Consider the following 57671-nt stretch of genomic DNA (forward strand, 5'->3'; position numbering starts at 1 on the left):
TGAATTTGCTGAATGAAAAATTGCCGAACTATATGGTACCGTCGTATTTTATACAACTGCAGAACATGCCGCTGACACCGAACGGGAAAATTGATCGCAAGGCGCTGCTGGCATTCGAGGAACATGCTGATTTGACTGCAGAATATACAGCGCCGCGCACTGCCATGGAGGTGAAGTTGGCACAAATCTGGAGAGAGGTACTCGGCATTCCGTCCGTTGGAATTCATCATAATTTCTTTGCCATTGGTGGACATTCACTTCGTGCGACTGCGTTGGCCGCAAAAATTCACAAAGAACTGAATATTGAGTTACCGTTGCGTTATGTATTTGACTTTCCGACAATTGAGCAAATGGCGCAGGCTGTTCATGAATTGTCTCCAAATCCATTTGCAGCGATTCCTGTTGCCGAATTGAGAGACAGTTATCCGGCATCTATAACTCAAAATAGACTATACGTTTTGAGCAGCATGAATAACTACAATATGTCTGCCATGCTTTTGATGGAAGGGGAACTGAATTTTTTAAGATTAGAAAGAGCGCTTAAGCAATTAATTCAGCGTCATGATACATTGCGAACCTCTTTTGAATTCGTAGATGATAAACTGGTACAACGGATTCACGACCATGTCGATTTCACTTTGGAGGTTATGCAGGGACACGGCGAGAACGAAGCAAGAGCAATGATGAGACAATTTATCAGACCTTTTGATCTTGGGAAGGCACCGTTACTTCGAGTTGCTCTGTTGCAAGAATCTCCACAGCGCCATTGGTTTATGTTTGACATGCATCATGTGATTTCAGATGGTGTATCCATGAGTATATTGCTGAACGAGCTGCCCGCACTGTATGAAGAAAAAACGTTGCCCGCCTTGCGAATTCAATACAAGGATTATGCGGTATGGCAGCAAGGAGATATTGGTAGCTCATGGATGGAAAAACAAGAAGAATACTGGCTCAAGCAAATGAGCGGCGATATTCCAATTTTGGGTATCCCAGTCGACTTTGAAAGACCTGCAACACGTAGCACTTCGGGCAGCACTGTTTCCTTTGCCATTTCACCTCAGGACGTGGACCGTTTGAAAGAAATCAGTTTGCAGGCGGGAGCTACTTTATTTATGGTATTACTGGCAGCCTACAAGACCCTATTGTTCAAGTACAGCGCTCAGGAGGATATCGTTGTTGGAACGCCTATTGCAGGTAGACAGCATCACGATTTGCAGCCTGTCGTCGGCATGTTTGTCAACACGCTCGCATTGCGGAGCTTTCCTGAAGGGGATAAGTCTTTTTACGAATACGTTCAGGAAGTAAAGGACCAGGTGCTTGATGCCTTTGAGCATCAGGATTATCCGTTTGAATTGCTGGTGGAGAAGCTGAATGTACAGAGGGACCTGAGCCGAAATCCGCTGTTCGATACTCTTTTTGAGCTAGATAACATGGACTCTGGTACGACGGAATTCCAAGACTTACAGGTTACTCTGTGCCCAGGCGAACAGAATATGGCAAAATTCGATTTGACACTTACGGCCATGGAAAGCTCTGAAGGTTTGGTTTTCAGCTTCACATATGCCGATAGCCTGTACAAGAGAAGCACGATTAAACGAATGGCCGATCACTTCATCCAGTTGATTAAAGCTGTTGTAGATGAACCACAGACAAAGCTTTCTGAAATTGAGATCATTACGCCGCAGGAAATTGAAATGATATTGGATGTCTGGGGAAATACCGAGGTGAAATACCCATGTGAAAAAACCATTCATCAATTATTCGAAGAACAGGTAGAGAAGACTCCAGATCAAGTAGCTGTAGTTTTTGGAGATAGCCAGATCACATATAACGAATTAAATGTGCGTGCAAACCAACTGGCTCGCGTGCTAAGAGCAGAAGGAGTCCAGGCGGATCAATTGGTCGGAATGATTATGGAGCGCTCTATCGAAATGATTGTGGGGATTTTTGGTATTTTAAAAGCTGGTGGGGGATATGTACCTATCGACCCTGAGTTTCCGGAGGAACGTATGCTCTATATGTTACAAGACAGCCATATTAGGCTTATGGTTGCCAAGCCAGAAATGGCCGCGAAGGTACCGTCGGATGTGCTGGTCATTTCACCTGATAGTCACAGGCTATCCGCAGAAGACTGTTCCAACTTGGCTGAAGTATGTGACCCTGGCCATTTGGCTTATGTGATGTATACCTCAGGTACAACGGGCAAACCCAAAGGAGTGATGATTCAACACTCTAATGTCGTTAATATGACAACCGCATTTAGACAACAAGTATATAAGAAATACAAATCGCCAATGCGGATGGCATGGCTATCGCCGTATGTATTTGATGCATCAGTGAAACAAATTTTCCCATGTCTGCTTCTCGGGCATGCGCTTCACGTGGTGCCGAGAGAGATTAGCACCAATGGTCATCGTTTGGCTGATTATTTCAGATCCCAACGGATGGATTTTACTGATGGTACACCGGCACACATGCATATGCTGACGGAAATGCAAGACTCCGTTGCAGATCTGAATGTACAGCATTTTATTTTTGGAGCAGAGGCGTTGCCCGGTCATCTCGTTAAAACATTTTTGAGCACCCGGCCCGGATATCGTCCGCAAATAACTAATGTTTATGGTCCTACCGAGTGCTGCGTAGACACAACTGCGTACGACATTGACGGGGAGACGATGACAGCTTGGACACATACGGTGCCGATTGGCAAGCCAATGGCTAACCAGCACGTATATATTATGGATATGAATCGGAAGTTGGTTCCGATAGGAATTGCAGGTGAAATCTACATCGGTGGTGATGGAGTAGGGCGAGGTTATATGGGAAATCGTGAGCTGACAGATGAGAAATTTATAGCAGACCCCTTCAAACCAGGAAAACGTATGTACCGCACAGGAGATTTGGCGCGATGGATGGCAGACGGAAATATTGAATATTTAGGCAGGATGGATCATCAGGTAAAAATCCGGGGTTACCGAATTGAACTTGGAGAAGTAGAAGCGCAATTAATGAACCTGCCTGCGATCCGTAAAGCGGTGGTTATTGCTCGTGAGAATGATTCAGGACAAAAAGATTTATGTGCTTATTTTGTGGCTGATAGGGATCTGACCATTCAGGAACTTAAAGCAGCGTTGGTTCCCAATCTTCCGATGTACATGCTGCCAAGCTATTTTGTTCAAATGGAGAAGATGCCGTTGACCACTAACGGAAAAATTGATCGTAAATTGCTTCCTGTGCCGGACGGAGACATTCAAACAGGTGTTGAATATGCAGCCCCGCGAAACGACATGGAACGGCATATGGTAGATATTTGGAAACAGAATCTGGGTGTCAGTATTGTTGGCATTGATGATAACTATTTTGATTTAGGCGGACACTCCCTAAAAGCCATTCAATTGGTTTCACAGGCTCAGGCTGTTGGCATTGAAATAGGGATTAATCAGGTGTTTCAATATCAGACTATTCGCCAAATGTCAGAGTATATGCGAGCAGACACTTCGATGCCGGATATGTTAACACGTGATATTGCCGAGGCAATCGATATCATCGAAAAGGCTTATGACGTATATGCTCATTTCCAATCAACAACTGTTGAAGGGCGAGATCAATTAACTTTGCACATAGATCCTTTTGATTCTATACAAGCAGAGGCCCTAAAGAAAGTCATTTTGTCACGCCTTCATCCTGACCTTCATCCACATCATTTGCTTCCTTTTGAAGCAGCTGCTCAAGTACCTGACTGTGAAAAGCTGTACACAGATACGATGGTAGACGATGAAGCTGTGAAGCGGCATGCTGAGGAATGGCTGGAACATCTGCTGCGGATGAATGACCAATGGAACAGCACGATGCTGGCAGGAGAGCCTTTACAACGCTATGCGCTTGCTCCTGCTCAACATTATCATTTGGAACATCCGCAATCCTCAGGAGGTGTCATTCCTTTTGATAGTTACCTGCTGGATGTAGAACGGTTATCTGCAATCATGCAACGCCTGATAGAGCGCCATGAACTCTTTAGAAGTGTGTTGGTCCAAACAGATGTCGGATGGGAATGGGAAATGTTGTCCATGAAGGAGCGCATGGACATTCCAATGATAGATTTATCGAACTACGGTGCAGAGATGCAAAATCGTATACTCTCACATATATTGCCTGCATTCTTTATGAACCCTTATGAAACAACCGGAAACTTGTTATATCGTATTGCGCTTGTTCGCCTCAATTTAAGGGATCATTTGCTGCTGCTCCCTTGTTCACATCTCATCTATGATGGCATGAGCGGAGAGGTCGTTAAGAGTGAGTTGTACCGTGCATATGAAGATATAAGCAATGTAAAAGAGCAACTAGCAGGAAGCTACCGTGATTATGTGAGTCAGGTCCGCAAAGGACCACAGGGCATGGGCGATCAAGAGATTGTTGACAAATTTCGCTTGTCCGCATTTGCTGCTGCTTCGGATGCTGTAGTCCTCGCAATTGATGGGCACAACCATACAACGGGCACAGATGTGACAGTAGAACTTGCAGATTGGAATGATTCTGACGCAATGTGGGACTTGGCTATACGCCTAGCTAACCGCTTTTTCCGCAGATATTTGCAAGTGGACGAGATTCCTATTCTTCTCACCAATTATGGACGGGCATACGAGGACAAGCAGTATTTTGATATTATAGGGGAATTTATAGACCAAATCCCTGTACTGCTTACAGATGCGGATGAACATGGGCATGAGATCAGAAACAGTATGCAGTTGGCCGTATTGCGTAACCTGAATTTTCTAAATCTCATATACAATGATGAAATGGCTTCGTTGTATCCGCAGTCTAACAGGTATCTGAAGCATAGCCTAAATAAGCTACCTATTGTCTTCAATTACCTTGGCAAAGCGTCGGATAAATATCAACTGTTTAAAAATATGCTGCCAGAAGAGAGGGACATCTATCGGGATCCAATCATTTTCTTTACTGTTCAGCATGTGGAAAATGTATTGCAAATCTCACTGGAACTTCCTTTTGAAGAAAATCCAGAAACCGTTAAAGCGTTGTTGGAAACAGAGCTAGCGAATTTACTAGTAACAGACGAAAATGGAATAATGTCCACCTAATTTTCACTCAAGGCATTAAAAACAAGCTCCGAGTTCAAAATAGGGAAACTGGGCCCCAAAGCTTTCAAATGGCTTTGGGGCAATCTAAACAAACCACAAAAGCCGCAAGTCTCCAATAACCCCGGAGATTTACGGCTTTTGTGGTTTGAATGTAGCGAAGTTTTATGTAGCAATGTCGCTGAATTAAAACTTGTTGTAGTAGATCTTTACGCCAAATAAATGACATTTGATGCATGATGATTGGTGCCGCGCAATGGTTTGAGATATGAACTTAGTGAACCTACGACTCATGCAATTGCGCTGACTCCCGGTGCCGCCGACTCATGAATACCAAAGACAATGCAATTACCGTAAGGATGATCCCAAGCATTTGAAATCCCTTGAAGCTAAACGTACCTCCCATTACGATAGCTATCAATAATGAAGAGATAATGGTTCCCAGATATCTGGATGTGTTAAATAATCCGGATGCTACACCGATTATTTCTTTTGGAGAACTTTGGAACAGGGCTGCTTGCATACCTACATTGTTCAAACCGTTGCTAATTCCGAATGCAGCTAAAGCCAAACACACGCTGATAACCGGTGAAGTTGGATTCAATGTCACGAGCCAAACTGACCCCAATGTCATCAGAATTGCGGACACCAGCAATGCCGGTCTGGGTCCTGATTTATCGATCCATTGTCCTGCAATTGGAGAAGTAATTAGCGAGCACAAGCCTAAGCTTAGCATGAGAATGCCTGTTTGGAACTCGCTGACATGACGTACCATTTGCAAGTAGGACGGAAGCCCGAAAAAGAGCGAGTAATATAGTACATTAACGAGCATGAATTCAACATTCACCCAAGTCATTGCAGGGTACTTGGCGAATGTGCGTAAAGGGATAAAGGGTGATGTCGCTTTTAACTCATGTCGTACGAATATCCCCAGCGCAACGAGACCTATCAGCCCGACAATGACATTTCCTAATGAGATATGTCCAAATGATTTTGCTGAGAGTAATCCAACGAGTAGGGTAACCAAAGCCACTGTGAAGAGCAGAATCCCTGATGCATCAATCAATTCAAACCATTTACGAAAGGACATGTTGCGTGCTAAGGATGTTGGCAGTTCATCCTTAGGAATATTCCTCCAAGCCAATACAAAGCTGGCCACCACAAACGGAATATTGATGAAAAAGATAGCAGGCCAATTCCACCAATGAATCAAGACTCCGCCAATAAAGGGGCCAATTGCTGCTGCTCCAGATAGGAATATGGACAAAACAGACAACGCAGTTGCTTGTTTTTCTGTAATATGAATTCGAACAATAGCCATTCCAACCCCAACCATCATGCTTGTTCCGATGGATTGCACAATGCGGAACACGATGAGCCACCCGAAACTTGGTGATAATGGAGCCAATAATGATGCAATGAAGGCTACAACAAGCCCGGTAAGAAATATCTTTCTACGACCGAATAAATCGCTGGCTTTTCCCATGACAGGTTGAGCGATGCTACTTGCAATGTAGAAAGAAAAAATAATCCAGGAAACACCTGTAAAGTCAAGTTGGAACACTTTTTGCAGACTTGGAATAGCAACAGAAACCATCGAAGAATTTAATGGGTTCAATAGTATCCCTAGACCAACTGAAATCATTAACCACCAGCTGCGAACGCTCATTTCTGGTCCCCCCATAGCGAATTAATGTCATCGTACTTGAAACCGATTATTTATTCCAACGCATTTGATGTTATAATCTCATTGACTTGGGGGAATGAATGGGGGATCATAATGGAACTTCTTCAACTGCAATATTTTCTGACGGTAGCTCGTTTGGAACATGTGACCGAAGCTGCACGAAGTCTGCACGTTACTCAATCGTCGCTGAGCAAAACGATTCAGCGCCTGGAGGAAGATCTGGGGGTTTCTCTATTCGATCGAACAGGGAGGAAACTGCGATTGAATGAGTTCGGAAGCAGATTCCTTCACCGTGCAGAGAGGGCTTTATTTGAATTGGAGCAGGGGAAGCAGGAGCTTAGTGATTTATCCAGCCCGGAACATGGCACTCTCGAATTGGCGGTGACCACCGCTAGCACATTACCCAATATCCTTCGAGAGTTTCGGAAAAAGCGACCCTATATTCAATTTCATGTGCAAATGCTGACTACGCAGGAAATGGTAACGCTTCTTCATAGAGGCGAGGTCGATTTTTGCTTGTCCTCACCTCCAATAGAGGGAGATGACATCGACTGCCAAATCGTGTTTATCGACCCAATCCTTGTAGCTGTTCCAAAGGGACATCGGCTGGCAGATCGAAGCAGTGTAACGTTGACAGATCTAAGGGATGAATGGTTTGTCGGTGTAAAGAGAGGCTACGGTACTCGCGATTTAGTGGACTCTATATGCAAATCGGAAGGTTTTATACCTAAGTATGTGTATGAGGGGGATGAACCTGCAAGGCTTAGTACGCTTGTGGAAGCTGAAATTGGCATAGCCTTCATACCAAGCACGGCAAGAAATTCACGGGAACATCTTAAATATCTCCAAGTAGAAAATCACGAATTGGTACGGGAGATCGCTTTATTATGGCACAGGAGTCGGTATATTTCGCGGGCTGCTCTGGAATTCCGTGAGGTAGTTGTAGAATATTTCGGAGCGATATCCAAACAGACAAATTAATCCCAAATATAAGCGAAATAAAAAACATTAACAAAAGCGGTAGCGTAGGACATGTTAACCAAACGTCCTAAGCGGCCGCTTATTCTTTTATTCAACTGCATAATTTGTAATTTCGATTTGTACGCTGCCATACACACACGCCCAGCTATTGAAGGAGTTTTTGGATTGTACTAACCCATCCTTCTCAGCTGGCGGAACTGCTCCGGCGTGATGCCTGTATGCTCCCGAAATCTCTTGATAAAATAGCTGCTTTGATGAAAGCCGGTTTCCAGTGCAATCTGCTTTACAGTGAGTGCCGTAGATACAAGCAAATGTTTGGCCAGCGTTATTCGGCATTGGAGCAAATATTGAGCTGGAGTACTACCCATGATCTGATGGAAGAGTCGGCTAAAATGAAAGGAGCTATAACCTGACGTTGCAGCCATTGTCTTCAAATCGAGCATGTTTCGACAATGCATACGAATATATTCCGCCGTATGACGAATCCTCTCATGGACGGTGCCGCCGGGAGAGGTGCCGAAAATTTGGTGGGAATGATGGACGATCTCCAGAAGGACTTCATAAAGCAGGGAAGAGATCTGTACATCATAGTCGTGACGGTAAGTTTGGGCAAGTTGCAACATTTCTTCCATCAGCGGTTTTAAACGTTCTGGCCGGTGGAGCGAGAACAGATACGGTTCGTGCATGCTTCGACCTTGTAATAGCGAATCTACATCCTGCCCGTCAAAATGAATCCATCGGACATCCCAGGGATCCTCGGGTTTAGTTCGATATTGCTGCGTCGTATGCTTGCCGAAAAGAAAGCCCATGCCAGGGGTAAGCTCGATTTCCTTCCCATCATGCACAATAGCGCCTTTGCCTGCAAAAATGATATGTAAATTGTAATCTTTCAGTAATCCTGCATTCCTTCGCTCCCCATGAGTGGGGAAGTTCTTGTAATGCCCTAACGATTCGGGAAACAGTATACCTTTTAGAATGGGTGAAGGAAGATAACAATCTATTTTAATCATGTATCCATCTCCTTGAGTAAGTTAGCAAAAAAGTAATTCAATTAGCAAAATCGAGTTATTCTAATCCTTTTATTCTTATATTACAATAGATACGATTATCAGAGAATCACATTTTTGTACTATCACTTCTACTGAAGGAGAATTGGAGCATGCCGAAATCCTTATCTTTAGATCGCTTTCATTTAGGAGCTTGTTATTATCCTGAACACTGGGACGAATCGTTGTGGTCGGACGATCTCATAAGAATGAAGGAACTGGGCTTCAGCATCATTCGGATTGGAGAATTTGCTTGGTCGATCTTCGAGCCGGAGGAAGGAAAGTTCGAATTCACGCTGTTTGACCGTTTCTTGGAGCAGGCAGACGCGAACGGGATTCAAGTGATCATGGGCACACCAACAGCTACGCCACCGGCATGGCTTACTTATAAGTATCCCGAGGTGCTGAACGTATCCATGGAAGGGGTCACGTTCCAACACGGTCAGCGTCGGCATTATAACTACAGCAGTCCCGTTTATTTGGAGCTTTGCGCACGTATTACAAGAGAGATGGCACAACATTACAAAGATCATCCGGCCATCATTGGGTGGCAAATTGATAATGAGCTGAACTGCGAGATAAACGTCTTCTATGCCGAGGCAGATCATCAGGCTTTCCGGCGCTGGCTAGAGGCAAAATACGGTACGTTGGAGCAACTCAACAAGGCCTGGGGGGCTGTATTCTGGAATCAAACTTACGACAGCTGGAATCAGGTCCATCTAACTCGTCCGACCGTATCCGGGTCAACGAATCCTCATCAGGCTTTGGACGAGAAGCGATTTATATCCGATAACACCATTTCGTTTGCCAAGCTACAAGTGGACATTATTCGGTCAGTGGCGCCTAATCAGTGGGTGACAACCAACGGTGTATTCGGGCATTTGGATAGCCATAAAATGACGGATCAACTGCTTGATTTTTTCTCGTACGATTCTTACCCTCAATTCAGTACCATTTATCCGGACCAAGGGGAGAAGCCATTGCTGGATCGCAAGTGGGGGCTTACTTTAAGTAACGTCAGAGGGATGTCACCAAATTTCTGCGTGATGGAGCAGCAATCCGGTCCAGGAGGATGGGTGAACAGGATGGAGATGCCATCTCCGCGCCCGGGGCAGATGCGATTGTGGACCTACCAAAGCATTGCTCACGGGGCAGACATGATTTTGTATTTCCGCTGGAGAACGGCAACGTTTGGTACGGAAATGTACTGGCATGGAATTAATGATTATCACAATCAGCCGAATCGTCGGGTCGCAGAAGCAGGCCGCGTCGGAAAGGAGCTGCAAAAGGTTGGAGGGCGGATTCTTGGCAAACGTTACGTGGCAGAGGTTGCTCTACTTCGTGACTATGATAACGAGTGGGATGGCGAGTTGGATAAATGGTATGGTCCCTTGACAAAGCAAAGTGAGCTCGGCTGGTACAAGGCACTGCAGTATGGACATATACCTTCGGATATGGTTACAATCCGTCCGGGTATGGAATCAGAACAGCTGCGGGAACTGGCCAATTACAAGGTGCTGGTATACACGCATCCGGCGATCCTACGAGACAGTACGGCAGCTATGTTACAGAAATATGTAGAGGATGGGGGCATCCTGATCTTCGGCTGCCGCACCGGTTATAAGAACGAGTTCGGTCACTGCCGCATGCAGCCACTCCCAGGCCCTGCAGCCGCAATGAGCGGCGTCCACGTAGAGGACTTTACGATGATAAATGGGACCGCATCACCTGTATCGGTGCGATTTAAGGATCAAGCTCTTGATTTTTGGGCTCCAGGCTTCAACGATATATTGAATGTTCATGCTGATACGGTAGAAGTACTCGCAGAGTACGCATCAAGCTACTATGAAGGGAAACCGGCCTTGACCGTCAACCGTGTCGGCAAGGGACTGGTCTACTATTGGGGTGCAGCTTTTGACCTAGCATTAGCGGCTGAGCTCCTAAGACAGCTGCCGGTGACATCTCCGCTTGCGGGGTGGTGCAAAGCTCCTTCGACGGTAGAAGTCGCTATTCGTGCGGATGTACAAGAAGAGCTGGTATTTCTACTGAATTACAGCGGAGAAACGGCTCAGGTTAAACTGAGTGTTGAGACGGAGGAACTCCTTTCCGGTAGGAGGCTTACTGGTACCGTACCATTGGAACCGTATGGAGTATGGGTATTAAAGAAAGTTTAAAATGAAGAGAGCATCAGCCGCTGATCTTAATCCGAAGATCAGCGGCTTTTTATTGCATAAAGCAAAGGAATAACGTGTTGCATTTGTATACAGGGTTCCGCTCAAAAATCGCTGTCTTTCCTATGGGTTCTTGAACCAGAGAAATCGGACATGATCGGTATTTAATACAAAATTAATAATTTAATACAATATTATTGACTGTTTCAAAGCATACAAGTAAACTTATTGTAATATAATCACAGTAAATTGAGATGGGTGATGCAATGCTTGAGCTTAGTTTTGATGATCCGGACAAGCTGGTAACGGTTACGCATGCTTTATCCACCCGTTCCCGAGTTGATATTCTCCGCCTCTTGATTTCTAAAAACCTTAATATTGTAGAAATAGCGGAAGCTCTTCAACTTCCGGTGTCTACGGTAGCCAACAATATCAAGGTTCTGGAGGCTGCTAGACTGATTAATACAGAGCTGCTGCCTGCCTCTCGCGGCGCGATGAAGATGTGCAGCCGCAATTATGATGACATTCATATTGCGCTAAATCTTGAAAAAGCAGTACCCAAAGGGGATGTACAGATCTACGAAGTGGACATGCCGATCGGTCATTATAGCGATTGTGAGGTTTCACCGACGTGCGGTATGGCCAATGCAGACGGGATGATCATACGCGAGGACGAACCGGCGAGTTTTTTCCACCCGAAGCATATCGGAGCCCAGATGATATGGTTCCGCAAGGGCTATGTCGAGTATTTAATGCCGCTCGAAATACCGGCAGGAGCGCGAATAGAATCGCTTGAGCTATCGATGGAAATGTGTTCTGAAGCACCAAACTATGACAACAATTGGCCTTCTGATATTTCCTTGTGGGTTAATGGCGTGGAGATTGGCATGTGGACGTGTCCCGGTGATTTTGGAGACAGGCGCGGCAAGCTGAATCCTGCCTGGTGGTATGAGTGGTCTACCCAGTATGGGTTGCTCAAGACCTGGCGAGTAGATAAAGAGAAGACTGCGCTGGATATGGAGAAGGTTTCCTCGGTTACACTGGATCAGCTCAACCTGCAAAACAGCCACAAATTGCGTTTGCGGATCGGAATTAAGCCAGATGCGGTGCATCAAGGTGGGCTCAACCTGTTCGGAAAGCAATTTGGAGATTATGATCAGAATATCAAAATGACTGTGAATTATGTCATGGATTGAGATATTGGTGAAATGGATAGGCTTTAGTTGCAGGTGCTCTGTAGCTAAAGCCTTATTCAGTTTATTAGTTACATAAAATTAACTTGAAAGCGTTGACATTAAAAATGCATCACTATATAATCCCCTAAAGATACAATAATAGTGTAACAAATCGATTTTATTGTTTGTATTTCGAAGCGGAGGTAAAGGATGACGATCGGACCTACAGATGATAGCAATGCACTGTAAAGTCATCAGGCTAAGGTGACTAATTATATATCAAAGGATAGGTGGAAACTGTATGACTACAAACGCTTATATCAAAAATTATCCAAGGCCGCAATTTGTACGTAAAGAGTGGCTGGATTTGAATGGGGTGTGGGATTTCGCCTTCGACGACGGCAAAGTGGGTGAAAGCGAGCAATGGTATCATCATTTTCCGAAGGGAGCCAAAATCCTCGTACCTTTTACTTATGAAACCAAGGCAAGCGGGATCGGAGTCGAGACCTTCCATCCGGTGATCTGGTACTGCAGGAGCGTGAAGGTCCCGCAGGAGGCAATAGCGAAAAGGACAATTCTACATTTTCAGGGTGTAGATTATAAAGCGAAATGCTGGGTGAACGGATTTATGGCTGGTGAGCATGAAGGAGGTTATGCTGCGTTTTCTTTCGACATCACACCCTATATCACTTACGACTCGGAGAATAGCATCGTGCTTAAAGTGGAGGATAGTCAGAGCTGCACGCAGCCCCGGGGAAAGCAGCGTTGGGTGGATCAAAACTTTGAATGCTTTTATGTACAGAGCACCGGAATCTGGAAAAGTGTGTGGATTGAATATGTGAATGAGGTAAGAATCAATGAGGTCAAGATAACACCGGATATCGACCGTCATATGATCCGCTTTGACTTTCAGCTCATGGGTATCAAGGGTAAAGATAATTTACGCCTAGAGACACGGATTACGCTGAAAGGACAGCATGTGAAAAAGGTCAGCCTATCTGCCGACAGGCCCTGGATAACGGTAGAGGTCCATGTATTTCATGAAGCCGGTGGTCCATGGAAGCAGTGCTTGTGGTCACCGGAATCGCCAAACTTGTTCGATGTAGAGTTTATTCTGTATGAGGATGAGAAAGAGTGCGACAGGGTGTATTCTTATTTTGGCATGCGGAAAATATCGATTGAAAACGGACAGGTTCTATTGAATAATGGTCCTCTTTACCAGCGGCTGATTCTGGATCAGGGCTACTGGCCGGAAACACATCTGACTCCGCCGTCTGAAGAAGCTCTTATCGAAGATATCGATAAAATAGCCACGATGGGATATAACGGGGTTCGTAAACATATGAAGTTGGAAGACCCTCGCTTTTTATATTGGTGTGATGTGAAAGGCATGCTCGTCTGGTCGGAAATGGCGGCGACCTTTGAGTTCAATGATCAGGCGGTTAGCCGTTTTACGAAGGAATGGCTGGAAATCGTGCCGCAGCAGTACAATCATCCGAGCATCATAACTTGGGTCCCGTTCAATGAATCGTGGGGCATATCGACCATTGGACATGATGTAAGGCAGCAGCAGTTCACGCAAACCATCTATCATCTGACGAAGACGATTGATCCGTATCGTCCGGTGATTACCAATGACGGATGGGAGCATACAGTCTCGGATATTTTAACCCTTCATGATTATGTGGAGACGGGCGAAGAGTTTTTGGAGCGATATCAGGACAAGGAAAGCATTGTAAACAACAGCATCTCCTTTAACAATTGGAAATATGCCTTTGCAGAAGGATATGCCTACCGGGGACAACCAATTATCATAAGCGAATTCGGCGGCATTGCCTTCCAGACGGACATGGGCTGGGGATACGGAAACCAGGTGAATTCAGTCGAAGCTTTTATCGAACGTTTCCGTGCAGTCACCGGAGCAATTAAAGCGACCCCCTATCTCTCGGGCTATTGCTATACACAGGTAACCGATGTACAGCAGGAAGTCAACGGATTGTTGACGGAAGACCGAAAACCGAAGGTTCCGCTTGAAGTGATTCGGGAGATAAATCTGGCTTGAAGCGATAATTAAGATAATAGAATTTCTAGAACGGCTGCATGCTGATGTCCAGTCATTGCTGCATTCACCTGTCGTACAAGGTTTTTGTTACACACAGCTGACGGACGTGGAACAGGGAATCAACGTTCTGCTGACGCACGATAGACACCCGAAGATGCCGACCGAACAAATCAGAGCCATTATGGAAGGCCGCCTTTCCTCTTCGGTTGGAGAATAAGAGGAAGTATATGAATACGGCATCTTCAGCATTTAGAGCTAAATAAACAAAGTGTCACTGCTGTTAACCATAGAGTTTAACTTGGGATAGCAGTGTTGGAAAACAGGACAATTTTTCGCATACAGGATTTTTAGTAGAAAACTGGATTTAATTATTTTGGTTTTTTGTTCCCCACTCACATAACCCTTCCAAAACAGGTAATAGCGTTTCTGCTTTATCTGTGAGACTGTACTCGACTTTAGGGGGGACTTGAGGATATTCTTTTCGATTCACCAGACCATCCGCTTCCAGTTCTTTTAGTTGTGAACTCAATGTTTTATAAGTAATAGCCCCTATCTGTCTTTTCAGATCATTAAAGCGAACTGTTCGGTTTTCGGCTAGGAGATAAATAATAACCATTTTCCATTTACCACCAATCAATGAAACTGTATAACCAAAAGGTGTATCTTGAATATTTTTAACTTTACCTTTAAATTCAGCCATACTCATGTTTACACTATCCTTTCGGGTAGTACCTATCAAAATAGTGCGTACTACGTTTTTATTTGTGTTCAGTTTATACTAACCTTACTTTTGAAGTAAAGGAGAGAAAAACATGACTAAAAAAACAATACGCCTGTTAATGCCACAATGGCAAGGGGGAAACAATCCTAATTACTCTTTTGGAGCCGAACTGCTTGCTTGGCTAGCTCCGGATAATGAACAACCTCTTATTCATGTTCCAGTTCAAGCTTATAAGGGTACTCCGCTTGAAAACGAAAACGGTATGAATGGGAGAAAACAGCTACTTGAACAGTTAGAGGCTGCTCAGCATATCATTGATGCTCATAAGCCAGATCGCATTGTAATGTTTGGTGGTGACTGCTTAGTGGAACAAGCTCCATTTGCCTATTTGAACGAACGATACGGTGGGGAATTAGGTTTAATTTGGATCGATGCTCACAGTGATTTAGTTAGATATGTGGGCTATGATAACGGTCATACATTACCGCTCGGAAATCTTTTGGGAGAAGGAGATGAGGAGTTCACAAAACATGTGAAAATCCCACTAAAACCTGAAAATGTCTTTATCGCGGGATTAGCGGCTCCTACAGAACAAGAATCAGAAGTCATTTCAGAAGCGTTTCAAAGACTAGATATAGCTCCTGTAGAATCAGACACAGAAATGATTCAAAGACTAGGAATTAAAACTGCAGTGACCAAAGAGTTAACGAATAGTACTGAATCTATAAGAGAGTGGATTAAAGAAAGTGGCATTAAGCACCTAGCTATTCACCTTGATTTAGATGTGCTTGACCCAAAAGCATTTCGTTCTTTATTATTCGCCAACCCTGAAGCACCTTATAATTTTTCTCCTGCGGGAACAATGCAAATGCCTCAGCTACTTAATCTGATTAAAGAACTATCTGAAGAAACAGATGTAGTTGGATTAGGTATAACGGAGCATATGCCGTGGGATTCTATTAACTTAAAGAATCTGCTTGGAGAGATACCTATTTTAATATCTTAGGATAATCGTTTATTATTTTTATATTATCTTTCTTAAAAGGACAATCAAGGAGAAGTGGTCGTACGATTTCAGGAAAGATAGGGCGATTGAATATAAAATATAAATTAAAATGAGGGAGTTGACCTGTAGGGGTATGGTCTTTTTATCAGTTTGTCTGTTTGTACTCCGCTTATACTTTTCGGAAGCTACACATTAGGCGAATATCCCCTATAATGGATTCTTAAAACTAAAATTACAGGAGCGTCTTAGTATGTCAAAATACGTTGAAATCGGTTACCCAATATATGAAGGAATGCCTGTTTATCCAGGATTGCCAGAAGTGAAGTTAGAGCCTAGAGAGCGTTTGGACAAAGGGGATGCCTGGAATGGAAGTGTGTTAAGTATGTATCTTCATGTCGGCACCCATGTCGATGCACCGTGGCATCATTTAAATAACGGTAAGGGAATAGATGCTGTTCCGATTGAAGAATTCATCTATCGAAAACCGCTGTTAATTGATTGTCCTCTTGATCCGAACGGCTTTATTACCCTTGAAATGCTTCAGGAATATGAAGAGCTGCATGAAGCGGATATTCTCATCTTTAATACAAGCTATTGGAAACACCGAGATACGGATTTTGAGAAATACGCTAATAATTTCCCAGCCGTCTCTCCCAAAGCAGCGGAATTCATCCGTAAAAATTTGCCGAACTGCAAAGCTGTGGCCATTGATACCATGAGCATTGAAAATCTGGAAGAAGCCAAAAGAAACGGCTATTTTGTTCACCATGCCTTCTTAGACCATGAAAAATATGAAGAGCCGACAATGCTCATTTACGAAGACATAAACCCTGCACCATTAATTGGTAAAAAGCTATTATCTGCTTTCACAGCACCACTTCGCATTAAAAATCACGATGCATCTATGGTTAACATCATTGTTGAAGTTGAAGAATAAAAGCTAACGAGGAACAATAGGTTTATCGAACACAGGTGCAGACTTCAGCACTGCAAGGAGAGACAACAACATATACGCATAAGAAGTCGCCATTTTGGCGGCTTTTTTGTTTTAGCGAAAATCTACGCTAAGCCTTCAGATGTAATCAACTTATTTTGATAGACGTTGGTTAGCCGCTATTTATTTCTTTTGATTTTTATAACATGGCGTGTCAAATGTGCGGGCATAAAGTCTTCTATATAGCACCATAATAACAATAATTTGAAAAGAAAATTTTCATAAGAATGAAAAGGAAAATATTAATTTAAGCATATTCTTATCTCTAACATTCTTTGTGAAGTTGAATGATAGTTGTTATAAGAACTATTTTTCACTCTTTTAGAACTATTTTAATCTATTCATTTGAGGTCGATATAATTGAGGTGCTTTTATTCGTAAAAATCAAATTTTTATAAGGAGTTGGTATCAACTCGCTAGAATGAAAAATAATGTAGCTTGCAATCAGAAGTGTCATAGGGAGAAATATCACAGTGAAATCAATTAAATGAATACGATGGTAAAAATCGACCAGTCGTTCCTTTAGAGAAGAGGTGGTACATAAGAATATTGGGGATTCTGTTAATCGCTTCGACTTTCTCACAGACAGCATCTGCACATACGGTGAATCCTAATGGACAAGCCACAACCAAGGAAGTGATGAACTGGCTCGCTAATCTGTCATCGGAAAATCGCGTAGTGTCAGGAGCATTCGGCGGGTACACAAATGCGTCATTTTCTATGACCGAAGCTAATCGAATTGAAAATGCAACAGGACAGTCCCCTGCCGTGTATGGCTGTGATTATTCAAGAGGATGGATGGAGACTTCTAATATTGCCGATTCGATCGATTATAGTTGTAACACCGATTTAATCTCTCATTGGAAGAACGGAGGTATACCTCAGATCAGTATGCATCTGGCTAACCCTGCGTTTAACTCTGGAAATTATAAAACCCCAATCTCAAACAGTCAGTATGAAAGAATCCTAGACTCATCAACTGAAGAGGGCCAGCGATTAGACGCTATGTTAAGCAAAATTGCCGATGGCCTTAAGCAGTTAGAAGATGAAGGTGTTCCTGTTCTTTTCAGACCTCTTCACGAAATGAATGGAGAATGGTTCTGGTGGGGACTCACCGATTATAACCAAGAGGACAGCGAACGTATCACTTTATATAAACAGCTTTATAAAAAAGTCTATCATTATATGACCGATACAAGAGGACTGGACAACCTGATATGGGTATACGCACCAGACGCGAACCGAAACTTTAAGACAGATTTTCACCCTGGATCTTCATACGTTGATATTGTTGCATTAGACGCTTATTTCTCAGATCCTTATTCGATTCAAGGATATGACGAGTTAACAGCTCTTGATAAGCCTTTTGCTTTCACAGAAGTCGGTCCGCAGGCAACCAATGGTAGTATGGATTATTCTTTATTTATCAATGCCATCAAAGAAAAATATCCGAAAACCATTTATTTCTTAGCTTGGGATGAGGGATGGAGTCCTGCAGCTAATAAAGGTGCCTACAATCTTTATAATGATGGTTGGACACTGAATAAGGGGGAAATGTGGGAAGGCAGTTCACTTGCATCATTTGCTGAATAATTGATCATTAGTTCGTTAAACAGGACTATGAAGAATACAAGTTCTTCATAGTCTCTTAAAAAACATGTCCTTTAGGGAGTTACAATAACAGCTAATGTATGAACATGATAATATTTTTTATATCACTTACATAACTATTTCTCGGAAACTAGCGGTTCAGCCGATAAGTAGCCTTCTTACACACCTTCCAATCTTTCGGGCGCATCACCGATATTTCTGATTATTTGTGTTGTATTATATGTACTAAATCCTCTTTTCGGAAGGCAAAGGCCGATTTCTAGTATGTTAAGGAGAAATCGGCTGTTTTTTTTAAAATTGTTCCCAGTGCAGCGCTTGAGTTAGCGCCGTTTGCTCAATTAATGCAATCTCCAGCAAACCCAGAATACATGAAGCCATGCTCCCAGCTATTCCTTTGAAACGGTTTGGAACCCCTGAATTATTACAAAAATCCAACGAATTTAGTTTTATGAATGAACAGAGCTGAGAAATGACAACTTAAGAAAGTAGTATACATCACAATTTCCAAAGGAGGATATCTGTTATGGCTCACCAGAAGAAAAGGAAAGAAGCAGCCTGGAAGTCACGAAAGCAAGAACAGCATCCCCATGGTAAAGTCAAATCGCTCAAGGAGCTGTCCAGCGAATAGGAGTGAGGAGTATACTGCTTGGAAGAGAAGGACTGTCGGTGAAATTCACCGGCAGCCTTCTTTTTGCAATAATTTCGCTTACATAAAGAATTCCCTTAATGCTGCAACTGGATTTACTAACAACCATCTAGCTATTGCTTGTAAGCTTTTCAGATTGCGGACCTCATTAGGATGAAAACACCGATACAGCGTTCTACCATAGAGAGTATCTTCTTAAATTCGTTTTTCTGAAGGTTGTCAGTTCCGGCTAAAAATTGAAGCATCTCCTGTCCAGGAGATGCTTCTTCTACGTTATGATTGGGTAGTCTGAGATAAGCTGATTTATCAGGATACGATTGAATTCAGGAGACCCTGCTTCACCTGATCCGACAGTGGCATAAGTGGCAGACGCAATTGCTCGGCGGCAATAATCTCTTGCTGGGTAAGCCACCACTTGATCGCGGCCGGGGCTGGCTCTGCAAATACATGCTGGATCACCGGTTCCAGTAGCATGAAACTGTCTCGCGACCCGTTCATGTCGCCAGCCACAAAACGTTGGTATATATCCACATACTCCTGGATATTGAGATGAGCGGATGCAAGCATACCACCGGCAGCTCCCTGGCATAGCATGGCATGGAAATAGGCATCCTCTCCGCAGAGGACAGGCTTGGTCTCGTACTGGGTCAATTTTAAAAGCAGATCAAGACCGCCCGTGCTGTCCTTGAGCCCAATTACGCCATCCAGGTCCAGCACTTTGCGTATTGTATCTATTGTCATGCGACTGCCCGTGCGAACAGGAATCTCATATACAAGCACAGGCAGGCCTACACGAGATACGACACGGAAATGCTCCAAGATTCCTTCCTGCGTCGGCCGGTTGTAATACGGAGTGACCACCATGGCTGCATCCGCTCCTAATTCAGCCGCCATTTCCGTCCGATGCACCGTTGAATAAGTATCGTTCGTTCCCGTGCCAATGACGATCGGAATGTTTTTGTTCATGCTCTTCAAAACATCCTGCGTCACCTGAACCATTTGCTTCACTTCATCCCAGGATACGGTTGGCGACTCTCCTGTCGTACCGTTAACGACCAGACCCTGGATGTCATGGCCTGCAAGATAGGTAACATACTTCCGGTACGAATCGATGTCCAACTTATAGTCACGTGTAAAAGGTGTAATCAGCGGTATGAAAATCCCATGAATATGTTGTTCGTTCATCATCATCAGTTATCCCTTCCCGTTGAATTAAATCTAATGTAACATAGGAGACAGCATCAGAGTTATCTATAATAAACGATGATTCTAATCAAAATTTCCGATGGGGTGGCCAGATTGGATTTCATTTATCTTCAAACATTTCGGGAAGTTGCCATTCGTGAAAGCTTTACAAGAGCAGCAGAAGTGCTCGGTTACGCACAATCCAGCGTCACGACCCAGATTCAAAAGCTGGAGAAAACGTATCAAGTCAAATTGTTCGAGCGATACAGCAACAACAAGATTCGTCTTACCTCAGCCGGGGAAGAGCTATTCAAGCTTGCCGGACAAATGCTGGAGCTTTTTGAGCAATCGAAAGAAAAATTGGCTAAGCAGGGCGGGGGCTCCATGACGATCGGTACTATGGATTCCATCGCTTCGTATTTTCTGCCGCCGTATATGCAGGCGACTCGCAAAGAATACCCTGATCTGAACATACGATTGCATACGGATCGCGAAGAGATGATTTTGCACCAGGTCAGGGAAGGGGAGGCCGATGTCGGGCTGATCCTCGCGGACGATTCAAGCAATCCGGCCTTGCAGTGGATTACGATTCGAGAAGAACCGCTTGTACTGATTGTCCATCCGAACCATCCGCTTATCGCTAAAGAGAGAATCGGCCTGGATGATCTGGTAGATGCGGAGTGGATTATGCCCGAGCATACGTGCAACTACAGACAACTGCTGGAGAGAGTGCTTCGAGCAAATGGAATCACCTATCGCGTGAGTCTGGAGCTGGGTAATCCGGAAGCGATCAAACGGAGCATCAAAACTGGAGAGGGTATATCCATTCTACCTCTAATGGCTGCGCTGGAGGAGATTGAACGGGAAGAGCTAAAGGTGTTACCCTTTGAGCATGCCGAGCTCAAGCTGGAAATTCAGCTTGTTCTTCATCCCAAGAAGTGGGTGTCCAATGCATTGAGCTTTTTTATGGAGAGCATGAGAATGTAGATTTACCTCCACATCAAAATTAATATACAGTACGAGCGCTTCCTAGTGGATACCAGAAGCGCTCACAGTTTAACGTGCCGAAGAGGATGAGAACTTAGAATGAAAAGAGAAAGCAAAGTTTATTCAAATCATCCACGTATTTTTTTGAAAAATAAGCAATCCATATTTGCATTCAAAACTTGACAGCAAGTAATTTTTTCACTAAATTAAATGCATGCGCATGTTTTTTTAATTTGGTAATGTGCTAAACCATTCGGTTACTTAATATTTAATTAGAACAAGATGTCAATGCAGAAGTTCAGTCATTGGTGAATTTCACCATAGACCATTTGGGCCGTGCAGATACATTTAATTGCGCAGGCTGCTGCGGAGAATATCACCTATGGCAGTATCCCTCGTAAGGATGTAGCCCGTGCCATTGTGGCAGCTTTAGATGTGAAGAACACATACAAGCGAGCTTTTGATCTGATTACTGGTGACGATTCAGTTGTTGATGCATTGCAAAAAATCTGAAGATGAGGACCAACGAGTAAATGGCGTATTTTACTTTGAAGTTTTGAAATCATACCTAAAGTTGACAAATGAAACAAACATGTTAATATATATGCTTGTGCATGCATTTGATTGATGTATTCATAATATAACTCAGAGAGGAGTCTTTCTCACATGAAAGATTTATTTAGTCCCTATACAATTAAAGGTTTGGAATTGAAAAATCGCGTAGTTATGCCTCCAATGTGCCAATATTCGGTTGACAAAAAGGATGGGATCGCCACAGATTGGCATTATATACACTACGTTAGCCGAGCGGTAGGCGGAGCTGGTTTTATCATGATTGAAATGACAGATGTAGAGCCGGATGGTCGTATCTCCGATTTTGATCTTGGTTTATGGTCAGATGAGCAGATTCCTGCTCTCAAACGGATTGTAGATGCTTGTCACAGCTACGGTGCCAAAGTGGGAATCCAGATCGCGCATGCCGGACGCAAGGCGGAAGATGCTGAAGTTCCTGTAGCGCCATCTGCCATTGCATTTGATGAAAATTCAAAACAACCTCGCGCGCTTACAACAGAAGAGGTTAAAGGACTAGTTGAGAAATTTCGTGCTGCTGTAGCTCGCGCTGTCAAGGCTGGATTCGACACCATTGAAATTCATGGTGCACATGGCTATTTGATTCATCAATTTCATTCGCCGCTTACGAACAAACGGGAAGATAGATACGGTAAAGATCTTACCCTTTTTGGTCGGGAGATCATTCAGGCAGCGAAGGGTGAGATGCCGGAAGATATGCCGCTCTTGATGCGTATTTCTGCCAAAGAATACGTAGAAGGTGGATATGGTATTAAGGAAAGCATTGCTTTTGCCAAGGAATATCAAAAGGCAGGAGTAGATATGTTTGATATTTCATCTGGCGGTGAGGGACCTATAGCTGCATGGGGCAGACCAGGAACTCACGCAGCGTATCAAGTCCCCTTGGCAAAAGAAATCAAAGAAGCTCTGGATATTCCGGTGATGGCCGTTGGAAGACTAGAAGATCCAATTTTGGCGAATGCAGTTATCGGAAATGAAGAGGCCGATCTGGTTGCTGTGGGTAGAGGGATGTTGAGAAATCCTTATTGGTCACTGGAAGCCGCTTCAAAATTGAAAAAAGAAACTGCAATCCCTACACAGTATACTACAGGGTTCTAAGACCGACTGTATGCATTATTGGTTGATCCTGCTTGGGTCAGCAAAATTCGGGACGGAAGATTGGACGATTTAATTTTGTAGAACTAAAAAATAGTGCTGAAAAATCGATTAGGTGTTGCACCTATGACACGCACGAGTGCTTCTCCAGAAGGCTTTGCAACGGATCAAATGGCACAATACTATGCTTCATTTGCACATGGCGGATTTGGTTTGGTTTGATTATTGTTGAGGGAACCTATACAGATGAGCTGTTTAGTCAGTGTTATTTCAATCAGCCCGGGATGGCCACTGACGAACAGGCTAAATCGTGGGAAAAGGTGGTAGAAGCTGTTCATAAGGCTGGCGGAGCAATTATTGTTCAGTTAGAACACGCGGGTGCTTTATCTCAAGGTAACCGATTCGAATCAAATATATTGGCTCCATCAGCAGTGCAACCACAAGGAGAGCAACTTGCGTTTTATGGCGGTGAAGGAGCTTTTCCGATGCCTGTGGAAGCAACGAAGAAAGATATTGAAAACGTAATTCAGGGATTTGTGAATGCTGCTGTTCGTGCCAAATCAGCTGGATTTGACGGCGTAGAAATTCACGGTGCAAATGGTTATTTACTGGATGAGTTTCTTACGGACTATACAAACCAGGGAACGGATGAATACGGAGGTTCCCTCAGCAATCGTGTTCGTTTATTGGTTGAGGTATCGAGTGCAGTTCGGCAAGCCGTAGGAGAAAACTTTATAGTTGGGATTCGAATCTCCGAAGGGAAAGTAAATGATTATGAGCATAAGTGGGCTGGTAAAGAAGAAGAGGCAAAAGTGATTTTCCAACAGTTAGGACAGTCGGGGCTTGATTATATCCATGTCACGGAATATGAGGCTTGGCAACCAGCCTTTCCAGACAGTAGTAGACAATCTCTTGCTGAGCTTGCCAAGAAGTATGGAAACATTACAGTGATGGCTAATGGACACCTGGGACCCATCTAAAGCAAGTCAGATGGTCGAAAATTGTACAGCCGATATTATTACTTTGGGCAAAGGAGCTCTTGCTAATCATAATTGGCCTGTCAAAGTTAAAAATGATGAACTGCTAGCTATATTTGACCAGGAAAAGATTTTAAGACCGAATGCAACGATAAAGGACTTTGAATTGGTCGATTAAGAAAAAAGTACGTCCTTTAGACCTTCTGTAAAGTACTCTATCAAGGTACTCTACAAAAGGTCTAATTGAATGGACTCTGCGATCACGGAGAGCATGGAAGATGGAAGAAGGTTTGCAATTGTGGAGGGAGAAGTGCGTAAGATTGCCGAATATGCCCCGAAAGTTACGTTAGCTGGTTGTTGTGACTGATACGTTTCCTGATATGATAAACAACGAGCAGGATTAACGGGAAAGCGATGGCATGGGTGAAATCCCAATCTACCCAGTAGGCGGGGATCTCCTTGACGTAGAAAATAATATTTTTTGCAATAAGATGCGACAGTCCGTAAATCAGAAATGCCACTGGAAAGATCAATGGCCGATAGGATTTTAGCTTTAGTAGCTGAGCTGTCCCCAAAACAAATGCGTAAAAGAAAAGCGCTGTTTTGAAATAGGTGCTAATGATCCACGTGGTGGCCATTAAAGCCTCAATCCGCTGCAAAAAATTAGCAATGTTGATTCTCTGGGCAAGAATATAGGCAGCGTAAAATTCGTGTTCTGAGAAATATGCCCCGAGTACTGTTAGGGAGAGAAACAAAATGAGGTTGAGTCCAACAGCTCCGATCAACAAAGAAATGAATATATTGCGGCTCGTATTGCTTTGTTTTTGGACATAGGGATACACCATGAAGAACACGCACATTTCTCCAAAGGGATAAAATACACCGAACATAATGGTGTGCAGCATGTCAGGAAACGATGTATTCAAAATAGGATGGATACGCTCCATCTTGACATCGGGGAACAGGAGAACGATTAGGCAAATCAGAAAAAACGCAAAGAAAGGAAAAAAAATCTGGGCTGCTCTGCCCAGCGTTTCAAGACCCAGCCGCAAGCCATACACCAACAGAAAAATCGCCATGAAGCGAATGACCCCACCGGGTGTCCCTTCGTAAATCTGTGTGCACATGAAATCTTCGATTTCTCTGATATAGGTGGAGGCTGCAATCAGGAAAAAGAATAAATAACTCAACGCTACAGCTCCACCCACCCATTTTCCTAATACTTGTAATGAAAGCTCAATAATCGTTTTAGTTGGATCAATATTTGATGTAGATATCATCAGCTTTACGCATGCAAGTCCTAGCGGAATACTAATCAAGGCGGCAATCCACGCATCCTCGTGGGCTCCGGTTGCCATTGCTGCAGGATACACAAGTGCCATTTCCCCGATTAGCGAGAAAAGTCCAAGTAACATCATTTGAGCCGTACTGATCCGGTCTTTTTCAAGATTCATGAGATTCCTCCAAATCTGCTGCAAACTGCCCCTCAAGTTTTCTTTTGTCATTTCCTTTAGTATGTGATTTTATAACATAATTATTAATTGATAGTCGAAAAGGAATGTTAAGGGGATAATTATCAAGTTCTTCTGTCATACTATTTGTAGTTTGCTCACGGAATGCGGAGGTTGTGACATGAAGGATACAATTACTGGCACATTATCACACCGCTTGGAGGACAATTTGGTGCAGTTGGTTCAACTGCTCGGGACAAGCACCGATTTGATCACTAAAAAGCTGGAATTGGATGAGTCTACGCATATCGCTTTGCTTTATATTGATGGTCTTGTGGATACACAGGTTCTGCATAATTCCATATTATTTTCGCTTCAGGAACGTTGTACCCCTGACCAAATGAGAGATCTTGATGCTAATCAGAAGATTGAGCTTTTGCGAAAACGTATGCTGATTGCGGGGGATCTATCCGTCACGCATGACCTTGGGCAATTTGTTCATGAGCTGTTATCCGGTAATATCATGGTGCTGGTTGACGGAACATCCAGCGCCCTACGGATCGGACTGCCTGGATGGGAGGACCGCAATGTAGGCGAACCAAGCTCACAATCAGTTGTACGTGGGCCGATGGAAGGGTTCACGGAAAATATGCGGACAAACACGGCGCTGATTCGAAGGAAAATTAAAGATAGCCAGCTATGGCTAGAAACCTTCCAAATTGGTAAGGTGACTCAAACCAGTGTATCCATTATGTATCTCGCTAACATCGCTAATCCTGACCTGGTGCAGGAGGTGAAGCGCAGATTGGCCAAAATAGATACGGACAGTATCCTGGAGAGCGGATATATTGAGGAGTTTATTCAAGATACGGCTGCTACGCCGTTCCCCACGATCTATAACAGCGACCGGCCGGATACTATCGCAGCGGGAATCCTGGAAGGCAAAGTGGCGATTCTTGTGGATGGAACCCCCTTTGTCCTGTTGGTGCCTACCTTTTTTGTCGCTTTTTTTCAATCTGCCGAAGATTATTATCAGCGGGCCGATATTGCCACCTTGCTACGGTTCATCCGTTTTCTTTCCTTTTTCATTACGTTGCTTGCGCCTTCATTTTATGTGGCGGTTACGACTTATCATCAGGAGATGATCCCTACCAATCTGGTTATCAGCCTTGCCGCACAGAGAGAAAGCGTTCCTTTTCCTGCATTTGTGGAGGCAGTACTCATGGAATTAACGTATGAGATTTTGCGGGAGGCGGGAGTGAGGATTCCAAAAAATATAGGGCAGGCGATATCCATTGTTGGAACACTTGTAATAGGACAGGCGGCGGTTGCCGCGGGCTTTATCTCATCAGCAATGGTTATCATTGTATCCATTACGGCCATATCCAGTTTTGTGATACCAGAGACGGGCATGTCGATCGCTGCAAGAATCATTCGCTTTGTTCTTATCGGACTAGCTGGCTTTATTGGACTATACGGAATACTATTCGGTATCTTTTTAATCGTGCTGCATTTGGCGAGTCTGCGTTCTTTTGGCATGCCCTATATGAGTCCGATCGGTCCATACCGTTCAAATGATCTGAAGGATTCCATCTTCCGCTTTACCTGGCCGCGTTTAAAGACAAGGCCGGCAGAAAGTATGATTCAAAATCTTGACCGTCAAAGCACAACCAAGCAAAAGGAGTCGGCAGATGAGCCCAAAAAACCGTAAAACTGTTTCGCGACTGCTGCTTACCCTTTTGTTCCCTATGCTGCTCAGCGGGTGCTGGGAAAGACAGGAGTTAAATGAAATGGCCTTTGTGCTGGGAATGGGGCTAGATAAGGCTGAATCTGGCTATAAGGTTACACTGCAGGTGGTTATTCCTTCAGCAATTGCCTCGCAGGCGGCGGGAGGGACGGGAGGTGCCGGGGTGCCAGTGATTGTATCTACCTTTACGGTCCCAACGATTTATGAAGCCCAGCGCAAGTACAGTCTGGAAAGTGCGAGAGCCGGCTACTATGGACATATCCGTATACTGGTGATTGGAGAGGAGCTTGCCCGGGCAGGAATTAGCGAGGCACTTGATATGATGAAGCGGAGCCGAGAGCCGCGTAATGATTACTATGCCATGGTCGCCAAAGACACCACTGCCGAAGATGTTCTGAAGGTCCTTACCCCGCTAGAGAGATTGCCGGCAAGTAAATTATATAATTCCCTGGACAAATCTTATAAGACATCGGGCAAAACAGTCGCTGTTTCTTTGAACCAATTTATTGAAGATTTGTTGTACGAGGGGAAGAATCCGGTGCTAACCGGAGTGAAGATGTCCGGCAGTGTTAGTGAGGGCGAAAAGAAGAGCAATGTGGAAGATAGCTCGCCCACAGCCAAATTACAGTACAGTAATATAGCCGTATTTCGGAAGGATAAGATGATCGGGTGGTTAAGCGATAACGAGACGATTGGCTACAATTATATCACCAATAACGTTGTCAAAAGCTCAGGTTCTGTAATAGGAGACGACGGACGGCCCATCGTAATTGAAGCACTTCATACAGACACCAAACGTAAAGTCAAGATTATTGACGGTGAACCACATATTTACATCCATGTAAAGGCCTTGTGTAATGTTGAAGAGGTAATGAGCAAAGATAATCTGGAAGCAGAGCGCGTGATTACAGGGCTGGAAAGGAAATCGGAAGAACGAATTATCTTGCGGATGAAAACTGCAGTTAAGCAAATTAATGAGCGCTATAATGTGGATATTATGGGCTTTGGACAGTTGATCTACCGTGCCAACCCCCAAGCTTGGGCTAGGCTACAACAGAAAAAAGGGGACAATTACCTAAAATCGCTACCTATCCATTACAAAGCCAGCGTGTCGATTAACCGAATTGGTATTACAGACAAATCTTTTATTGAAGATATCAAGGAGTGAGCGCAATAGTGTTACTGCTTTTTCTGGCAACAGCAGCGGTTTGTGCGGTCATCGATGTGCCTTTGCTGACACGAGGAAGCAGGCGCCGTGACCTTCTGGTCTGGGGCTTGTTTTGGATCACGGGCATTGGTGTAGTGGTCTGCTCCTTGTACAAAATCAATGTGCCGAGCCCATTGCTTCTGGTCATGATGATCTATAAACCGGTTAACAATCTGTTTACATCCTGGTTTTATTAGGTTGTAAGGAAATTCACCTTTTGTACCTCGGAAAGCGCTCCGTTCCTAATAGTTTGATCTTGTTGATATCATGGGTCACAGTTGAGTGGCGGGAGATGGTTGCTTGAACAGCGAAATGCTGCTATCAGGAAATGCTTTTAAAAATAGTAGTAGTATCTTTGATTTTAATAGTAGAAGTGAATGTTGGTAAAAGCAGCAGCAGTCTAAGACTTTATTTTTCAAGTCCTAGTGAGCTGCTGCTTTACTTTTAGAAGCAGTCTCTTACATATCCCCGATAAGTGAGAAAAGCCCAAGTAATATTATTTGAGCCGTACTGATGCGGTCTTTTTCAAGATTCATGAGATTTCTCCATATCTGCTGCAAACTGCTTCTCAAGTTTTCTTTTGTCATTTCCATTGGACTTTTGTGTAGAAAAATTGGTAAAAATACAAGCTGGTTACGGAGGATTTTTTGTATTCCATATTTTCTCTAATTGACTTTATAACCCGACATTATTATTATCTTATACTATAAGATTAATTATCTCATACTATAAGGTATTAGCGAGAAGGTGTTGTGACCATTGGATTATAAAGCATTAGCGACAGAACTATTCGAGTATATCGTCAAATCGCGGAAACCGGCATTAGAGGAACGAGGGCACTTTTCACGTGGCGAAATGGGGATTCTCATTTGTCTGAATTTCAATAAGGACGGGGTTACCTCTGGCCACTTGAGCGAATACTTGTCCGTCAGTACGGGACGGGTAGCAACGGCACTGAAGAGCCTGGAGAAGAAAGGACTAGTTGTACGGCGTACTGATGTCAGCGACAAACGTAAGGTAATTGTATTCATTACGGATTCAGGTAAGCAATTTATGATTGATAGGCATAATGAAGGAATCGCATGGACCGAGAATGTTCTTCGAAAGTTAGACGAAGAAGATGCCAAAGAACTGATCCGACTCATTAAGCTTATTGTCTCTAGAAGCTGAATTTCTATGCAGAGCAGGATGCACTATACTTCACCAAACATCAAAGACTATCAGATAAAAGGAGAGCAACAGAATGCTAAAGATATTCAAATATCTCAAGAAAAATGAATGGATGCTTGTGGTTTGCAGCCTAGCCTTCATCGTTGTGCAGGTATGGCTTGATCTGAAGCTACCTGATTATATGGCGGAAATTACGACCAAGCTGCAAACGGAAGGAACGCCTGTGTCCGAACTGCTGATTCCCGGCAGTTACATGTTGTTTTGTGCCGTCGGCAGTATGATTGCATCTATTATTGTGGGCTATTTCGCGGCAAAGGTGGCTGCAGGGCTGGCTATGCGTCTGCGTGCGATGGTCTTTGACAAGACCTTATCCTTTTCGATGGAAGAGATGAACAACTTTTCGACGGCAAGCCTCATTACCCGCTCCACGAACGATGTTACGCAGATTCAAACGGTGGTTGCGCTGGGGCTGCAGGTGATCATCAAGGCACCGATTCTGGCCGTGTGGGCCATTGTGAAGATTGCAGATAAAAACTGGCAGTGGACCGCCTCCACAGGAGCGGCCGTGGCTGCTCTGATCCTGATGCTAAGTGTCATTGTTGTTTTCGCTCTTCCAAGTTTCCAGAGAATCCAGCGTCTCACCGATAATCTGAACAGGGTAACACGTGAGCATCTGATCGGACTTCGGGTAGTACGCGCTTATAATGCAGATCAGTATCAGCAGGAGAAGTTCGAGCAGGCTAACGTCGAGTTGACGAATACAAACCTGTTTGCGAACCGTTTAATGACGATGATTGGCCCAGGTATGACCTTTATTATGTCAGGTCTGAGTGTCTCTATCTATTGGATCGGCGCTTACCTGATTAACGGGGCGGCCGTACCAGACCGCATCACGTTGTTCTCCAATATGGTCGTATTCTCCTCTTATGCAATGCAGGTGGTTATGGCCTTTATGATGGTAAGTATGATATTCATCCTGATGCCTCGCGCCTCAATCTCTGCCAAACGGATCATGGAGGTTTTGAATACCGAATCCAGCATCGTTAATGGGCATGAGACGACTGGAGAAGAGAGCGTTATGGGGCAAGTGGAATTCCGTAATGTCAGCTTCAAATATCCGGACGCGGAGGAGGCCGTGCTTCGCAACATCAGCTTCACGGCGAAACGAGGCGAGACGGTTGCCTTTATTGGTGCTACAGGCAGCGGCAAAACCAGCGTGATCAATCTGATTCCCCGTTTCTATGATGTGACCGAGGGAGAGGTACTCGTGGACGGTGTGAATGTCAGGAACTATAATCAGCAGGCACTCCATAACAAAATCGGGTATGTTCCTCAGAGAGCTGTACTGTTCAACGGTACGGTCGTATCCAACGTTTCGTACGGTGATAACGGAAGAGCAGGAGCTTCGGAGATACTTGTCAAAGAAGCCGTTGGTATTGCTCAAGGAACGGAGTTTGTCGAAAAAATGGATGGTCAATATCAGGGTAGAATTTCGCAAGGTGGAGCGAATGTGTCCGGTGGTCAAAAGCAGCGGCTGTCCATTGCGCGTGCCATCTACCGTCAGCCGGAAATTTATATTTTCGATGATTCCTTCTCGGCACTAGACTACAGAACAGACCGGATTCTGCGCTCCGCTCTCAAAAAAGAAACCGGCCACGCTACGACACTTATCGTTGGTCAGCGCATAGGTACGATCAAAGACGCTGATCGGATTATCGTGCTGGACCAGGGAGAGATTGTAGGGAGCGGCACGCATGAAGAGCTGATGACGAACTGCAGCACCTATCAGGAGATCGCATATTCGCAGCTTTCGAAGGAGGAACTCATACATGGATAAGAATGAACACACCGTCGACAGCCAGCAAATGAAAATGAATCAGGGAGGTCCCATGGGTAAAGGCCCTGCGGGAGGCAAGGGTACTGGTGAAAAAGCGAATAATTTTAAAAAGACCATCAGACAGCTTATATCCTACAGCAAAGCCTATGTGCCTATGATTATACTAGCTATGGTACTGGCCCTGGTCGGCTCCACCCTCAACGTGATTGGGCCGGATAAGCTCAGTGATATTGCCAACCTGATTCAGGAAGGAATCGTTACCGGGATTGATGTAAGTGCTGTTCAGAAGATTGTTCTTGTATTGGCGCTTTTATATGGATTTGGTCTTATCTTTAACTATTTCCAGGGCTTCATTACGGCAACCGTCTCACAGCGTCTTACAAAGAAGATGCGGACAGAGCTGTCTCAAAAAATCGATCATATGCCTTTGAAGTATTTTGACTCTACGAGTTACGGTAATGTGCTTAGCCGCGTAACCAACGATGTCGATACCATCGGACAAACGTTAAACAACAGTCTCGGCACGCTTGTCAGTGCACTGGCTACCTTCGTGGGCGCCTTGATTATGATGCTTTATACAAACTGGATCATGACCATTACCGGAATTGTAGCTACGCTGATCGGCTTTTGCCTGATGAGCGTGATTATGAAGCATTCACAGAAATACTTTGTAGCACAGCAAGCGGAGCTTGGCCAGATCAACGGTCATATCGAAGAAACCTATGCTGGTCATAACGTAGTCAAGGTATATAACGGGGAACAAGCAGCCAAGGAAGTGTTTCATGGCATTAACAGCCGCCTATATACAAATGCATGGAAGTCCCAGTTCATGTCTGGTCTGATGATGCCAGTCATGATGTTCATTGGAAATTTTGGTTATGTCGCGGTTTGTGTCGTGGGAGCTTTGCTGGTCAACCAACAGACTATAACTATCGGAACTATTGTCGCCTTCATGGTGTATATTCGTCTGTTTACACAGCCCTTGTCGCAGCTGGCACAGGCCGCAACCAATCTGCAGTCGGCGGCTGCCGCCAGTGAACGTGTATTCGAATTTCTGGGTGAAGAAGAATTGGCAGATGAGCGTCACAAGACCATAAAGCTGGACACCGCCAAAGGGGATGTCGAATTCAAACATGTCCGTTTCGGCTATAATACAGACCGTATGATTATCAAGGACTTCTCCATGAAAGCTGAAGCTGGTCAGAAAATTGCCATTGTCGGTCCGACAGGCGCCGGTAAGACCACGCTCGTGAATTTGCTCATGCGGTTTTATGAGCTGAACGATGGAGAAATCTACATTGACGGAACCCCGATTAGTCAATTAACGCGTGAGAATATTCATGAATTATTCTGTATGGTGCTTCAGGATACCTGGCTGTTCGAAGGAACGATTCGTGACAATATCGTCTTTTCCAAAGATCATGTTACCGATGAGCAGGTGGAAGCTGCTAGTAGAGCGGTGGGGCTGCACAGCTTCATTAAAACACTGCCGCAGGGCTATGATACAGTGCTGGACGACAAAGCCAATCTCTCCGCCGGTCAAAAGCAATTGATTACCATTGCAAGAGCGATGATTGAAGATTCACCCATGCTCATTCTGGATGAGGCCACAAGCTCGGTTGATACGCGTACGGAATTGCTGATTCAACAAGCGATGGACCAGCTGACTGTGGGGAAAACCTCCTTTGTGATTGCTCACCGACTTTCGACGATCAAGAATGCGGATCTGATTCTGGTCATGAAGGATGGTGACATTATCGAAATGGGTAACCATGAGGAATTGCTAGCAAAAGGCGGCTTCTATGCCGATCTATACAACAGTCAGTTTGAACATGCATCCTAAAAGTAACTGCTTGAAAGCATAAAAAATATCCATATAGTTCCATAAGCATTGACATCAGCATGTGGACATTATAAGTTATGAAAGCCAGAATTTCTTAATCATAATTGTGGAGGCAGATCAATGAACCAGCGTTTTCGAATCACCCGTTCCATGCAGGAAAGTCCGGTGGAGCAATCCATTTCCCTGGAGGAGTGCAAAGATTACTTTGCATCCCAGCCAGACTTTTCGTATTCACGAGTGCTTATCATACAAGGTGCTGAGAGCACCATGTCGATTGAGGGAGATTTTTTCATGTGGAAGTATGCTGACGTAGAAATACCTTTTCGCCATTACATGGGGGATGTGTATGTGGCTATTTCCGATGAGGCTGTCGTGCCTAAGATGATTGAAATTGCAACAGATTTGCAAGCAGATGTGGTGGATGGGTGAAGAACTATTCACTATTTTTATTCTACTGAAGGTTATTGACTTCGTAGTGTATCTTTACAGCAATGGACAGTGCTGATTTCTGACTGCTGACATCGAGTTACATAGATGTCAGCATTTTTGTTAACCACGTAACTGCAGTGGACATAGTAAAGCTACAAAATGATAGACTTCATCCGCTGATCGCCTCTTATTGGCAGATGTGAGGAAAACGGAGGACCTGATATGTCAATATACTGGGAAGAACAATCCATTACCACAAAATACATATTCATTGGCTGGATGCTAAGAGTCTTAACAGCTGGATCAACGAAAGGGGAAACGTATGCTATGTTAGAGATATTTCGTTGTTTCTCATTACGGGAGGCAGTTCAAGCTGGAAAATTAGCGAACAACCGTTGACGGTAAACTCCCAGGATGTGGACCAGGCAGCGAACAATCCGATTACGTCCTACAGCAATATTGCGTATACACTTCGCTTTTATGCAGGAACACATTTTCAGTCGCTCAGGAGTTATGACGGTAAAGAATATGAAGCTATTGGAATTGGCTTAGATACCACGATATTCTCTGATGAATATAGCAAGTATGGTGAGTTTACAGGTAGTTTTGTTGGCTTGACCTGTGCCGATCGTGTTAAACATCAACAATATGCTGATTTTGATTTTTTCGAATATAATGTTGATGAAATGAATGAATAAATAAGTATTATTAGTTACCAAATGGTTACTATAGAACATTAAGGTGCCTACTTCACAAAAAACACGAGCGAACTTATTATGAATTTGAAAACCTAAGTTAAATTAATATCGTAACTTTGAAGTCTTTAGTTATCAATTATGATATTGATGTGTGAGGGAGATTTACTGATCAAGCAGGAACCTTTTACTTCAATGGTGATGGGCACGAAACGAAAAGGATAAAAAATTTTGAAAGGAATTTGAGAATGACAATTGAAGCGAATAAACAACAGATGCACCGGTTTACAGAGTTCATAAATACGGCTAGCGTAAAGCTAGCAGAAGAACTTATTGCCCCAGATGCGATTTTCTATGTCCCAGCACGGGAAGATGCGATGAAGGGACCGGATGGATATCTTGCAATTATCCAAATGATGCGAACTGGCTTCCCTGATATCCAATGGACACTGAAGGAGATGGTTGCTGAAGGCGATAAGGTAGCTGCGCGATTCATTATGCGAGGTACGCACCAAGGCAGTTTCTTCGGTTTTCCTCCAACAGGGAAAACCATCGAGGTTCAAGCGATGAATTTTTATCGATTCTCTGATGGGCAAATTGTAGAAGAATATGGTCAACCCGATATGCTTGGATTACTTCAACAAATTGGCGCTGTTCCAAGTTCGTAGAGGTTCATTTCAATACGACATCTGATGGTGTTCTTTGTTCGATGGATATGTAGCTAAGTAGGACAAATGTTCGTCTAAAATGGAAGCTACATAGGGAAGCTTTCCATTTTAGACGAATAAAAGACATACACTGTTTGTGCTGTGAACATTCGTACTTTGTTATGAAATATAAATAAAATAATGCCTGAGCCTTTGAATGTAGCTATACGCATCAAGACATCAATTCATTCGAGGCTCTCTCTTAAAATCTCTAATCCTCTTCTTAATTCCTCTAAAGAACTAGTGGATGAAAGCGCTACTCTTAGATAATTTTCTTCTGCATTCCCACCGCTCAGAAATCGATTGGAATGAAATACACGAACCCCTTTTTCCAGAAAAAAACCTTCAGAATAAGCTTCGTGCATAACTTTTGGTAAACGTAGCCATCGATAAAAACTCAGTGGATGTCCCCCGTGGAGAGTATTTGGGAAGAATTCAGCAAATAACTGGTTGGCTGTCTCGGCCAATTGTTTTTTCTTCGTAACAATCATATTTGCTTTTCCTGACAGAATCAGCTCAGTTACGATCTCTGCGTCCAAAGAGGATGTTTTGACGTTGACGTTGTATATGGCCTTCATCATTGTGTCTTTGAATGCTTCGTTAAACACGATATAGGCCACTCGAAGACCTGAGCAGATGGATTTGGCGGTGCTACAAATATAAACCGTTTGTTCAGGGAGCAGCTGATACATCGGCTGACCATAATGATCTATAATGTCCGCTGACAAAAAGGCATGAATGTCGTCCTCAATCAGGATCAAATGATGTTTTTGAATGACCTGAGCTAATTCTTTTTTTCGCTTTTCCGGAATTACAATGGTCGTGGGATTAGCGCAGGAAGGCATTAAAAACACACCATGTAAATTCGATTGAGAACATTGGTCTTCCAGAGCTTCAGGTAACATACCATACTCATCCCCTGAAATGGGAACTAGTTTGATACGAAACATTTTGGATACTTCAATAAAATTGGCATACGTATACTGGTCAACCGCAATTCGGTCCCCGGGTTCAAACAGTGCTAAGAGTGTAATAGCTAATGCATTTTGGGCTCCTGAAACGATCGCCATATGTTCAGTATCGGCCTGGATGCCAAAAGCCTTCATCCAATTGAGAGCAGCCAGTTTATGATGCGGGATACCTGCAGGATCATTGTAATTCAATAGCTGTTCCAGATAACTTTTCTCTACCACGTGCTTTAAGGCCTCAGTAACCAGATCATTGGTTTGCTCAAATGAGGCAACAAAACCAAGGTCAATATGTACGTTTGAGGATGGATCTTTTGAAATGGTGACCGACCGAGCCGCGTTGGCTGAAACAAAGGTGCCGTTTCCGGTCACACCATGAATTAATCCTTTAAGCTCGCAAAGCTTGTATGCGCGTGTAATCGTTGTGAAGTTCACATCCAAAAAATCGGCCAGCTCCCGCTGAGGGGGAAGTTTTGTACCCGGAGCCAAAAAGCCATGTCTGATGTCATGTTCCAGCAATAGGGCGAGAGAGCGATAAAGCGGTCGTTGCAATCTATCCCTGTCAGGTTTCCACGACATCGGATAATGTTCAAACGAATTAAATGGCATAGCACACCTCACAATATTGTAATGCATACAATTGTATCATTGATTGTATGGATTTACATTGCTAAACTAACGAAGAAATGTAATCTTGTCAAGGAGATGTAGCAACGATGATACACAGAAGTAAGCTTCAATTGGCCTTTAAATCAGCTTTCCCTTCCACACTTCCCATACTGGCTGGATTCTTGTTTCTAGGGATTGCCTACGGCATTCTTATGAATATATCTGGCTTTGGTGCGGGGTATGCGATCCTTATGGCCCTATTTATTTTTGCCGGATCCATGGAATTTGTTGCAGTGCATTTACTGCTCGGTCCGTTCAATCCACTAGGTGCCTTGCTAATGACCTTAATGGTGAACGCACGGCATTTATTTTATGGCATATCCATGCTTGAAAAATACAGAGGCACCGGATTCAAAAAGTTCTATTTAATTTTTGGACTATGTGATGAATCGTTTTCAATTAATTACACGGCAAACATCCCCAAAGAAGTCGACAAGGGATGGTATATGTTTTTCGTAACCCTGCTTAATCATAGCTACTGGGTATTTGGCGCTGCCATTGGTGGATTTTTCGGATCTCTGGTGCGCATTAATATGGAGGGGCTTGAGTTTGTGATGACGGCGCTCTTTGTTGTGATCTTTATTGAACAATGGATGAAAGAGAGCACACATCATAGTGCATTGTTGGGTTTGGGAATTTCGGTCCTTTGCCTGCTTATTTTTAATAGCGAAAATTTCATCGTTCCATCTATGATAGGTCTTCTTATCGTGCTCTCCTTCATGAGAAAATCACTAGATAGAAAGACAGGTGAGAGACACGATGTCCATGACTTTGTTTGAGAACATCACAACGATAGGAATGGTCGTCTTGGGAACGATAATGACCCGATTTATTCCATTTATTTTGTTCCCTTCGGGACGTCCCACACCTAAATATGTACAGTATCTCGGCAAAGTGCTTCCCTCGGCAGCTTTAGGACTGCTGGTCATTTACAGTGTTAAGGATGTCACTTTTTTCTCTGGGTCTCATGGTGTGGCCGAATTGATTTCCATTGTCGTCATTATTATGCTGCATCTCTGGAGAAGAAACATGCTGATATCCATCGCTGGCGGTACACTGCTCTATATGTTCCTGGTCCAATTTATATTCTAAAAGTTGATCATCTCCGTTGTTGCAGGTTAGCTATTGAAACTTTACACAAAATAGTTGGAGTGACTATCAGTTGCACGAACAATACCCAAGAGGACTAATGTTAACCTTAGTCCTCCGTTGTTTTTAAAATATTCAAAGGCTTGTCATTCTCGTCCTCAAAACACTTAATCGGGCTCAGTTTTTTAAGAATCCTTCATGTTACGAGGAATTTCCTCATTGAGCTTATGATATTCCAAACCCCACGTTTCCATAACATTAATGATGGGTCTTAAAGTATTCCCTAAATCACTCAAGCTGTATTCGACTCTAGGTGGTACTTCGGCATACACGGTTCGAATGACGATACCATCCTCTTCCATAGACCGCAAATTTTCTGTTAGAACTTTTTGACTGATTTCTGGAATACTTTTACGAAGTTCACCAAAACGTTTGGTTCCTTTCAAAAGGTCTCTCATTATTAGCAACTTCCATTTGTTTCCTATAAGTCCAACCGTTGTCGCCACCGGACAAAGAGGCAACTCTTTTTTTGTAATCATTCGGTCTAATCCTCCAATAGTTACTTTTTGGTTCCTATCTAATAAAAAGGTGCCTACTTTCAAAACGATTATATTGCTTATATTATAAAGCGGTCGAGGAAAAAGCAAATTAAACGAAAGGTGGAGAAACCTTGAATGACAGCTTATGGATGCAATTAACAGCCTACTTTTCAAATAACATGCATGTTTTTTTAGCTACTGGGAAAGAGCATATAATAATAAGTTTACTAGCTTTACTCTGCTCTGCCTCCATTGGAATTGTGTTGGGTTATGTAACCTGTAAGTACAAACGAACAGAGAAATGGATCGTATCCTTGTTCCAAGTTCTAAGAATTATGCCTAGTTTAGCTGTTCTACTCCTTCTAATCCCTATTATGGGGACGGGAACAAAACCAGCTTTAATTGCCCTGGTACTGTTGGGAATTCCTCCTATATTAATGAATATGATAGCCGGTTTAGAGTCTGTTCCCTCTTTTTTGCTTGAAGCTGCTCATGGAGTGGGTATGTCAGAACAACAGGTAATGTGGCGAGTCAAATTCCCATTAGCTGCGCCAATGATTCTGACAGGGATTAAAATAGCTGCCATTGAGGTCATTGCGAGTGCTACCCTGGCTGCCAAAATAGGAGCGGGTGGATTAGGGGAAATCATCTTTACTGGTTTAGGACTTAATCGAGTGGATTTACTTTTGATTGGTGGGTTTTCGGTGGGAATTTTAGCAATTACAGTCGGGGTAATGCTTGATATGTCCGAGCGTATTTTGTTTAAATATAGATTTTTGAAAAGGTAGGTAAAAGATATGTCTAGAAACAAGAGAAAACTGTATTTTTCAATTTCAATTTTTCTTGTATTGTCGCTCATTTTAAGTGCATGTGGTGATAAAACAGAAAATGCTGAAGATAAAGCAGCAACGATACGGATCGGTACGAAAGATTTTACTGAGAATTTGATTGTGGGTGAACTTTACGCTTTGGCTTTAGAGGGTGCGGGATATAAGGTAGAGCGAGTACCCAATATTGCGGGCTCCGTTATCCATTCATCTATTGTTAACAACGATATCGATATGTATCCAGAATATACAGGTACCGGTTTATTATCCATATTGAAAGTAGATATGCTCACTGATCCTGACACGGTTTATAAGAAAGTTAAGGAAGAATATAAAAAGCAATTTAAAATTACTTGGCTAGATTACTCTAAAGCAAATGATGGAGCAGGACTTGTTATTCGTTCGGAAGTTTCTAAAAATCTAGGAATTACTACAATTACTGATCTACAAAAACATGTAAGTAAGCTTCGATTCGCCTCACAAGGAGAAATTGACCAACGTGCAGACGGAATTCCAGCTCTAGAGAAAGTGTATGGTAAGTTCAATTGGAAGTCATCTAAAGTATATGATAACAGCTTGAAATATGAAGTGCTTAAAAACAATGAAGCGGATGTTGCCCCAGCTTACACAACAGAAGGGCAACTAGTTAATAAAGATCAGTTCACACTGTTGAAAGATGACAAACAAGTATGGCCTCCGTATAACTTGGCTCCTGTTGTTCGTGATAATGTGCTGGATACAAATCCAGAGATAGCTGAGGTTATTAATAAGGTGAGTGCGGCGCTGGATACGGAAACGGTAACCGCCTTGAATGCAAAAGTGGACGTGGATAAAAAAGAATATGAAGATGTGGCAAAAGAATTTTATGACTCAATTAAATGAGTGTGGGGGATAACATGAGTCTTATAGCAATTGAATTCCAAAATGTGTGCAAAACATACGCAAACTCCAATGACTTAGCTGTTGATCATGTCAATCTGTCTATTAGGGAAGGCGAATTTATAACCATACTGGGTTCGTCCGGATCAGGAAAAACCACACTATTGAAAATGGTAAATCGTTTAATTGAACCTACCCAAGGGAAGATAAAACTATTTGGTGATGACATTGCTGAAATTGATCCTGTAGCGCTACGGAGAAGGATTGGCTATGTTATTCAGCAAGTGGGTTTGTTTCCTCATATGACCATTGGACAAAATATTGCTACTGTGCCCCGGCTTTTGAAATGGGAAAAAACGAAGGTGGATGAAATGGTGCACAAATTGTTACTTTTGGTTGGGTTAGATCCAGTAAACTACCTAAATCGTTACCCTTCTCAACTATCGGGAGGTCAGCAACAGAGAATTGGACTAGCTAGGGCCTTAGCAACAAATCCTAATACAATGTTATTGGATGAACCTTTTGGAGCCATAGACGCCATGACTCGTCTAAATTTGCAGGATGAACTTCTGCGGATTCATGGGGGAGTTAAGAAAACCTTCCTATTCGTAACGCATGATATCAATGAAGCATTTAAGCTGGGAACCAGGGTAATAATCATGAATCAAGGTAAAGCCTGTCAGTTTGATACGCCAAGAGAAATTGTTGCTCATCCCGCAGATGAATTTGTCGCATCGCTTATTCAATCTTCAAGAGAGCAAGAACGTTTCTGGGAGGGGTTAAAGTGATCGAATATGCCATTAAGCATCCGGATAAGTTAGGAATTGCATTACTGGAGCATGTGGAGATGCTAATTGTGATCATGCTGATCTCCATTGTCGTCACAGTACTCTTAACAATTTTAGCCCTGACTTCAGAAACGATATCCAGGTTACTCATTTATATCTTTTCGATTCTTTATTCAATTCCCAGCTTGGCCCTGTTCGCAATCATGATCCCCGTGACAGGTTTGGGTAAAACGACAGCGATTACCGTGCTCATAGCATATAACCAATATATCCTACTACGTCAGTTTATTGCAGGTTTGAATCATGTTGAACAGTCTATTATTGAGGCAGCCACTGGGCTTGGTATGAGCCGTATTCAGGTATTGCTTCATGTTCGTGTGCCTTTGGCCATCAAAGCTCTTTTTACAGGATTAAGGCTAGCATCCGTATCTACGGTTGGAATGGCGACTATAGCAGCATTTATAAATGCAGGCGGATTAGGCTCGATATTAAATGATGGCTTACGAACCATGAATATAGATAAGATTCTGTGGGGAAGTGTATTGTCAGCGTGTCTCGCTATTGGAACGAATGCAGTATTCATTCAGTTTGAAAAACGAATCTACATTGGATCGGGGAGATCACTTTTATGAAGGCTGTTGTACTGGAAAGGGCCTGTAAACCTGAAGAACTAAAGATAAAAGAAGTTCCAATCCCCAAAGTTAAACCAGGTTGGGTACTTGTTAAGATCAAAGCTTTTGGAATAAACCGCTCTGAAATGTTTACAAGACAGGGACATTCCCTATCCGTCAAATTCCCACGGATTATTGGTATTGAATGCATAGGGCAGATCGAAGATCCATCTGACAGCACATTTCAAAAAGGGGAGCGTGTTGCTTCATTAATGGGGGGATTAGGCCGAGAATTTGATGGAAGTTATGCTGAATATGTTTTGATTCCTTCAAAACAGGTTTATTCCATTCCAATTGAAATGAAATGGACTGAGCTCGCTGCAATTCCAGAAATGTATTATACGGCGTATGCGTCCTTATTCGAATGTCTCCAATTAACTGCTGACGAAGTGCTTCTCATTCGCGGTGGGACGAGTTCTGTTGGTCTGGCTGCCCTTCAGCTAGCAAAAAGTACAGGCGCCACAGTCATATCAACCACTCGGAACAACGGAAAGCTAGCATATCTTCAGCAGGCTGGAGCAGACTTTGCTTTACTCGATGATGAGTATTTTACAAAAGAAGTTTATAAAATCGCTCCAAATGGCGTAGACAAGGTCCTGGAGTTGGTCGGCACCGTCACAATAAAGGAATCATTGCAACTGGTTTCAGAGCAAGGGACCTTATGCATGTCAGGGATACTGGGAAATGAATGGACACTTGATTCCTTTGAACCGTTAATTGATATACCGACAGGTGTTTATTTTACGGCATTTACAAGTGAAGTTATCAAAGAAAACGTACTAATCGACCTGTTCAATCATATTAAAGAACATGGAATTGTTCCGCCGATTGCTAAAGTTTTCAAGCTAGAAGAAATCCGAGAAGCTCATCTTTTAATGGAGAGTAATGATGCGAATGGTAAGATCGTAATTTTGAACGATTAGTTCAGAAGATTAAGATTTCAAGGGTAGGACACATCGTTGTTGATGTTCTCTAGAACGTGATGCAAGCCTAAATGTGCCAGATCATTAATAAAATTAAATTCAAAAATCTTATATTTGAAAAAATATTCAAGCGATATCAGTGAAAGAGGCCTTACACCATAATTTATAGAGGTGTAAAGCTTTTTCAATAAGGGATTACCAAACTTTAATATAATTTTTACCTTTTTTCAAAAGTGTAATCGGCCCTATTGGAGACTTTTCTACTCTCTGCATATCCAACAAATCAGTATTCAGGATCACTTCACTACCATCGGGGCGCTCAAATTCAGCGTCAACGATACGTACCCGTGCTAATGTTGCTGTTGAATGTACTTCACCTAGAAAAACATCGAAATTTTCCGGTAATTCACAGGAAAGATAAACTTCTTCTCCCTTATCAACTATTCTGAAGTTTGGATGAAAGCTTTTGTCAACTATCTTATCTTTTTCTCTTTCAAACGGTTCTGCTCCGGCCAAATACGCATTGTTATTAATATAAACAGGTTGTTCCACCAAGTTAAATATTTCAGCGTCTCCGGGATTTTTGTGCACGTTTTCAATATACTCTTCTAAAGAAGCCGTGTGGTTTTTATAATGGGACGTTCCGACACCTTCTAATCCATCAGCTCCAATGAAAATATTATTATAAAAACGGTCATCACCGCCGTAAATAAAAGAAAAACCTGCGATTTTGGTGCTGTGGGGGAGGTGATACTGTGTAGAACGTGTCATTTCTTTCCAATGATTCATCTTACCGCAGATTAGGTTGTTTATGTAAGCTCCACCCTGTGACACATTGTCCAGAGAATATTCAGAAGCCATTATATTGTGATCAACGATATATGGCCCATGGCTTACTTCAACAAACAAATCGCGATTATTGCTATAAAATAAATTCTTACTAATCCTTGTTCCCTGTGTCTGCCAATCTGACCATAATCCTAAAGAGCAGTCATGGATACGGTTATGATAAATCTGGACATCTATGGCTGCATGGAGCTTGATTCCTGCAATTTCGTGACCGTAGAATTCACGTTTCAGAGCAATATTATATATATGGTTGTGATGAATTTCACTAAATACACCGCCTAAGTGACCCACAATTCCATTTTGACCGCAATCATAAATCGTATTATTACGGATAATATGGGAGCCGATTTTTTCCTTGCACCAGCCATTACGTTTAGCAGAAAAGACAGATTCAAGCTGGTACTGGTATCCGGGTTTGTCTTTCCGGACGGAGCGATAATTATGCCCGGTGGAGGCTTCTTTACCAATACTGATGGCGCTGCATTTTGCATCGTGAAGGATATTGTTTTCAATAATCCAACCCTTGCTCCAATTGGCACCAAGCAGTCCAGGCTGATCCGCTGTCGGAGGTGCCCATGGTGTTGCGGCCTGCGCCATTTCAAAGCCTCTTACTGTAATATAATCAATCCCTGTATCTTGGGGATAGAAACAAGATCTGCGAACGTTAACCTCAACAAATTCTTTGTTCGGATCAGCGCCTTGGAAATTCGCATATATGGTTGTATTATCAGCATTCACTTCTGCAAACCAGACATATTTTGTCTGTTCCTGATTATGAACAGGAACCATTTTTCTTGTCCAGTGGTCCAATACTTCTGTTGTAACCTTCGGATCGATCAGTTGTTCAAAGCGGCTGACTTCATAAAAAGACATACCGTTTAAATAAACGTCTCCTAAATGCTTGGTTTCCTCAATTGTTACGAGCCAATCTCCGGACACTTCAAGAGCATATGGGTTATAGTTACCAAAAAACTCATTCGGCAATACAACCTTCCAAACATTCCCTTCTGCATGCTGCCAACTTTGAATATGCTCAGAGCCTTTAATGATTACTTTTTCACCTTTTGCAGCTTGATAAGTAATTCTTCTCTTGGTGCTTAATCCTTTAAATTTTGGTTTTACCCATTCACGATATACCCCTCCATGGACAATAACCGTGTCTCCTGCCACAGCAGCAGAAGCTGCTTTATTGATTGTCAGAAATGGATCTTCCTGACTCCCCTGGCCGTGATCTGAACCAGTTTTTGCTACGTGATACTCCATAGTCTTATATCCTCCTTTAAATTCAATTTATTTTATTATAGGAAATAATATTTGTTAATTCTATCCAAAATATAGTACACTTTAAGACAATATTAGTGTTCTGGCAAAGGAGAGTTGTATGGTCTTATTTGAAAAACATGGAATGGAGGGGGAAGAATTCTTTCATTTTTTTCCTTTGAAGAATTATAGCTTTCCCCTTCATTTTCACCGCGCATATGAAATGATCTATGTTAATGATGGACAGCTATATGTATCCATTGATCAAAAAGAGTATCTTTTGAAGGAAAATGATCTGGTCTTTATCTTTATAAATCAAATGCATGAATTTAAGACCATCGATTACTCTAATATTACAATCATCCTTTTTTCGCCAGAGTTGATCGGCGACTTTTTTATGAATTTAAAAGGCTTAATTCCAAATGACAGTGCATTGCATTTGGAGAGAGCTATTGATTTTAGTAAGCTGAATTCAATCTATAGCCAGAAAAGTTTTTTATATGCTGTTTGTGCTGATCTGATAAATCAGAAATCGTTTACCCTAGTTAAGCAATCACCTCAGACAAAGGTGCTCTATAAGATGCTGCTTTATGTAGAGGAAAGTTATTCTACTGATTGCACATTAAAAGACATTGCAAAACATCTGCAGTATGACTATCCTTATCTATCAAAGTTGTTTGCCCAACAAATGAACATGACCTTCACGGACTACTTAAATCATTATCGGATTTCACAGGCATGCTATTTGCTGAAAAATTCCCAGCAGGCGATTGGTGAAGTTGCAATCAAGTGTGGTTATAACAATTTAAGAACCTTTCATCGTAACTTCAAGGAAATAACCAGGAGAGCGCCTAGAGAATATCGAGCAATGGACTAAAGAAGAACGGCATAAGCATAAGGTGAATGCGTTGAGCACTTTGTTGACCTTCAGCTTAAACTAGCTGGTGATTATGTTGAAAATATAATCATTAATTCTCAACAATCTTCAGATCATAATTTACGATCCTTCTAATCCAAAGTTTTGCTAGCAATAAATTAGAAAATCCATAAACGCAGCCATCCAATTACCAAGAATTTTTCTACATGACGCACACCATTTTAAATCGGTTATGTGAACAGGTGCGGCAATCCCTTGTCATCTAAAAGCCGTGATTTACGAGGGCTTATCAGAATATCTGGTGAGTGGTTTCAAAGGGTTCGTTTCCTGTCTGGTCACAGGGTAGAAGCTCACTCGGTTGTGATGCGCTCGGCAACAAAAACGATTCGATTCGTACACAGTATACATCACACAACAAATGTTTTCGGTACGTTCGCTGTGGCAGTATTCACTTCATTCTTAAGGGTCAAGTCGCCAAAACTTAAAAATAGCAAGTCTCTGTCAACTTAGAGACTTGCTATTTTGTGTTTTCGGTTCATTAAATTTTGTGAAAAAAAATAGTTCCAAAGTTATGAATTTTCTAAAAATTTATACTTTTAACAGCCGAAGGGCACTGCGGTTGGTACGTCATGTCGGAACGAGGAGATTGATTCAAAAAAATTGGTTGGTAAACTTGAGCTTTGAGTTAATAAAAAAATGTCGGATGACAAAAGCCATGTTGCATTAGGAGCCGCCTAAATGACGGCTTTTTTGTTTTAAGAAATCAAGTTCATGCTCCGAGCCAAGGACAAGAACTTGATTATTCCATTGCCGATTAGATATCTACCTATTTAATGCTCACTATACCGACCATCCAGTTGTCGCAGGAGCAGACGACCTCATTCTGGAGCGGTTGAAGCGAGGTTCGTTGACTGTCAAATAAGAAGCCCTTAGTGAGCTTTTTTTAGACAATTCTTTAATAGATAACCCAATTTATAAATTTATACTGTGCAGCTTTGAAAAAGCTCAATAAACTTCTGAGCTGCTGAAGAAAGGGGCAAGTCTTTTTTGATAGCAATACTTAAAAACCTTTTAGGTATGATTTCTTGGATGGGCACTATGAATAGCTGTTGTTGATCCAAATCGCTGCGAACAAAATCCTCGATTACACACGATATGCCCAAACCTTTTTTAGCAAACTCAATTAACAGTTCCATGGTACTCAGTTCTATTTTAGGTATTACTTTTAAGCCATATGAAGTGAAAAAGTTGTCAATATATTTTCTTGTATTAAGTCCTTTCTGCATGAGAATGATCGGGTAATTTACTACTAGTTCTTTTAAGAATATTGGTTTATCACATATTTCTTTAAATCTCTCACCTACTACAAAACAATCTTGTATTTCTATTTTTCCAATCACCGTCAGAGAATCTCTGCTTCCGTTCAGATTGATGATTCCTATGTCAACTTCGCCTGACTCTAGCTGCTTAATTGTAGAATGAGTAGATTGATCTTTGATATAAATCTCGATATTAGGGTAAGCCAAGGAGAATGTCTCTAGGTATTGCATCAAGAAGTTACTACAAGCTGTTGTGCTTACGGCTATTCTTAGTTGGCCAGCATCTAAATTCCTTAATTCCAAAAATTTTCTTTCAGCCGCCTGTAATAACTCATAGCTTTGTTCTACATATTGATATAATATCTCTCCTTCCGCAGTAAGGGACACTCCTTGTGCCCTTCTATGGAACAACTGTCCACCTAGCTTATTTTCAAGCAGTTTTATGGACTGACTAACTGCCGATTGTGATGTAAATAGTTCCTTTGCCGCATTAGACATACTTCCAGCTTTTACTGTGATATAGAAGATCTTATAGAGTTCATAATTAATATCCATATAAGTATTTAGTATACCTCCTATACTTATTATTAATTTTACTTATTATACTGCGTGAATTATACTCGGGTTGTCAATGATTAATCGATAAATTGAGAAGGTGATCAATCTAGTATTCCCATATTTAAGATATATTATTGACTCATCTGTAGGAGATATTCAATCTTCAGAATTTGAGAGGGGATAATACTGTGAGGCGGGATTACTTTTGCAATGGACACACTTGAAACCGTTCTTTTGGTATTTTCTTTTCTCGTGGTTCTAAAATCGGATAAACGATTTATTGAAGCACTTCGTTCAATTTCAGATTGGCTAATTGATCAAAGTAAGAGAAAGGGGAAAATACATGGCTATCATATTCATAATTTTCGCATTATTGGCAGGAATGGCCTTGCCTACACAATTTAGTGTTAATGCGCAGCTAAGGACAGTGGTGGGATCACCTATTGTTGCTTCGGCCATTTCTTTTACAGTAGGTGCCATCTCATTAATAATCATATCTTTTTTTGTAAAAGGATCGTTGTTCAAAAAAGAATGGTTTGAAGCTCCCTGGTGGATGTGGACAGGAGGACTACTGGGTGCTTTCTATGTATTGGCGACAACCATTCTCATGCCCAGAATAGGAGTAGCAGCTACGGTTGGATACGTTTTAGCTGGACAAATAATCGTGTCGGTGATCATTGATCATTTTGGATTAATTGGTGCTAGTATGCACACTTTGAATATTCCTCGATTATTGGGAGCTCTTTTGGTAATTGCAGGAGTCTTTATCGTACAAAAATTTTAAATACATTTGGGGGAAACGTACATGAGCAAAATAAGAAAAGACTTTCTGTGGGGAGGAGCTATTGCTGCTAATCAAGTAGAAGGTGCACATCACAGGGATGGAAGAGGGTTAAGTACCGCTGATATTCAGCCGTTTATTCCAGGAGCTGATCCTATTGATCTACATTTTAATAACATGGATTCAGAAACATACGAAAAATACAAACATGGGACATACTATTTCCCTAAGCGCCAAGGAGTACATTTCTACGAACGATACCGTGAGTATATCGATGCGTTAGCAGACATGCATGTAAAAACATTGCGGTTGTCTATTTCTTGGAGCAGGATTTTTCCGAATGGAGATGATACCGCTCCAAACGAGCAGGGTTTGGCCTTCTATGATCGATTATTTGAGTACATGAAAGAAAAAAATATTGAGCCAATCGTCACGATTTTCCATTATGAAATGCCTTTAAATTTGGTTGAGCAATATGGCGGTTGGACAAACCCGAAACTGATTGATTTTTTCGTGAAGTATGGGGAAACCGTCCTGCAAAGATATCATCAAACCGTTAAATATTGGATCATTATCAATCAAATTAACCTTGTCCACAAAGAGGCATTTGCCTCCCTTGGCATACTGAAAGATAAAGTTGATCATTACGAGCAGTCTCAGTTTCAAGCGGTTCATCACCAATTCGTTGCTTCTGCAAAGATTACTGAGTATGGGCACAAGCTAAATCCATCCCTTCAAATGGGAATGATGTTGGCCGATACGTTAACCGCCCCTTATTCATGTGAACCTGCAGATGTCGAACTGAATTTCAGACGGAATCGAATGCAATATTTCTACAGCGATGTTCTGATTCGAGGAGAGTATCCAGAATATGCATTGACGTATTTCGAAGACCATGACATCCAGCTGGAAATTACGGAATCGGAGAAAGAGTTGCTTTGGAACAATACAGCCGATTTCCTTGCAGTCTCTTATTACTGGTCAAATACTGTTAAAGCTAGTGAGAATACGATGGACCCTAATTCTACTGTGAAAAATCCCCATTTGAAAGCGAATCGCTGGGGCTGGTCTATAAATGCTTCAGGATTATATCTCTGCATGTCTAAGTATTGGGACAGGTATCATGTTCCCATGATGGTGGCTGAAAATGGTCTTGGATTTAAAGATGTTTTAACAGCGGACAATAAAGTTCATGACGATTATCGCATCGAATACCACCAGGAGCATATTGCAGCACTGAAAGAGGCAATACATGAAGGGGCAGATGTTTTTGCCTATTGTACCTGGGCCCCTTTCGACATCATCAGTGCAGGTACTGCTGAAATGAGCAAAAGATATGGCTTTATTTATGTGGACTATGATGATGAAGGTAATGGAAATGGGCAATTCCATTATAAAGATAGTTTTTACTGGTATAAGCAAGTTATTGATACAAACGGCGAGGATCTTCATAGAACCACCAACGATTAGGATGAGAATCACTAAATGATGAAGGCACCCCCGGATCATTTTGTATCGTTTCAGTAGTACGGTATGTGGAAAATGGTCCGGGCATTTATAATAGGGGGGACAACTATGAGTTATCAAAAATTGGCAAAGGATATTCTGGATGGCGTAGGAGGAAAAGAGAATGTAAATGCGGTGTGGCATTGTGCCACTAGATTGAGATTTAAATTAAATGATGTGAGTACTGCAGATACCAAAAAGATTGAAAACACAGATGGGGTCATTACCGTCGTCAATAGTGCCGGACAGTATCAGGTGGTTGTTGGTAATTCCGTTGCTCAAGTCTATGATGCACTAACATCATTACCTGGAATGGCATTACATGCTTCTAGCAACAATGAAAGCGCTTCAGAAAAACGAACTGAGAAATTTAATCCTGTCAGTCAGTTGATGGATTTTGTTTCGGCCGTATTTACGCCATTTCTGGGAGCCTTGGCTGGATCCGGAATTTTGAAAGGCATTCTAGCTTTATTTACAACAATGAACTGGATATCGACTGACAGTGGTGCGTATAAAATATGGAATGCAGCAAGTGATGCCATTTTCTATTTTTTGCCGATTTTCTTGGCATTTACTGCGGCCAAGAAGCTTAAAGTCAACCCATTCGTAGCCGTTTCGTTAGCTGGTGCACTCATTCATCCGTCTTTAGTAGAGATCGTATCCAATTCACAAACGATTGATTTCTTTGGCATACCGATCATACCAATTACGTATACGGCGTCTGTGTTTCCCATTCTGTTGTCGATTTGGGGCCTCTCTTACTTGGAACCTTTGTTGAACAAATTCTTTCCGGAATCAATTCGTAATATGCTAACCCCTCTGGTTTCTCTAGTGATCATGTTGCCTCTAACTTTGGCTGTTATCGGCCCTCTAGGCACAAAGATCAGTGACCTGTTCGCCATGGTATTGTTAGCAATCTTTGGTTTCTCCCCATTACTTGCTGGGTTGGTTTTAGGAGCGTTCCATCAGTCGATTGTCATTTTCGGAGTCCATTGGGCGCTGATTACGCTGATGATAAACAATGTCGCTAATCAAGGATACGACCAATGGTTGCCGATTGTATGTGCAGCCGTACTTTCTCAAGCAGGTGCTGCTCTAGGCGTATTTTTGAAAACCAAGGATGCCAGAATCAAAGGCCTATCGGGTTCTGCAGCAATCACAGCCATTTTTGGTATCACTGAACCGGCAATTTACGGCGTAACCCTTAAATTAAAGCGTCCATTCTACTGTGCAATGATCGCTGCTGGTATTGGAGGTGCTGTCATTGGATCGTTTGAAGTACATGCATCCACATTTACATTTCCTAGCTTGTTGGCTATTCCAACTTATTTAGGCCAAGGTTTCATTGGAGAAGTCATCGGATTGATTATTGCATTCTTTGGAGCCGTCATTTTAACTTATTTCTTCGGTGTTTCGAATAAGAGTGTGACGAATTTGAGTGATCAAGCAAATCCAAACGAGGTTGTGGTACCTGTGAATGGCCAAATTGTTCCTTTAAGCAGTGTAAGCGATGAGGTGTTTGCTTCTGAAGCGATGGGTAAAGGAGCAGGGATTGTTCCAATTAGCGGAATTGTTACAGCTCCGGTAAACGGAACGGTAAGCAGCGTGTACAAAACCGGGCATGCGATTGGCATTGTATCTGATTCCGGTATAGAACTTTTGATTCATATCGGTATTAATACTGTGAAATTAAAGGGACAACACTTTAAACCATTGGTTAAGGAAAATGATAGAATTGGCATTGATGACAAATTAGTTGAGTTTAACTTGGAGCAAATTAAGGCTGCGGGTTATGATCCTACGGTAATGGTTATTGTTACGAATTCATTTAATTATGATCAAGTGCATGTGAATCTGGAGGATCCAAATTCAAAACAGTTATTACATGTGATTCCTGCAAAACCTAGCGTTTCATCTTCAAATTTGGTTTAACACAGGACAGCATGGATTTGATCTTGGAAGTAAATTGAAAAAACGTATAACAGCCAGCTATAGCTATTATAGCTGGCTTTTTTTAGTAGATAGTTCCGTTGCTAACGAAGAAAAGGATTAAGAAATTACGAATGCTTGGGTAGTTCAGCAAAGGATTGGACAATAAGGTCTCGAAATAGCCTTATCGACTTCGAGAGGTAATGAGTTTGCTTCTAGGACAATGTAATTCAAAGCCTCTAGAACACGTTCAGCACCAATTGCAAATGTGAACCACATCTGTTGTTCCTCCAACACTCATAACGAAAAATTTTAATGCAAACGTGCTTAGTAGTCTCCCCTTCGAAAAGGTATTAGCCGAATGGTGAACAGAATGTTTCTGTAGACTGAAGATCCTTTAGTATGAATTTCAAGTGTTCTCTAGCTGATTGATTCAATGGTTGTAAGGGCAAAGGAAGACTGGGACTTGAGATCAAGCCACTTATTTCTGCTGCTGCTGAAATAACGCGAAGGCTGCCATATTGACGAAATAACGACCAAAGCGGTTCAAGTAGCGCCGAGAGTTGTTTCGCTTCTTCAGCAAAACCGGACTGGGCCAAACGGGTCATTTTTTGGCACGCCCTTGGAAACAAACCACCAAGAACTGAGTACCATACTTCACAGCCTGCATCCAAGCCAGTGACTGCGGATGAGTCTCCACTTACTCCTATAGTTACATGGGGAGGAATGGCCGGTCGCAGTTTTCTAATGCGTGCCTTGGCTGCTTCAGGATCAGAAGGCACTCCAGGAATCTTGATAGAACGAACGTTAGGCAGCTCAGCAATCCGACCGTGCAACTCATCACTGAAATGAAAATGTGTAGTCCCCGGATTATCATATACGCAGAGCGGAATAGAGAGCGAGCTTGTCACCTGTTCATACAACGAATATACCTCTTCATTTGTTAATGCCTGGTAAGAAACAGGAGCTAACAGCACTGCGCTTGCTCCTGCTCTTTGTGCATCTTCCGCTAATCGAAGTACTTCAGAAGTACGAATCGCACTTATACTTGTCATCACGGGAATCCCTTCAGATGAATGGACAGCAAGTCGAAGCACACGTAAACGTTCTTCTCGATTAAGATATGCATAATTTCCAGTTGAACCCAATGCACCAATTGAGTCTACACCAGCTGCAACTAATCGTTGAATTAGTGTCACAAATGCTTTTTCGTTAATACCTGTCTCGTTAACTGGCGTGAGTGGAAAAGCAGATAATCCACAGAACATAAAGCTACACTCCTTTATTAATTGACCTTCAAAATACAAACACATTATAAAAATGAATTAGACACAATTAAAGTACCAATTGAGAGACAAATAACAGTACCAATTCTTCTAGACAAACTTAAGATCGAAACAAAGAGATATGAGCATCAAGCTTCAGTCTCAACTTGGATATTACATCTTTTAACAGATCAGGTTAGTTGAACAACATAAAAAGCATTCTATATAGAATGCTTTTTATGTTTCTCATGATTTAGTGATGTATGAGAGTGTGTTAATATGCGGTCAAGTACGTTTTCAGTAAGTGGCATAAAGTAATTGAGTATTAGCCCCCCTAAACAAACGGTTAACAAAGTTCCAATGCCAATGGGTCCATTTAAAATGACTGCTATGATCAAGAATATAAGGTAGATGAGTGTTCTCGAAAAAAATAGATTTGTTCTAGTTAATTCTTGTATGATTAATGTTAATCGGTCAACTGGAATTGGTGCAAAATTTGTCTGTAAATATGTTGCAGTTCCTAATCCTACAACAACTAAACCAATTCCAAAACAAACAACTTTGCTGTACCATAGTTCAGGTATTATTAAATTGTGTAATAAAAAAAGCCACATATCAATACCAATACCCGTTATAAATGCTGTTAACAACCCCAAAACTTCAGGTCTTTGTCTTTTTAAAAGCGAATTACAACATATCAATATTATAGCTATTATGATTTCCCAACTTCCCACAGTAAGCCCCACATTTATGGACAGTCCTACCAAAAGTGCATCAAAAGGTGAAGTCCCAAGGTCTGATTGTATAGTGAACGAAATTCCAAGGGATAATATAAAAATTCCTAATACGAAAAAAACATATTTCACTTTACTCGACCTCTTTAACATAATTTTATGTTGCAAATGCAATAAAAATAAGGTAAATTCAATATATATCATTTTTATTGCATTTGCAATAAAATAGGGGCGAAGGAGTTAACTATGAAGGAAGTGCTTCGTGAAATTGGAATGATCGCAAGGGCATTAGATTCTATAAGTAATATAGAATTTAAAGAATATGACCTTACAAAAGGGCAGTATTTGTACCTTGTGCGAATATGTGAAAACCCAGGAATCATTCAAGAAAAGTTAGCTGAGATGATAAAAGTAGATCGAACAACTGCATCTCGTGCTATAAAAAAACTTGTAATTAATGGATTTATTGAAAAGAAAGAAGATAACCATAACCAAAAAATTAAAAAACTCTATCCAACAGATAAAGGAAACAATGTATATCCTTTTATAAAAAGAGAAAATGATTATTCCAATAACATTGCATTAGAGGGATTTTCGGAAAGAGAAGTAGAAACCATTTTCAATCTTCTTCAAAGAGTAAGAGAAAATATAGGGGATGACTGGGAATTTGTAAAAAAGGGGAACAAAAGAAATTATTGATTTACATGAAGGAGAGATGCATTAAAGTGACTGTGAAAATAATAAAGTGCAGCCGTGAAGATTTACAAATACTCCAAGAAATAAGTATTGAAACATTCAACGATACTTTTAAAGATCAGAATTCACCTGAAAATATGAAAGCCTATTTGGAAAGAGCATTTAACTTTAAACAGTTGGAGGAGGAATTGTCCAACGTCTCTTCAGAAATCTTTTTCATCTATTTCAATGAAGAACTGGCTGGATATTTAAAGGTAAATATGAATGACGCCCAATCCGAAAAACTGGGTGATGAGTCGCTCGAAATTGAGAGGATTTATATAAAAAATAAATTTCAAAAACATGGGCTTGGTAAATATCTGCTAAATAAAGCTATAGAAATTGCGATGGAACATAATAAGAAGAAAATCTGGCTCGGTGTATGGGAAAAAAATGAAAACGCCATTGCTTTTTATAAGAAAATGGGGTTTGTTCAAACTGGCGTACACTCTTTTTATATGGGTGATGAAGAACAAATTGATTTCATAATGACCAAAACAATAATATAAGTTTAGGATGATATACGAATTCTTATTAATTTTATATTGTAATTTATCAACTAATATGTATAATGTTAACTATAATTGAATTCAAAAATGTTTTCTAGGGTTCCGCGATGTAATATCGGCTGGTCCGAGAGAAAACTCACAGTCGTCGTACTGTGCCACGGAGGGATAAAAGCCTGGGAGAAAAACTGTTGTATGCAGTATTCTCTCAGGCTTTTTTTATTGCTGCTATAAATCCATACTACATTTGCAACATTATCAAAAAGGAGGAAGCACAGAATGAACAAGACATGGTTATCTGTTGTAATTGCGGCATTATTTGAAGTTGGATGGGTCATCGGCCTGAAACATGCCAGCGGATGGTTAGAGTGGGGGGGCACTTTAGTTGGAATTTTAGTAAGTTTCATACTCATGATTATGGCTTCCCGTACGCTTCCGGTAGGTACGGTGTATGCAGTGTTTGTCGGGTTGGGAACGGCCGGCACTGTATTGGCAGAAATTTTGTTGTTTGATGCTGAGGTACAGGGATCTAAATTGTTGCTAATCGGGGTGCTTCTGCTCGGAGTTGTAGGGCTCAAAATACAGAGCAAAGAGAAGAAACAAGGAAAAGAGGTGCACTGACGTATGAACTGGGTATTTCTAATTTTGGCAGGCGTATTTGAGATGATGGGAGTTCTTATGATTAATAAGCTCCATAAAGATCGGAATTTCCTGTCTGCTTTTTACTTGCTTGCAGGCTTTGGATTGAGCTTCTTGTTTCTATCCCTGGCCATGGAAACACTACCCATGGGAACGGCCTACGCTGTCTGGACCGGTATTGGGGCTTCTGGCGGGGCCATGTTGGCCATGATCTTTTACAGTGAACCGCGTAATACCGCGAGAATTCTGTTCATTGCGATGGTACTCGGTTCAGCAGTTGGCCTAAAGCTGGTAAGCTGATTAATGATGGAATTAGACATACTGGTCATCTTAGAACAGCAGCGAACTATCTGAATGCTTATGGGCTATCATTAAATTTAAAAATAGAAAGAAAAGACCAGCGTGCAGACAAAGTATCGATAAGAAATTTTGTCTGCATGTTTTTTTGCATTTGCTTACCCTTCTATACTCTGATCTTTAGGATCGCCGCGTTGTGTTTTCAGTTTTAGAAAATGAAGAGTCATTTGAAGCTTCAGACGAATATCACCATCGCTTAGATCAATCTTGAAAAGCTCACGTATCCTGTTGATTCGATAGAACAAAGTATTTCTATGAATAAAAAGTGTTTTAGCAGCAATATTTGGAGTGTCCACATATTGAAGATAGGCTTCAAGGGTAGACAGCAAACTTGTTTTGTGGGCATTGTCATAAGCAATTAACTTTTGGATAACTGGATGGCAGAAGTCAGCGAGATCGTTCTGTTCCGATATGATTTTTCCAATATGCTCGCAGAGATAGTCCTCATACATATACACTGGCTTGTTAGAATTAAGTTGGAAACCAATCTCAATGGCGGTTAGGCATTGCTTATAATATTTTCGCAAAAAAGTTAAATGACTAAAGCAGTCACTCAGCGAAGCAGTTAGTCCGTTTACTTGGAGAAATTCCAGAATACGTTTGTCTTCAGCAATGATTTTACAGGATGAATCAACAAGGGAAATGAGAAATACAATACGTCCCTGATATACGATCCAACGGCTATCCGGAAGTAATTGGATCATATGCTGTGCAACCAGCTGAACTTTCCCGTCAAAAAAGCCGTTCTTCAGGTCTGTCAAGGTCAGCACTCTCAGGTAAGGTGTAAGAGTCCATTCCAGATGAGCCAGTCGCATTGCGATGACATTAGCATCATTGAGCTCGCCTGTAAGCAGTTCGGAAAGCAAAAAACTATGCATCATTCCTTGATTGCAATTATAAAAGTCGTTCTTTTGCAATTCTACCGAAACTAGCTCACAAAGAAATTGTACGAGTTCAAAATCAATATCTGTAAATTTACGATCCAGTTCCATAACACTGACCTGCGCGAATTCTATACCATGTACGTACACAAAAGCTGTTATCCAACAGTCGTTGGTCTCGGGATCGCGTGAATAATAAGGAATAAGAGCCATACGGGTCAGTTCGTACAGATTGGATTTCTTCATGCTCTCAATATTACTGTCAAGAATATAACCCAAATTTCGCTGCTGTTCGATATCAGGTCGGCTGGGGATGGGGGCCTGACACATAGCGAGTAACTTATAGCCTGCGTCGACAATGATTACCGGATTACCAAAGATGCGGGAGGCCTCGTTTGTCAAGTATTGTAAACCTTTGTTTGAGTAAAGTGCGGATATCAGAGTGTGCATATGCTCAATGAGCCGATTCTCATGAGCAAGTATAGATGAAATCTTTCCCGAAAGATCCAGCAGATCCAGTCCATTTGGCAGAAGGGTAAGACAAGTATAAGAGTCTACAAGTGCATCACAATCCTGAATGCAGAAAAGAGGAGTGTCTGTAGGAAAGTCCTTTGGCAAATCCGAAAGCTTGCCTATATAAGCGGTGTCAGCCTGGAAAATGGAACTCAACCGCAGGATAGTAAATTCACTGATTTCTTTTGTTTGCATGGCCTCTTCGGGCAAGGAAAGATAACAGTCGCTAAGTTTTCTGATTATTTTTTGAATTTTCACGAGAGCAGCCTCCAAAAGCTTTTTAATCCTTGTGCAATATTACAAAACATCGTCACTATATTGGACCATATTTAAATTCCAGCACATGGGATATAACGTTTTTATTATATATACTGAAATTATTACACGCTGCAATAAATGACACTTTAATCAAAAAATGAGTAATATTGTTTAAAATCAGAACTCTGTGAGGGAATAGTTTTGGAATTATGTGAGGAAATTTATGCG

48 protein-coding genes, 1 pseudogene and 1 riboswitch (1 of these 50 only partly in view) are annotated in these 57671 nt (G+C 42.1%); of the genes and pseudogenes, 37 read left to right on the forward strand and 12 right to left on the reverse strand.

Features of this window, described 5'->3' with window-relative positions; genetic code table 11:
- Nucleotides 1-5105: the 3' portion of an amino acid adenylation domain-containing protein gene (locus tag NSS66_RS20365; protein WP_340959649.1), read on the forward strand. It extends 2803 nt beyond the left edge of the window; 5105 of the gene's 7908 nt are visible here — the last part of the coding sequence; its start codon lies beyond the left edge, outside the window; it ends in the stop codon at nucleotides 5103-5105.
- A 280-nt stretch (nucleotides 5106-5385) separates the two neighbouring features.
- Here NSS66_RS20365 and NSS66_RS20370 read toward each other — a convergent pair whose 3' ends face one another.
- On the reverse strand, nucleotides 5386-6771 hold the full coding sequence (locus tag NSS66_RS20370) for an MFS transporter (protein ID WP_340959650.1): 1386 nt from the start codon (nucleotides 6769-6771) through the stop codon (nucleotides 5386-5388).
- 111 nt (nucleotides 6772-6882) lie between these two features.
- Here NSS66_RS20370 and NSS66_RS20375 point away from each other — a divergent pair, with 111 nt between their 5' ends.
- Nucleotides 6883-7770 (forward strand): LysR family transcriptional regulator, encoded by an 888-nt coding sequence (locus NSS66_RS20375; protein ID WP_340959652.1) that lies wholly within the window; start codon nucleotides 6883-6885, stop codon nucleotides 7768-7770.
- Between the two features lie 170 nt (nucleotides 7771-7940).
- Here NSS66_RS20375 and NSS66_RS20380 read toward each other — a convergent pair whose 3' ends face one another.
- The gene (locus NSS66_RS20380; protein ID WP_081376899.1) at nucleotides 7941-8780 is read right to left on the reverse strand and encodes an AraC family transcriptional regulator; all 840 of its coding nucleotides are present in this window, start codon (nucleotides 8778-8780) and stop codon (nucleotides 7941-7943) included.
- Nucleotides 8781-8929: 149 nt separating this feature from the next.
- Between NSS66_RS20380 and NSS66_RS20385 the strand changes: the two genes are divergently transcribed.
- The 3 genes from NSS66_RS20385 (at nucleotide 8930) to NSS66_RS20395 (ending at nucleotide 14224) form a co-directional block, all read left to right on the forward strand.
- Nucleotides 8930-10990: a beta-galactosidase gene (locus tag NSS66_RS20385; RefSeq protein ID WP_279833650.1), complete on the forward strand. Its 2061-nt coding sequence runs from the start codon at nucleotides 8930-8932 to the stop codon at nucleotides 10988-10990.
- A 263-nt stretch (nucleotides 10991-11253) separates the two neighbouring features.
- The gene (locus NSS66_RS20390) at nucleotides 11254-12183 is read left to right on the forward strand and encodes an ArsR/SmtB family transcription factor (protein ID WP_023988598.1); all 930 of its coding nucleotides are present in this window, start codon (nucleotides 11254-11256) and stop codon (nucleotides 12181-12183) included.
- Between the two features lie 280 nt (nucleotides 12184-12463).
- Nucleotides 12464-14224, forward strand: a complete 1761-nt coding sequence (locus tag NSS66_RS20395) for a glycoside hydrolase family 2 protein (protein WP_340959653.1) — start codon at nucleotides 12464-12466, stop codon at nucleotides 14222-14224.
- Between the two features lie 364 nt (nucleotides 14225-14588).
- On the opposite strand, the gene NSS66_RS20400 is transcribed toward NSS66_RS20395, so the two are convergent.
- The gene (locus NSS66_RS20400) at nucleotides 14589-14930 is read right to left on the reverse strand and encodes a winged helix-turn-helix transcriptional regulator (protein ID WP_013310350.1); all 342 of its coding nucleotides are present in this window, start codon (nucleotides 14928-14930) and stop codon (nucleotides 14589-14591) included.
- A 106-nt stretch (nucleotides 14931-15036) separates the two neighbouring features.
- Between NSS66_RS20400 and NSS66_RS20405 the strand changes: the two genes are divergently transcribed.
- From NSS66_RS20405 to NSS66_RS20420, 4 genes are all read left to right on the forward strand, one after another.
- Complete coding sequence (locus tag NSS66_RS20405) at nucleotides 15037-15951, forward strand: arginase family protein (RefSeq protein ID WP_340959654.1); 915 nt, start codon at nucleotides 15037-15039, stop codon at nucleotides 15949-15951.
- Nucleotides 15952-16201: 250 nt separating this feature from the next.
- Complete coding sequence (locus tag NSS66_RS20410) at nucleotides 16202-16888, forward strand: cyclase family protein (RefSeq protein ID WP_340959655.1); 687 nt, start codon at nucleotides 16202-16204, stop codon at nucleotides 16886-16888.
- Nucleotides 16889-17485: 597 nt separating this feature from the next.
- Entirely contained in the window at nucleotides 17486-18538 is a 1053-nt protein-coding gene (locus NSS66_RS20415; protein ID WP_053325444.1) for a glycosyl hydrolase, read from the forward strand.
- A 541-nt stretch (nucleotides 18539-19079) separates the two neighbouring features.
- Complete coding sequence (locus NSS66_RS20420) at nucleotides 19080-19184, forward strand: DUF6254 family protein (protein WP_023988604.1); 105 nt, start codon at nucleotides 19080-19082, stop codon at nucleotides 19182-19184.
- A 324-nt stretch (nucleotides 19185-19508) separates the two neighbouring features.
- On the opposite strand, the gene dapA is transcribed toward NSS66_RS20420, so the two are convergent.
- The gene (gene dapA, locus NSS66_RS20425; protein WP_076160507.1) at nucleotides 19509-20390 is read right to left on the reverse strand and encodes a 4-hydroxy-tetrahydrodipicolinate synthase; all 882 of its coding nucleotides are present in this window, start codon (nucleotides 20388-20390) and stop codon (nucleotides 19509-19511) included.
- Nucleotides 20391-20492: 102 nt separating this feature from the next.
- On the opposite strand from dapA, the gene NSS66_RS20430 reads away from it, so the two are divergent.
- The 4 genes and pseudogenes from NSS66_RS20430 (at nucleotide 20493) to NSS66_RS20445 (ending at nucleotide 24215) form a co-directional block, all read left to right on the forward strand.
- On the forward strand, nucleotides 20493-21374 hold the full coding sequence (locus NSS66_RS20430) for a LysR family transcriptional regulator (protein ID WP_372238721.1): 882 nt from the start codon (nucleotides 20493-20495) through the stop codon (nucleotides 21372-21374).
- A gap of 336 nt (nucleotides 21375-21710) precedes the next feature.
- Nucleotides 21711-21887: a hypothetical protein gene (locus tag NSS66_RS20435; protein WP_176716866.1), complete on the forward strand. Its 177-nt coding sequence runs from the start codon at nucleotides 21711-21713 to the stop codon at nucleotides 21885-21887.
- A gap of 153 nt (nucleotides 21888-22040) precedes the next feature.
- Nucleotides 22041-23063, forward strand: coding sequence for an NADH:flavin oxidoreductase/NADH oxidase (locus tag NSS66_RS20440; RefSeq protein WP_053325445.1), 1023 nt, complete (start codon nucleotides 22041-22043; stop codon nucleotides 23061-23063).
- Between the two features lie 123 nt (nucleotides 23064-23186).
- A pseudogene (locus tag NSS66_RS20445) lies at nucleotides 23187-24215 on the forward strand (NADH:flavin oxidoreductase).
- 163 nt (nucleotides 24216-24378) lie between these two features.
- Here the strand turns inward: NSS66_RS20445 and NSS66_RS20450 are convergent.
- The gene (locus tag NSS66_RS20450) at nucleotides 24379-25491 is read right to left on the reverse strand and encodes a GerAB/ArcD/ProY family transporter (RefSeq protein WP_023988609.1); all 1113 of its coding nucleotides are present in this window, start codon (nucleotides 25489-25491) and stop codon (nucleotides 24379-24381) included.
- Nucleotides 25492-25669: 178 nt separating this feature from the next.
- Between NSS66_RS20450 and NSS66_RS20455 the strand changes: the two genes are divergently transcribed.
- From NSS66_RS20455 to NSS66_RS20495, 9 genes are all read left to right on the forward strand, one after another.
- A complete protein-coding gene (locus NSS66_RS20455; RefSeq protein ID WP_028541285.1) occupies nucleotides 25670-27199 on the forward strand; it encodes a spore germination protein in 1530 nt (509 codons plus the stop codon).
- Nucleotides 27180-28403, forward strand: a complete 1224-nt coding sequence (locus NSS66_RS20460; protein ID WP_340959658.1) for a Ger(x)C family spore germination protein — start codon at nucleotides 27180-27182, stop codon at nucleotides 28401-28403. The genes NSS66_RS20455 and NSS66_RS20460 overlap by 20 nt, the downstream gene beginning before the upstream one ends.
- 8 nt (nucleotides 28404-28411) lie before the next feature.
- Nucleotides 28412-28639, forward strand: coding sequence for a hypothetical protein (locus tag NSS66_RS20465; RefSeq protein WP_226887813.1), 228 nt, complete (start codon nucleotides 28412-28414; stop codon nucleotides 28637-28639).
- Between the two features lie 562 nt (nucleotides 28640-29201).
- Nucleotides 29202-29612: a MarR family winged helix-turn-helix transcriptional regulator gene (locus NSS66_RS20470; protein ID WP_028541283.1), complete on the forward strand. Its 411-nt coding sequence runs from the start codon at nucleotides 29202-29204 to the stop codon at nucleotides 29610-29612.
- Nucleotides 29613-29685: 73 nt separating this feature from the next.
- Nucleotides 29686-31449, forward strand: coding sequence for an ABC transporter ATP-binding protein (locus NSS66_RS20475; protein WP_340959660.1), 1764 nt, complete (start codon nucleotides 29686-29688; stop codon nucleotides 31447-31449).
- Entirely contained in the window at nucleotides 31442-33292 is a 1851-nt protein-coding gene (locus tag NSS66_RS20480) for an ABC transporter ATP-binding protein (protein WP_340959661.1), read from the forward strand. Before NSS66_RS20475 ends, NSS66_RS20480 begins: the two co-directional genes overlap by 8 nt.
- Before the next feature lie 120 nt (nucleotides 33293-33412).
- Entirely contained in the window at nucleotides 33413-33721 is a 309-nt protein-coding gene (locus tag NSS66_RS20485) for a hypothetical protein (protein ID WP_025723019.1), read from the forward strand.
- Between the two features lie 344 nt (nucleotides 33722-34065).
- The gene (locus NSS66_RS20490) at nucleotides 34066-34419 is read left to right on the forward strand and encodes a beta-xylosidase family glycoside hydrolase (protein WP_053325447.1); all 354 of its coding nucleotides are present in this window, start codon (nucleotides 34066-34068) and stop codon (nucleotides 34417-34419) included.
- Nucleotides 34420-34664: 245 nt separating this feature from the next.
- Nucleotides 34665-35084, forward strand: coding sequence for an ester cyclase (locus tag NSS66_RS20495; RefSeq protein ID WP_028541280.1), 420 nt, complete (start codon nucleotides 34665-34667; stop codon nucleotides 35082-35084).
- Between the two features lie 224 nt (nucleotides 35085-35308).
- On the opposite strand, the gene NSS66_RS20500 is transcribed toward NSS66_RS20495, so the two are convergent.
- Nucleotides 35309-36700 (reverse strand): aminotransferase-like domain-containing protein, encoded by a 1392-nt coding sequence (locus tag NSS66_RS20500; RefSeq protein ID WP_028541279.1) that lies wholly within the window; start codon nucleotides 36698-36700, stop codon nucleotides 35309-35311.
- A gap of 107 nt (nucleotides 36701-36807) precedes the next feature.
- On the opposite strand from NSS66_RS20500, the gene azlC reads away from it, so the two are divergent.
- Together azlC and NSS66_RS20510 are read left to right on the forward strand one after the other, a co-directional pair.
- The gene (gene azlC / locus NSS66_RS20505) at nucleotides 36808-37539 is read left to right on the forward strand and encodes an azaleucine resistance protein AzlC (protein WP_023988621.1); all 732 of its coding nucleotides are present in this window, start codon (nucleotides 36808-36810) and stop codon (nucleotides 37537-37539) included.
- Nucleotides 37520-37852 (forward strand): branched-chain amino acid transporter permease, encoded by a 333-nt coding sequence (locus NSS66_RS20510; RefSeq protein WP_023988622.1) that lies wholly within the window; start codon nucleotides 37520-37522, stop codon nucleotides 37850-37852. Before azlC ends, NSS66_RS20510 begins: the two co-directional genes overlap by 20 nt.
- Nucleotides 37853-38034: 182 nt before the next feature.
- Here NSS66_RS20510 and NSS66_RS20515 read toward each other — a convergent pair whose 3' ends face one another.
- The gene (locus tag NSS66_RS20515) at nucleotides 38035-38388 is read right to left on the reverse strand and encodes a winged helix-turn-helix transcriptional regulator (RefSeq protein WP_023988623.1); all 354 of its coding nucleotides are present in this window, start codon (nucleotides 38386-38388) and stop codon (nucleotides 38035-38037) included.
- A gap of 131 nt (nucleotides 38389-38519) precedes the next feature.
- On the opposite strand from NSS66_RS20515, the gene NSS66_RS20520 reads away from it, so the two are divergent.
- The 5 genes from NSS66_RS20520 to NSS66_RS20540 are packed head-to-tail and all read left to right on the forward strand — an operon-like array spanning nucleotide 38520 to nucleotide 42476.
- Nucleotides 38520-39176, forward strand: a complete 657-nt coding sequence (locus NSS66_RS20520; RefSeq protein ID WP_023988624.1) for an ABC transporter permease — start codon at nucleotides 38520-38522, stop codon at nucleotides 39174-39176.
- A gap of 9 nt (nucleotides 39177-39185) precedes the next feature.
- Complete coding sequence (locus NSS66_RS20525; RefSeq protein WP_023988625.1) at nucleotides 39186-40097, forward strand: glycine betaine ABC transporter substrate-binding protein; 912 nt, start codon at nucleotides 39186-39188, stop codon at nucleotides 40095-40097.
- A 14-nt stretch (nucleotides 40098-40111) separates the two neighbouring features.
- Nucleotides 40112-40882 (forward strand): ABC transporter ATP-binding protein, encoded by a 771-nt coding sequence (locus NSS66_RS20530; RefSeq protein WP_025723011.1) that lies wholly within the window; start codon nucleotides 40112-40114, stop codon nucleotides 40880-40882.
- Nucleotides 40879-41514 (forward strand): ABC transporter permease, encoded by a 636-nt coding sequence (locus tag NSS66_RS20535; protein WP_023988627.1) that lies wholly within the window; start codon nucleotides 40879-40881, stop codon nucleotides 41512-41514. The genes NSS66_RS20530 and NSS66_RS20535 overlap by 4 nt, the downstream gene beginning before the upstream one ends.
- Nucleotides 41511-42476, forward strand: coding sequence for a zinc-binding alcohol dehydrogenase family protein (locus NSS66_RS20540; protein WP_023988628.1), 966 nt, complete (start codon nucleotides 41511-41513; stop codon nucleotides 42474-42476). The genes NSS66_RS20535 and NSS66_RS20540 overlap by 4 nt, the downstream gene beginning before the upstream one ends.
- Before the next feature lie 195 nt (nucleotides 42477-42671).
- Here NSS66_RS20540 and NSS66_RS20545 read toward each other — a convergent pair whose 3' ends face one another.
- Nucleotides 42672-44588, reverse strand: a complete 1917-nt coding sequence (locus NSS66_RS20545) for a right-handed parallel beta-helix repeat-containing protein (RefSeq protein ID WP_340959663.1) — start codon at nucleotides 44586-44588, stop codon at nucleotides 42672-42674.
- 118 nt (nucleotides 44589-44706) lie between these two features.
- Between NSS66_RS20545 and NSS66_RS20550 the strand changes: the two genes are divergently transcribed.
- On the forward strand, nucleotides 44707-45462 hold the full coding sequence (locus NSS66_RS20550) for a helix-turn-helix transcriptional regulator (RefSeq protein WP_068938422.1): 756 nt from the start codon (nucleotides 44707-44709) through the stop codon (nucleotides 45460-45462).
- A 980-nt stretch (nucleotides 45463-46442) separates the two neighbouring features.
- Here the strand turns inward: NSS66_RS20550 and NSS66_RS20555 are convergent.
- On the reverse strand, nucleotides 46443-47336 hold the full coding sequence (locus tag NSS66_RS20555) for a LysR family transcriptional regulator (RefSeq protein WP_023988631.1): 894 nt from the start codon (nucleotides 47334-47336) through the stop codon (nucleotides 46443-46445).
- Nucleotides 47337-47682: 346 nt separating this feature from the next.
- Here NSS66_RS20555 and NSS66_RS20560 point away from each other — a divergent pair, with 346 nt between their 5' ends.
- From NSS66_RS20560 to NSS66_RS20570, 3 genes are all read left to right on the forward strand, one after another.
- Nucleotides 47683-48123: a DMT family transporter gene (locus NSS66_RS20560; RefSeq protein ID WP_023988632.1), complete on the forward strand. Its 441-nt coding sequence runs from the start codon at nucleotides 47683-47685 to the stop codon at nucleotides 48121-48123.
- A gap of 21 nt (nucleotides 48124-48144) precedes the next feature.
- The gene (locus tag NSS66_RS20565; protein ID WP_254349215.1) at nucleotides 48145-49590 is read left to right on the forward strand and encodes a glycoside hydrolase family 1 protein; all 1446 of its coding nucleotides are present in this window, start codon (nucleotides 48145-48147) and stop codon (nucleotides 49588-49590) included.
- A gap of 105 nt (nucleotides 49591-49695) precedes the next feature.
- Entirely contained in the window at nucleotides 49696-51558 is a 1863-nt protein-coding gene (locus NSS66_RS20570; protein ID WP_340959665.1) for a beta-glucoside-specific PTS transporter subunit IIABC, read from the forward strand.
- Between the two features lie 350 nt (nucleotides 51559-51908).
- Here NSS66_RS20570 and NSS66_RS20575 read toward each other — a convergent pair whose 3' ends face one another.
- The gene (locus NSS66_RS20575) at nucleotides 51909-52823 is read right to left on the reverse strand and encodes a dihydrodipicolinate synthase family protein (protein ID WP_340959666.1); all 915 of its coding nucleotides are present in this window, start codon (nucleotides 52821-52823) and stop codon (nucleotides 51909-51911) included.
- 218 nt (nucleotides 52824-53041) lie between these two features.
- On the reverse strand, nucleotides 53042-53686 hold the full coding sequence (locus NSS66_RS20580) for a YczE/YyaS/YitT family protein (RefSeq protein ID WP_340959667.1): 645 nt from the start codon (nucleotides 53684-53686) through the stop codon (nucleotides 53042-53044).
- 114 nt (nucleotides 53687-53800) lie between these two features.
- On the opposite strand from NSS66_RS20580, the gene NSS66_RS20585 reads away from it, so the two are divergent.
- From NSS66_RS20585 to NSS66_RS20600, 4 genes are all read left to right on the forward strand, one after another.
- A complete protein-coding gene (locus tag NSS66_RS20585; RefSeq protein WP_028541269.1) occupies nucleotides 53801-54253 on the forward strand; it encodes a MarR family winged helix-turn-helix transcriptional regulator in 453 nt (150 codons plus the stop codon).
- Between the two features lie 26 nt (nucleotides 54254-54279).
- On the forward strand, nucleotides 54280-54798 hold the full coding sequence (locus tag NSS66_RS20590) for a GNAT family N-acetyltransferase (RefSeq protein ID WP_340959668.1): 519 nt from the start codon (nucleotides 54280-54282) through the stop codon (nucleotides 54796-54798).
- A gap of 83 nt (nucleotides 54799-54881) precedes the next feature.
- A riboswitch (guanidine-I (ykkC/yxkD leader) is annotated at nucleotides 54882-54980 on the forward strand.
- 94 nt (nucleotides 54981-55074) lie between these two features.
- Entirely contained in the window at nucleotides 55075-55416 is a 342-nt protein-coding gene (locus tag NSS66_RS20595; RefSeq protein WP_023988640.1) for a DMT family transporter, read from the forward strand.
- Nucleotides 55417-55419: 3 nt separating this feature from the next.
- Complete coding sequence (locus NSS66_RS20600) at nucleotides 55420-55734, forward strand: DMT family transporter (RefSeq protein WP_340959670.1); 315 nt, start codon at nucleotides 55420-55422, stop codon at nucleotides 55732-55734.
- Between the two features lie 155 nt (nucleotides 55735-55889).
- On the opposite strand, the gene NSS66_RS20605 is transcribed toward NSS66_RS20600, so the two are convergent.
- Entirely contained in the window at nucleotides 55890-57443 is a 1554-nt protein-coding gene (locus tag NSS66_RS20605; protein ID WP_340959671.1) for a PucR family transcriptional regulator, read from the reverse strand.
- Nucleotides 57444-57671: the final 228 nt, after the last annotated feature.

Origin of the sequence: Paenibacillus sp. FSL R10-2748 (genome assembly GCF_038005565.1) — a bacterium.
In the GTDB taxonomy this organism is placed as follows: domain Bacteria; phylum Bacillota; class Bacilli; order Paenibacillales; family Paenibacillaceae; genus Paenibacillus; species Paenibacillus polymyxa_B.

Excerpts from the sequence above, each read along its gene's own strand:
- NSS66_RS20395 (WP_340959653.1), top strand. The coding sequence starts at position 12,464 with ATGACTACAAACGCTTATATCAAAAATTATCCAAGGCCGCAATTTGTA.
- dapA (WP_076160507.1), bottom strand. The coding sequence starts at position 20,390 with ATGATGAACGAACAACATATTCATGGGATTTTCATACCGCTGATTACA.
- NSS66_RS20550 (WP_068938422.1), top strand. The coding sequence starts at position 44,707 with ATGGTCTTATTTGAAAAACATGGAATGGAGGGGGAAGAATTCTTTCAT.
- NSS66_RS20400 (WP_013310350.1), bottom strand. The coding sequence starts at position 14,930 with ATGAGTATGGCTGAATTTAAAGGTAAAGTTAAAAATATTCAAGATACA.
- NSS66_RS20585 (WP_028541269.1), top strand. The coding sequence starts at position 53,801 with ATGAAGGAAGTGCTTCGTGAAATTGGAATGATCGCAAGGGCATTAGAT.
- NSS66_RS20375 (WP_340959652.1), top strand. The coding sequence starts at position 6,883 with ATGGAACTTCTTCAACTGCAATATTTTCTGACGGTAGCTCGTTTGGAA.
- NSS66_RS20570 (WP_340959665.1), top strand. The coding sequence starts at position 49,696 with ATGAGTTATCAAAAATTGGCAAAGGATATTCTGGATGGCGTAGGAGGA.
- NSS66_RS20525 (WP_023988625.1), top strand. The coding sequence starts at position 39,186 with ATGTCTAGAAACAAGAGAAAACTGTATTTTTCAATTTCAATTTTTCTT.
- NSS66_RS20600 (WP_340959670.1), top strand. The coding sequence starts at position 55,420 with ATGAACTGGGTATTTCTAATTTTGGCAGGCGTATTTGAGATGATGGGA.
- NSS66_RS20515 (WP_023988623.1), bottom strand. The coding sequence starts at position 38,388 with ATGATTACAAAAAAAGAGTTGCCTCTTTGTCCGGTGGCGACAACGGTT.
- azlC (WP_023988621.1), top strand. The coding sequence starts at position 36,808 with ATGATACACAGAAGTAAGCTTCAATTGGCCTTTAAATCAGCTTTCCCT.
- NSS66_RS20565 (WP_254349215.1), top strand. The coding sequence starts at position 48,145 with ATGAGCAAAATAAGAAAAGACTTTCTGTGGGGAGGAGCTATTGCTGCT.
- NSS66_RS20410 (WP_340959655.1), top strand. The coding sequence starts at position 16,202 with ATGTCAAAATACGTTGAAATCGGTTACCCAATATATGAAGGAATGCCT.
- NSS66_RS20595 (WP_023988640.1), top strand. The coding sequence starts at position 55,075 with ATGAACAAGACATGGTTATCTGTTGTAATTGCGGCATTATTTGAAGTT.
- NSS66_RS20440 (WP_053325445.1), top strand. The coding sequence starts at position 22,041 with ATGAAAGATTTATTTAGTCCCTATACAATTAAAGGTTTGGAATTGAAA.
- NSS66_RS20370 (WP_340959650.1), bottom strand. The coding sequence starts at position 6,771 with ATGAGCGTTCGCAGCTGGTGGTTAATGATTTCAGTTGGTCTAGGGATA.
- NSS66_RS20405 (WP_340959654.1), top strand. The coding sequence starts at position 15,037 with ATGACTAAAAAAACAATACGCCTGTTAATGCCACAATGGCAAGGGGGA.
- NSS66_RS20485 (WP_025723019.1), top strand. The coding sequence starts at position 33,413 with ATGAACCAGCGTTTTCGAATCACCCGTTCCATGCAGGAAAGTCCGGTG.
- NSS66_RS20495 (WP_028541280.1), top strand. The coding sequence starts at position 34,665 with ATGACAATTGAAGCGAATAAACAACAGATGCACCGGTTTACAGAGTTC.
- NSS66_RS20390 (WP_023988598.1), top strand. The coding sequence starts at position 11,254 with ATGCTTGAGCTTAGTTTTGATGATCCGGACAAGCTGGTAACGGTTACG.
- NSS66_RS20500 (WP_028541279.1), bottom strand. The coding sequence starts at position 36,700 with ATGCCATTTAATTCGTTTGAACATTATCCGATGTCGTGGAAACCTGAC.
- NSS66_RS20540 (WP_023988628.1), top strand. The coding sequence starts at position 41,511 with ATGAAGGCTGTTGTACTGGAAAGGGCCTGTAAACCTGAAGAACTAAAG.
- NSS66_RS20560 (WP_023988632.1), top strand. The coding sequence starts at position 47,683 with ATGGCTATCATATTCATAATTTTCGCATTATTGGCAGGAATGGCCTTG.
- NSS66_RS20475 (WP_340959660.1), top strand. The coding sequence starts at position 29,686 with ATGCTAAAGATATTCAAATATCTCAAGAAAAATGAATGGATGCTTGTG.
- NSS66_RS20380 (WP_081376899.1), bottom strand. The coding sequence starts at position 8,780 with ATGATTAAAATAGATTGTTATCTTCCTTCACCCATTCTAAAAGGTATA.
- NSS66_RS20420 (WP_023988604.1), top strand. The coding sequence starts at position 19,080 with ATGGCTCACCAGAAGAAAAGGAAAGAAGCAGCCTGGAAGTCACGAAAG.
- NSS66_RS20545 (WP_340959663.1), bottom strand. The coding sequence starts at position 44,588 with ATGGAGTATCACGTAGCAAAAACTGGTTCAGATCACGGCCAGGGGAGT.
- NSS66_RS20575 (WP_340959666.1), bottom strand. The coding sequence starts at position 52,823 with ATGTTCTGTGGATTATCTGCTTTTCCACTCACGCCAGTTAACGAGACA.
- NSS66_RS20555 (WP_023988631.1), bottom strand. The coding sequence starts at position 47,336 with ATGGATATTAATTATGAACTCTATAAGATCTTCTATATCACAGTAAAA.
- NSS66_RS20530 (WP_025723011.1), top strand. The coding sequence starts at position 40,112 with ATGAGTCTTATAGCAATTGAATTCCAAAATGTGTGCAAAACATACGCA.
- NSS66_RS20455 (WP_028541285.1), top strand. The coding sequence starts at position 25,670 with ATGAAGGATACAATTACTGGCACATTATCACACCGCTTGGAGGACAAT.
- NSS66_RS20450 (WP_023988609.1), bottom strand. The coding sequence starts at position 25,491 with ATGAATCTTGAAAAAGACCGGATCAGTACGGCTCAAATGATGTTACTT.
- NSS66_RS20510 (WP_023988622.1), top strand. The coding sequence starts at position 37,520 with ATGTCCATGACTTTGTTTGAGAACATCACAACGATAGGAATGGTCGTC.
- NSS66_RS20460 (WP_340959658.1), top strand. The coding sequence starts at position 27,180 with ATGAGCCCAAAAAACCGTAAAACTGTTTCGCGACTGCTGCTTACCCTT.
- NSS66_RS20480 (WP_340959661.1), top strand. The coding sequence starts at position 31,442 with ATGGATAAGAATGAACACACCGTCGACAGCCAGCAAATGAAAATGAAT.
- NSS66_RS20385 (WP_279833650.1), top strand. The coding sequence starts at position 8,930 with ATGCCGAAATCCTTATCTTTAGATCGCTTTCATTTAGGAGCTTGTTAT.